At 68.8% G+C, this 57,671-nt stretch carries 50 protein-coding genes and 2 tRNA genes (1 of these 52 running past the window's edge); 15 read left to right on the top strand and 37 right to left on the bottom strand.

Annotation, left to right across the window (positions count from 1 at the left end; all coding sequences use genetic code 11):
* Positions 1-194 precede the first annotated feature (194 nt).
* The 23 genes from murA to argS all read right to left on the bottom strand — a co-directional run bounded on the left by murA (position 195) and on the right by argS (position 24,985).
* Positions 195-1,475: a UDP-N-acetylglucosamine 1-carboxyvinyltransferase gene (murA, locus tag AC3EO7_RS34705; RefSeq protein ID WP_141807119.1), complete on the bottom strand. Its 1,281-nt coding sequence runs from the start codon at positions 1,473-1,475 to the stop codon at positions 195-197.
* A gap of 90 nt (positions 1,476-1,565) precedes the next feature.
* Positions 1,566-2,141, bottom strand: coding sequence for a cob(I)yrinic acid a,c-diamide adenosyltransferase (locus AC3EO7_RS34710; protein ID WP_431972296.1), 576 nt, complete (start codon positions 2,139-2,141; stop codon positions 1,566-1,568).
* Positions 2,142-2,236: 95 nt separating this feature from the next.
* A complete protein-coding gene (locus AC3EO7_RS34715) occupies positions 2,237-2,659 on the bottom strand; it encodes a DUF2550 domain-containing protein (RefSeq protein WP_431972295.1) in 423 nt (140 codons plus the stop codon).
* Positions 2,660-2,845: 186 nt separating this feature from the next.
* Positions 2,846-3,223: a F0F1 ATP synthase subunit epsilon gene (locus AC3EO7_RS34720; protein ID WP_431972294.1), complete on the bottom strand. Its 378-nt coding sequence runs from the start codon at positions 3,221-3,223 to the stop codon at positions 2,846-2,848.
* 6 nt (positions 3,224-3,229) lie between these two features.
* Positions 3,230-4,678, bottom strand: a complete 1,449-nt coding sequence (gene atpD / locus AC3EO7_RS34725; protein ID WP_357407918.1) for a F0F1 ATP synthase subunit beta — start codon at positions 4,676-4,678, stop codon at positions 3,230-3,232.
* A gap of 25 nt (positions 4,679-4,703) precedes the next feature.
* Complete coding sequence (locus AC3EO7_RS34730) at positions 4,704-5,675, bottom strand: F0F1 ATP synthase subunit gamma (RefSeq protein WP_431972293.1); 972 nt, start codon at positions 5,673-5,675, stop codon at positions 4,704-4,706.
* Positions 5,676-5,726: 51 nt separating this feature from the next.
* On the bottom strand, positions 5,727-7,364 hold the full coding sequence (gene atpA / locus AC3EO7_RS34735) for a F0F1 ATP synthase subunit alpha (protein WP_431972292.1): 1,638 nt from the start codon (positions 7,362-7,364) through the stop codon (positions 5,727-5,729).
* A 67-nt stretch (positions 7,365-7,431) separates the two neighbouring features.
* A complete protein-coding gene (locus tag AC3EO7_RS34740; protein WP_431972291.1) occupies positions 7,432-8,241 on the bottom strand; it encodes a F0F1 ATP synthase subunit delta in 810 nt (269 codons plus the stop codon).
* Between the two features lie 97 nt (positions 8,242-8,338).
* On the bottom strand, positions 8,339-8,899 hold the full coding sequence (locus tag AC3EO7_RS34745; protein ID WP_431972290.1) for a F0F1 ATP synthase subunit B: 561 nt from the start codon (positions 8,897-8,899) through the stop codon (positions 8,339-8,341).
* 5 nt (positions 8,900-8,904) lie between these two features.
* On the bottom strand, positions 8,905-9,150 hold the full coding sequence (locus AC3EO7_RS34750; RefSeq protein ID WP_067844703.1) for an ATP synthase F0 subunit C: 246 nt from the start codon (positions 9,148-9,150) through the stop codon (positions 8,905-8,907).
* A 75-nt stretch (positions 9,151-9,225) separates the two neighbouring features.
* Positions 9,226-10,056 (bottom strand): F0F1 ATP synthase subunit A, encoded by an 831-nt coding sequence (gene atpB, locus AC3EO7_RS34755; protein WP_488186315.1) that lies wholly within the window; start codon positions 10,054-10,056, stop codon positions 9,226-9,228.
* Positions 10,057-10,321: 265 nt separating this feature from the next.
* Positions 10,322-10,780 (bottom strand): Cg1360 family ATP-synthase-associated protein, encoded by a 459-nt coding sequence (locus AC3EO7_RS34760; RefSeq protein WP_431972288.1) that lies wholly within the window; start codon positions 10,778-10,780, stop codon positions 10,322-10,324.
* A gap of 10 nt (positions 10,781-10,790) precedes the next feature.
* Positions 10,791-11,948 (bottom strand): glycosyltransferase family 4 protein, encoded by a 1,158-nt coding sequence (locus AC3EO7_RS34765; RefSeq protein WP_431972287.1) that lies wholly within the window; start codon positions 11,946-11,948, stop codon positions 10,791-10,793.
* Between the two features lie 16 nt (positions 11,949-11,964).
* Positions 11,965-12,630 carry an L-threonylcarbamoyladenylate synthase gene (locus AC3EO7_RS34770; RefSeq protein ID WP_431972286.1) on the bottom strand — a complete coding sequence of 222 codons (666 nt, stop codon included), beginning with the start codon at positions 12,628-12,630 and terminating at the stop codon, positions 11,965-11,967.
* 34 nt (positions 12,631-12,664) lie between these two features.
* Positions 12,665-13,537: a peptide chain release factor N(5)-glutamine methyltransferase gene (gene prmC / locus AC3EO7_RS34775; protein WP_435593499.1), complete on the bottom strand. Its 873-nt coding sequence runs from the start codon at positions 13,535-13,537 to the stop codon at positions 12,665-12,667.
* A 96-nt stretch (positions 13,538-13,633) separates the two neighbouring features.
* The gene (prfA, locus tag AC3EO7_RS34780) at positions 13,634-14,704 is read right to left on the bottom strand and encodes a peptide chain release factor 1 (protein ID WP_431972284.1); all 1,071 of its coding nucleotides are present in this window, start codon (positions 14,702-14,704) and stop codon (positions 13,634-13,636) included.
* A 130-nt stretch (positions 14,705-14,834) separates the two neighbouring features.
* Complete coding sequence (gene rpmE, locus AC3EO7_RS34785) at positions 14,835-15,065, bottom strand: 50S ribosomal protein L31 (RefSeq protein ID WP_431972283.1); 231 nt, start codon at positions 15,063-15,065, stop codon at positions 14,835-14,837.
* 981 nt (positions 15,066-16,046) lie between these two features.
* On the bottom strand, positions 16,047-18,098 hold the full coding sequence (rho, locus tag AC3EO7_RS34790) for a transcription termination factor Rho (protein ID WP_435593500.1): 2,052 nt from the start codon (positions 18,096-18,098) through the stop codon (positions 16,047-16,049).
* A 308-nt stretch (positions 18,099-18,406) separates the two neighbouring features.
* A complete protein-coding gene (thrB, locus tag AC3EO7_RS34795) occupies positions 18,407-19,363 on the bottom strand; it encodes a homoserine kinase (RefSeq protein ID WP_431972281.1) in 957 nt (318 codons plus the stop codon).
* A gap of 25 nt (positions 19,364-19,388) precedes the next feature.
* Positions 19,389-20,483 carry a threonine synthase gene (gene thrC, locus AC3EO7_RS34800; RefSeq protein WP_431972280.1) on the bottom strand — a complete coding sequence of 365 codons (1,095 nt, stop codon included), beginning with the start codon at positions 20,481-20,483 and terminating at the stop codon, positions 19,389-19,391.
* Entirely contained in the window at positions 20,480-21,835 is a 1,356-nt protein-coding gene (locus tag AC3EO7_RS34805) for a homoserine dehydrogenase (protein WP_431972279.1), read from the bottom strand. Before AC3EO7_RS34805 ends, thrC begins: the two co-directional genes overlap by 4 nt.
* Positions 21,832-23,253 (bottom strand): diaminopimelate decarboxylase, encoded by a 1,422-nt coding sequence (lysA, locus tag AC3EO7_RS34810; RefSeq protein WP_431972278.1) that lies wholly within the window; start codon positions 23,251-23,253, stop codon positions 21,832-21,834. The genes AC3EO7_RS34805 and lysA overlap by 4 nt, the downstream gene beginning before the upstream one ends.
* 73 nt (positions 23,254-23,326) lie before the next feature.
* Positions 23,327-24,985, bottom strand: a complete 1,659-nt coding sequence (gene argS / locus AC3EO7_RS34815) for an arginine--tRNA ligase (protein ID WP_431972277.1) — start codon at positions 24,983-24,985, stop codon at positions 23,327-23,329.
* Positions 24,986-25,095: 110 nt separating this feature from the next.
* Here argS and AC3EO7_RS34820 point away from each other — a divergent pair, with 110 nt between their 5' ends.
* The 5 genes from AC3EO7_RS34820 (at position 25,096) to AC3EO7_RS34840 (ending at position 30,332) form a co-directional block, all read left to right on the top strand.
* Complete coding sequence (locus tag AC3EO7_RS34820; protein WP_431972276.1) at positions 25,096-26,019, top strand: thioredoxin-like domain-containing protein; 924 nt, start codon at positions 25,096-25,098, stop codon at positions 26,017-26,019.
* Complete coding sequence (locus AC3EO7_RS34825) at positions 26,020-26,739, top strand: DUF305 domain-containing protein (protein WP_435593501.1); 720 nt, start codon at positions 26,020-26,022, stop codon at positions 26,737-26,739. It abuts the gene before it with no gap.
* 121 nt (positions 26,740-26,860) lie between these two features.
* A tRNA-Arg gene (locus tag AC3EO7_RS34830) sits at positions 26,861-26,933 on the top strand.
* 876 nt (positions 26,934-27,809) lie between these two features.
* Positions 27,810-28,901 (top strand): DUF7373 family lipoprotein, encoded by a 1,092-nt coding sequence (locus AC3EO7_RS34835; protein WP_435593518.1) that lies wholly within the window; start codon positions 27,810-27,812, stop codon positions 28,899-28,901.
* A gap of 39 nt (positions 28,902-28,940) precedes the next feature.
* Positions 28,941-30,332 (top strand): metallophosphoesterase family protein, encoded by a 1,392-nt coding sequence (locus AC3EO7_RS34840; protein ID WP_435593502.1) that lies wholly within the window; start codon positions 28,941-28,943, stop codon positions 30,330-30,332.
* A 100-nt stretch (positions 30,333-30,432) separates the two neighbouring features.
* Here AC3EO7_RS34840 and AC3EO7_RS34845 read toward each other — a convergent pair.
* A tRNA-Cys gene (locus AC3EO7_RS34845) sits at positions 30,433-30,507 on the bottom strand.
* Positions 30,508-30,704: 197 nt separating this feature from the next.
* Here AC3EO7_RS34845 and AC3EO7_RS34850 point away from each other — a divergent pair.
* The 3 genes from AC3EO7_RS34850 to AC3EO7_RS34860 all read left to right on the top strand — a co-directional run bounded on the left by AC3EO7_RS34850 (position 30,705) and on the right by AC3EO7_RS34860 (position 33,335).
* The gene (locus AC3EO7_RS34850) at positions 30,705-31,253 is read left to right on the top strand and encodes a MarR family winged helix-turn-helix transcriptional regulator (RefSeq protein ID WP_435593503.1); all 549 of its coding nucleotides are present in this window, start codon (positions 30,705-30,707) and stop codon (positions 31,251-31,253) included.
* Between the two features lie 128 nt (positions 31,254-31,381).
* Positions 31,382-32,440 carry an Hsp70 family protein gene (locus AC3EO7_RS34855; protein ID WP_431972271.1) on the top strand — a complete coding sequence of 353 codons (1,059 nt, stop codon included), beginning with the start codon at positions 31,382-31,384 and terminating at the stop codon, positions 32,438-32,440.
* A 73-nt stretch (positions 32,441-32,513) separates the two neighbouring features.
* On the top strand, positions 32,514-33,335 hold the full coding sequence (locus AC3EO7_RS34860; protein ID WP_431972270.1) for a DUF6159 family protein: 822 nt from the start codon (positions 32,514-32,516) through the stop codon (positions 33,333-33,335).
* 58 nt (positions 33,336-33,393) lie between these two features.
* Here the strand turns inward: AC3EO7_RS34860 and AC3EO7_RS34865 are convergent, their stop codons facing one another.
* The 6 genes from AC3EO7_RS34865 to AC3EO7_RS34890 form a co-directional block, all read right to left on the bottom strand.
* Positions 33,394-34,179 (bottom strand): enoyl-CoA hydratase, encoded by a 786-nt coding sequence (locus AC3EO7_RS34865; protein ID WP_431972269.1) that lies wholly within the window; start codon positions 34,177-34,179, stop codon positions 33,394-33,396.
* A gap of 44 nt (positions 34,180-34,223) precedes the next feature.
* Complete coding sequence (gene mmsB, locus AC3EO7_RS34870; protein ID WP_431972268.1) at positions 34,224-35,120, bottom strand: 3-hydroxyisobutyrate dehydrogenase; 897 nt, start codon at positions 35,118-35,120, stop codon at positions 34,224-34,226.
* A complete protein-coding gene (locus AC3EO7_RS34875) occupies positions 35,117-36,208 on the bottom strand; it encodes an enoyl-CoA hydratase/isomerase family protein (protein ID WP_431972267.1) in 1,092 nt (363 codons plus the stop codon). The genes mmsB and AC3EO7_RS34875 overlap by 4 nt, the downstream gene beginning before the upstream one ends.
* A gap of 144 nt (positions 36,209-36,352) precedes the next feature.
* Positions 36,353-37,492: an acyl-CoA dehydrogenase family protein gene (locus AC3EO7_RS34880; RefSeq protein ID WP_431972266.1), complete on the bottom strand. Its 1,140-nt coding sequence runs from the start codon at positions 37,490-37,492 to the stop codon at positions 36,353-36,355.
* A gap of 5 nt (positions 37,493-37,497) precedes the next feature.
* On the bottom strand, positions 37,498-38,997 hold the full coding sequence (locus AC3EO7_RS34885; RefSeq protein WP_431972265.1) for a CoA-acylating methylmalonate-semialdehyde dehydrogenase: 1,500 nt from the start codon (positions 38,995-38,997) through the stop codon (positions 37,498-37,500).
* 187 nt (positions 38,998-39,184) lie between these two features.
* Positions 39,185-40,072, bottom strand: a complete 888-nt coding sequence (locus AC3EO7_RS34890) for a DUF2157 domain-containing protein (RefSeq protein ID WP_435593504.1) — start codon at positions 40,070-40,072, stop codon at positions 39,185-39,187.
* Between the two features lie 138 nt (positions 40,073-40,210).
* Here AC3EO7_RS34890 and icmF point away from each other — a divergent pair, with 138 nt between their 5' ends.
* From icmF to AC3EO7_RS34905, 3 genes are all read left to right on the top strand, one after another.
* Positions 40,211-43,429 (top strand): fused isobutyryl-CoA mutase/GTPase IcmF, encoded by a 3,219-nt coding sequence (icmF, locus tag AC3EO7_RS34895; protein WP_435593505.1) that lies wholly within the window; start codon positions 40,211-40,213, stop codon positions 43,427-43,429.
* A 91-nt stretch (positions 43,430-43,520) separates the two neighbouring features.
* Positions 43,521-44,600, top strand: coding sequence for an amidohydrolase family protein (locus AC3EO7_RS34900; protein ID WP_435593506.1), 1,080 nt, complete (start codon positions 43,521-43,523; stop codon positions 44,598-44,600).
* A 127-nt stretch (positions 44,601-44,727) separates the two neighbouring features.
* Positions 44,728-46,218: a flavin-containing monooxygenase gene (locus AC3EO7_RS34905; RefSeq protein ID WP_435593507.1), complete on the top strand. Its 1,491-nt coding sequence runs from the start codon at positions 44,728-44,730 to the stop codon at positions 46,216-46,218.
* A gap of 16 nt (positions 46,219-46,234) precedes the next feature.
* On the opposite strand, the gene AC3EO7_RS34910 is transcribed toward AC3EO7_RS34905, so the two are convergent.
* Both AC3EO7_RS34910 and AC3EO7_RS34915 read right to left on the bottom strand, forming a co-directional pair.
* On the bottom strand, positions 46,235-47,026 hold the full coding sequence (locus AC3EO7_RS34910; protein WP_435593508.1) for a helical backbone metal receptor: 792 nt from the start codon (positions 47,024-47,026) through the stop codon (positions 46,235-46,237).
* Entirely contained in the window at positions 47,023-47,550 is a 528-nt protein-coding gene (locus AC3EO7_RS34915; RefSeq protein ID WP_431972259.1) for a TetR/AcrR family transcriptional regulator, read from the bottom strand. The genes AC3EO7_RS34910 and AC3EO7_RS34915 overlap by 4 nt, the downstream gene beginning before the upstream one ends.
* Positions 47,551-47,612: 62 nt before the next feature.
* On the opposite strand from AC3EO7_RS34915, the gene AC3EO7_RS34920 reads away from it, so the two are divergent.
* Positions 47,613-48,095 (top strand): LIC_13387 family protein, encoded by a 483-nt coding sequence (locus tag AC3EO7_RS34920; protein ID WP_435593509.1) that lies wholly within the window; start codon positions 47,613-47,615, stop codon positions 48,093-48,095.
* Positions 48,096-48,603: 508 nt separating this feature from the next.
* Here AC3EO7_RS34920 and AC3EO7_RS34925 read toward each other — a convergent pair.
* Both AC3EO7_RS34925 and AC3EO7_RS34930 read right to left on the bottom strand, forming a co-directional pair.
* Positions 48,604-49,371: an SWIM zinc finger family protein gene (locus tag AC3EO7_RS34925; RefSeq protein ID WP_431972257.1), complete on the bottom strand. Its 768-nt coding sequence runs from the start codon at positions 49,369-49,371 to the stop codon at positions 48,604-48,606.
* The gene (locus tag AC3EO7_RS34930) at positions 49,368-52,166 is read right to left on the bottom strand and encodes a DEAD/DEAH box helicase (RefSeq protein ID WP_435593510.1); all 2,799 of its coding nucleotides are present in this window, start codon (positions 52,164-52,166) and stop codon (positions 49,368-49,370) included. Before AC3EO7_RS34930 ends, AC3EO7_RS34925 begins: the two co-directional genes overlap by 4 nt.
* 139 nt (positions 52,167-52,305) lie before the next feature.
* Here AC3EO7_RS34930 and AC3EO7_RS34935 point away from each other — a divergent pair, with 139 nt between their 5' ends.
* A complete protein-coding gene (locus AC3EO7_RS34935; RefSeq protein WP_431972255.1) occupies positions 52,306-52,668 on the top strand; it encodes a hypothetical protein in 363 nt (120 codons plus the stop codon).
* Positions 52,669-52,718: 50 nt separating this feature from the next.
* The gene (locus AC3EO7_RS34940; protein WP_431972254.1) at positions 52,719-53,456 is read left to right on the top strand and encodes an HNH endonuclease family protein; all 738 of its coding nucleotides are present in this window, start codon (positions 52,719-52,721) and stop codon (positions 53,454-53,456) included.
* A 41-nt stretch (positions 53,457-53,497) separates the two neighbouring features.
* Here AC3EO7_RS34940 and AC3EO7_RS34945 read toward each other — a convergent pair whose 3' ends face one another.
* A complete protein-coding gene (locus tag AC3EO7_RS34945) occupies positions 53,498-54,307 on the bottom strand; it encodes a sulfurtransferase (protein ID WP_435593519.1) in 810 nt (269 codons plus the stop codon).
* 255 nt (positions 54,308-54,562) lie between these two features.
* On the opposite strand from AC3EO7_RS34945, the gene AC3EO7_RS34950 reads away from it, so the two are divergent.
* Entirely contained in the window at positions 54,563-55,789 is a 1,227-nt protein-coding gene (locus AC3EO7_RS34950) for a benzoate/H(+) symporter BenE family transporter (protein WP_435593511.1), read from the top strand.
* Here the strand turns inward: AC3EO7_RS34950 and AC3EO7_RS34955 are convergent.
* Together AC3EO7_RS34955 and AC3EO7_RS34960 are read right to left on the bottom strand one after the other, a co-directional pair.
* Positions 55,779-57,119, bottom strand: coding sequence for a dihydrolipoamide acetyltransferase family protein (locus tag AC3EO7_RS34955; RefSeq protein ID WP_431972252.1), 1,341 nt, complete (start codon positions 57,117-57,119; stop codon positions 55,779-55,781). The two genes, AC3EO7_RS34950 and AC3EO7_RS34955, sit on opposite strands and share 11 nt — an antisense overlap.
* Before the next feature lie 27 nt (positions 57,120-57,146).
* Positions 57,147-57,671: the 3' portion of an alpha-ketoacid dehydrogenase subunit beta gene (locus tag AC3EO7_RS34960; RefSeq protein ID WP_431972251.1), read on the bottom strand. It continues 450 nt past the right edge of the window; 525 of the gene's 975 nt are visible here — the last part of the coding sequence; its start codon lies off the right edge, out of view; the stop codon is at positions 57,147-57,149.

Below are 57,671 nucleotides of genomic sequence, written 5' to 3' on the forward strand. Positions count from 1 at the left end.
ACTACCTCGTTTCCCGGTCCGCGCCCAGCCTCTCGGCTTGGCGTCTCGGCTCCGGGTCGGTGTCCGTGTCGCTCTGACTTGAATAAAGTTACGTGTCTGCGTTCACGATGTCAAATCGCCTGGTCAATACGGGTTTTCGACGACCGGAGATCAACACCGCCTGCGGACAAGATCGTTCTGGACCGCGGACAAGATCAATCCGGCGCCCCGACCCGCTCCACCAAACCGCCCAATGCCTGCAGCTGCTCTACGAAATTGGGGTAACCGCGGTCGATATGGAAGACGTCGTGCACCTCGGTGGTGCCGTCGGCGACCAGACCCGCGAGCACCAGACCCGCGCCGGCCCGAATATCCGACGACCACACCGGCGCGCTGGAAAGCCGCGGAATACCGCGCACCACCGCGTGGTGACCGTCGGTGCGGGCGTCGGCGCCCAGCCGGATCATCTCCTCCACGAAACGGAACCGCGCCTCGAAGATGTTCTCGGTGATCATCGACGTGCCGTCCGCGATGGCGGCAAGGCCGATGGCCATCGGCTGCAAATCGGTCGGGAAACCGGGGAACGGCAGGGTCGAGAAGTTCACCGCGCGCGGACGCTCCGGCTGTACGACACGGAAGCCGTCCAGGTCGAAGGAGATTCGCGCGCCGGCCGAACGCAGCTTGTCCAGCACCAGTGAAAGGTGCTTCGGGTTCACGCCGGTGACGCGCACGTCGCCCATCGTCATGGACGCGGCGATCCCCCACGTCGCGGCGACGATGCGGTCGCCGATCACCCGGTGATCGGTCGGGCGCAGCCGCTTCACGCCTTGGATGGTGAGCACCGAGGTACCCGCGCCGCTGATCCGGGCGCCCATCTGCACCAGCATGTTGCACAGGTCGACGATGTCGGGCTCGCGCGCCGCGTTGTCGATGACCGTCTCGCCCTCGGCCAGCACCGCGGCCATGAGGATGTTCTCGGTGGCGCCGACCGAGGGGAAGTCCAGCCGGATCCGCGCGCCCTGCAGTTCGTCGGCGCGCGCGACGACGCAGCCGTGCTCGATCTCGCTCGTCGCGCCGAGCAGGCGCAGGCCTGCCTGGTGCATGTCGAGCGGACGGGAACCGATCGCGTCGCCGCCGGGCAGCGCGACCACCGCGCGCTTGCATCTGGCCATCAGCGGACCGAGCACGCACACCGAGGCGCGGAACTGCGTCACGGCGGGGAAGTCCGCGTGGTACTTCGGTTCCGCGGGCGTGGTGATGGTGACCACCGAACGGTCACCAGGTGCGTCGTCCGAGATGACGACCTCGCACCCCAGCCCGCGCAGCACCTCGGCCATCAGCGGCACATCGAGAATGTCGGGGCAGTTCGTGATCGTCGACGTGCCCTCGGCAAGCAGGGCTGCGGCCATCAGCTTGAGGACGCTGTTCTTAGCGCCTCCTACCGCGACCTCGCCGACGAGCCGATTGCCCCCGGTGACCAGAAACCGTTCGCTCACACTGGGTAGCTTATCCACCGTCGGCGATGCGCACGCGCGTGTACGCGATCCCGGTGTGCTCCGACACGATCCGAAGGGGCGATATCCCGGCTATTTCTTGCCGCCACCGGGCTGCCACAGAATGTCGCCCTCGGGATTGGTGTACCGGCTCAGGATGAAGAGCAGGTCCGAGAGCCGATTGAGGTACTTCGCCGGGAGAACGCTGGTGTCCTCGGGATGCGCCGCGACGGCCGCCCACGCGGAGCGTTCGGCGCGCCGGGCCACGGTGCGGGCGGTGTGCAGCAGCGCGGCGAGCGGAGTGCCGCCCGGCAGAATGAACGAATTCAGCGGCGCCAGTTCGGCATTGAACTCGTCACACCAGCCTTCCAGCCGGTCGATGTAGTCCTGGGTGATGCGCAGCGGCGGATACTTGGGTTCGGCCACCACGGGGGTGGAGAGGTCGGCGCCCGCGTCGAACAGATCGTTCTGGAGCTGGCGCAGCACCGTCAGAAGGTGCTCGTCCGGCGCGCCGAGGGCGATCGCGACCCCGATGGCCGCATTGGCTTCGTCGCAGTCCGCGTAGGCGACCAGGCGGGAATCGGTCTTCGACACACGCGAGAAATCGCTGAGCCCGGTGGTTCCGTCGTCACCGGTCCTGGTGTAGATCCGCGTCAGATGAACACTCACGACGCGTCCTCGCTGACGCTCGGCCACGTCGCGCGCGTTGGCACGCTGTGTCGATGAATCACTCGCTGACGCTCGCTCATGCGATTCTCCGCTCGCTATAGACCAGGCATACGGCGGGTGCGGTCCGACGGGCGGGATTCCACCCAGGACAGGAAGGCCGCGCGGGCGCCGCGGTCGAGCGCGAGTTCGTAGTTGCCCTCGGCGTCGGCCACCTCGGTGACGATGATTTCGTCGGTCATGATGTCGTATTCGTCGCCGCGGGGTCCGCGACGGTCACCGACCTCGATACCACGGCGCCGAATGGTGGCGTCCGGGCCCAGCTTGAGACTGGTGAGTTTGAAAAAGACGAGACGGTCCTCGTCGTAGCGAATGAGACCGTGCCGCCAGCCCTGGCCGCCGTTCGCGGGCAGCACACGCAGGATCGCGGCGGTCCCGCCGCGGCGCAGCATGATCAGTCGGTAGACGGAGATCAACGCCAATGCGACCAGCAGCAGCACCAGAATGATCAAGACAACCATCCCGGTTTGCAATGCTGTCCGTCCTTTCGCTCGGCATCCGCGTCACGAACCGCGGCGGATACCCATCCGTTGCGACATTCAAACACGAGTCTACAAACGGGTGAGCACCTGGGGCTGAATACCATTGTCGGCGGCGAAGATACCTTCGCCGCCGACAATGGGGATGTACACGACCCGTCAGGGTCTTCAGGCGTTCGCGACCTGCTCCACCGCGCGCACACGGGCCTGCGCCGCGCGCTGCTGTTCCTCGGTGGCGGACGTGTCGGCCAGCACCTTGCGTGCCTCCTCGACGTCCACCTCACCGGCGAACTCGGCGGACTCGGCCAGGACCCGCACCGTGGTGGCGGTGACCGAGAAGAAACCGCCGTGCACGGCGGCAACGATCCGCTCGCCATCGGTGGACACGATGTTCACGGTGCCGCCCTCGACCAGCTGGCCGAGGAGCGGCTCGTGGCCCGGCATGATGCCGATCTGGCCCTCGGTGGTCTGCGCGCTGACGAACGACGCCTGTCCGGACCAGAGCAGTCGCTCTACGGCGACGAGATCGACTGACATTTCTGCCATCGGTGACTACTTTCCGGCGATCTTCTTCGCGGCCGCCTCGACGTCGTCGAGACCACCGCAGGAGTTGAACGCCTGCTCCGGGTAGTGGTCGAACTCGCCCTTGCAGACCCGGTCGAAGTCGTCGATGGTCTGCTCCAGCGGCACGACCGAACCCACCTGACCGGTGAACTTCTCGGCCACGATGAAGTTCTGGCCGAGGAACTTCTCCAGACGACGGGCGCGGCCGACGAGGACCTTGTCCTCTTCGGAGAGCTCGTCCATACCGAGGATGGCGATGATGTCCTGCAGTTCCTTGTACTTCTGCAGGATCCGCTTCACCTCGTTGGCCACGGCGAAGTGCCGGTCGCCGACGATCGAGGCCTCCAGGATGCGGGAGGTCGAGGTCAGCGGGTCGACGGCCGGGTAGATGCCCTTCTGCGAGATCGGGCGGGAGAGCTCGGTCGTCGCGTCGAGGTGGGCGAAGGTGGTCGCCGGGGCCGGGTCGGTGTAGTCGTCGGCGGGCACGTAGATGGCCTGCAGCGAGGTGATCGACCGACCACGGGTCGAGGTGATGCGCTCCTGCAGCTCACCCATCTCGTCGGCCAGCGTGGGCTGGTAGCCGACGGCGGAGGGCATACGGCCGAGCAGGGTCGACACCTCGGAACCGGCCTGGGTGAACCGGAAGATGTTGTCGATGAAGAGCAGCACGTCCTGGTGCTGCACGTCGCGGAAGTACTCGGCCATGGTGAGGGCCGAGAGGGCGACGCGCATACGGGTGCCCGGCGGCTCGTCCATCTGACCGAAGACGAGGGCGGTGTCCTGGAGGACGCCCATCTCCTCCATCTCCAGGCGGAGGTCGGTGCCCTCACGGGTGCGCTCACCGACGCCCGCGAACACGGAGGTGCCGGAGAACTCACGCGCGATACGGGTGATCATCTCCTGGATCAGAACGGTCTTGCCGACACCGGCACCACCGAACAGACCGATCTTGCCGCCCTTCACGTACGGGGTCAGCAGGTCGATGACCTTGATGCCGGTCTCGAGGATCTCGGTCTTGCCCTCGAGCTGGTCGAAGCTCGGCGGCTTGCGGTGGATGCCCCACTGCTCGCCGTCGCGGCCGGTGCCCGGCGCGTCGAGGCAGTCGCCGAGGGCGTTGAAGACGTGGCCCTTGACGACGTCACCGACGGGCACCGAGATCGGCTTGCCGGTGTCGGTGACGGTCGCGCCGCGGACCAGGCCGTCGGTCGGCTGCATCGAGATGGTGCGCACGATGTTGTCGCCGAGGTGCTGGGCGACCTCGAGGGTCAGGGTCTTGGCCACCGACGCGAGCTTGATGTCGGCGTTCAGAGCGTTGAAAAGCTCGGGGATCGCGCCACGCGGGAACTCGACGTCCACGACGGGGCCGATGACCCGGACGACGCGGCCTGCGGCGGCGCCGGTCCGGCTCGTGTTGTCTTGAGTGACAGCTGCGGTCATTTGGATTGGTTCTCTTCCTGCGCTTCTAGTCGCGGTCCGAGCTCGACGCCAGCGCGTTCACGCCGCCGACGATTTCGCTGATTTCCTGCGTGATCTGGGCCTGCCGCACCGAGTTCGCCTCGCGCTGAAGCACGCTGGCGAGTTCGTTGGCGTTGTCGGTGGCCGCCTTCATTGCGGTGCGCCGAGCCGCGGACTCGGATGCCGCTGCCTCGAGCAACGACGCGTAGATACGCGTGTTCACGTACTTCGGCAGCAGCGCCGCCAGTAGTACATCAGCGTCGGGCTCGAATTCGTACTGCGCCTGCGGTTCGGCGGTGGGCGAATCGGAGAACGAGTCCGCGCCCATGTCGAAGTTCTCGTCGACGAAGCTCACCTGGATAGGCGCCAGCCGGCGCACCTCCGGGGTCTGCGTCAACATCGACACGAACCGCGTGTACACGATGTGCAGCTCGTCGACGCCCTCGATGTCGCCGGTCCCGTGGGGATGCGGCACCTGGCCTTCCGAGCCCGCCATGAACGCGTCGACCAGGTGGTGGCAGGCCGCCGAGGCGTCGGTGTACTTCGGCTGCTGCGAGAAACCGGTCCACGACGAGACCAGCGGGCGGTTACGGAAGGTGTAGTACGTCAGGCCCTTGTTGCCCATCACGTACAGCACCGGCTCCTTGCCCTCGCCGCGCAGGGTGGTCATCAGCTCTTCGGCGCGCTTGAGCACGTTGGAGTTGTAGCCACCGCACATGCCGCTGTCACTGGTGATCACCAGCACGGCGGCGCGACGCGGGTTGGGGCGCTCGGTCAGCAGCGGGTGGGAGAGGTTCTTCGACGCGCTCGCGAGCTCGGCGAGAACCTTGGTGATCTCCTCCGCGTACGGCTTGGCGGCCGCGACCCTGGCCTGGGCCTTGGAGATTCGCGAGGTCGCGATCAGCTCTTGGGCCTTGGTGATCTTCTTGATCGAATTCACACCACGAATGCGGGAGCGCAATTCACGCAAGCTTGCCACGGTTCACACTCCCTTCATTCGCCAGATTCCAATAGCGCATTGCTCGCCCGATTACTTCTCGACGTGCTTGCGGGTGACGGACAGCGACTCGACCTCTTCGTGGTCCAGCTCGCCCGCCTCCGCCTCGTTCACCACACGGCTGCCGTCGGAGGCGAGGAAGCCCTGCTTGAACTTGTCGGTGGCCGCCTTGATGGCGTCGCCGTTCTCGGCGTCGAGGACCTTGCCGCCCTCGATCGACTTGAACGCGTCGGCCGCGCTGCGGTGCAGGTCCTCGATCAGCTCCACGTTGAAGCGGCGGATGTCGGCGACCGGAACCGAGTCGTAGTAACCGGCGTCGACCAGGAAGATCGACACGATCTGGTCTTCGACCGCGACCGGGGAGTACTGGTCCTGCTTGAGCAGCTCCACCCAGCGGGCGCCGCGCTCGAGCTGCGCCAGCGAGGCGGCGTCGAGGTCGGAGGCGAAGGCGGAGAACGCCTCCAGCTCGCGGTACTGCGCCATTTCCAGACGCAGCGAACCGGCGACCTTCTTCATGCCCTTGGTCTGGGCGGCGCCACCGACACGGGAGACCGAGGTACCGACGTTGATCGCCGGGCGGACACCCTTGTTGAACAGGTCGGACTCGAGGAAGACCTGGCCGTCGGTGATGGAGATGACGTTGGTCGGGATGAACGCCGAGACGTCGTTGGCCTTGGTCTCGATGATCGGCAGACCGGTCATCGAGCCGGCGCCCATCTCGTCGGAGAGCTTGGCGCAACGCTCGAGCAGACGGGAGTGCAGGTAGAAGACGTCACCCGGGTACGCCTCGCGGCCCGGCGGGCGACGCAGCAGCAGCGAGATGGCGCGGTAGGCCTCGGCCTGCTTGGTCAGGTCGTCGAACACGATCAGGACGTGCTTGCCCTGGTACATCCAGTGCTGGCCGATGGCCGAGCCGGTGTAGGGGGCCAGCCACTTGAAGCCGGCGGAGTCGGAGGCCGGGGCCGCGACGATGGTGGTGTACTCCATCGCGCCGTGCTGCTCCAGCGCGGCCTTCACGCCCGCGATGGTGGAACCCTTCTGGCCGATGGCGACGTAGATGCAGCGCATCTGCTTGGTGGGGTCGCCGGACTCCCAGTTGGCCTTCTGGTTCAGGATCGCGTCGATGCAGACGGCGGTCTTGCCGGTCTTGCGGTCGCCGATGATCAGCTGACGCTGGCCGCGGCCGATCGCGGTCAGGGCGTCGATGGCGGTGATGCCGGTGGCCATCGGCTCCTCGACCGGCTGGCGCTCCAGCACGGACGCGGCCTGCAGCTCCAGCACACGACGCTCGTCGGCCTCGATCTCGCCGAGGCCGTCGATCGGCTGACCGAGCGGGTTCACCACGCGGCCGAGGAACTTGTCGCCGACGGGAACCGAGAGCACGTCACCGGTGCGGCGGACCTGCTGGCCCTCTTCGATCTCGGCGAACTCGCCGAGGATGACCGCACCGATCTCGCGGTCCTCGAGGTTCAGCGCCACGCCGAGCACGCCGCCCGGGAACTCGAGCAGCTCGTTGGCCATAGCCGAGGGCAGGCCGCTGACGTGCGCGATGCCGTCGCTGGTGTCGGTGACGACACCGACTTCTTCGATGGACGTCTGGGGGGTGTAGCTCTGGGTGTAGCTCTCGATCGCGCTACGGATCTCGTCGGAGGAGATCGTCAGCTCCGCCATGTTCTTCCTGCTCTCGCTGTAAGGGTCTCGAATGTCGGTGGTTGGCGCCGGGGCCGGCTGAGCCGGGCTACGCCAGTTCGCGGCGCAGCCGCTCCAGTCGGCCGGTGGCGCTGCCGTCGATCACGTCGTCACCGACGCGCACGACCAGCCCGCTCAGCAGGCTCTGGTCGACCTGCACGTGCACCGTGATCGGCTTGCCGTAGATGCGCTGCAGAGAGGCGGCCAGCCGCTCCCGCTGCTGCGGCGTCAGGGCGATCGCGGCACTCACGTGCGCGACGATCTGGTCACGCCGGGCGGCGGCCAGGTCGGACAACTCGTCGAAGGCCACGCCGATGCCGTTGCGCTGCCGGGCCACCGCCTGCTCCGCGAGGGTCACGGTGATGGACTCGGCCTTGCCGGACAGCAGGCCGGCGACCAGCTCGCGCTTGGCCGACGCCGGCTTGCCGCGGTCCGAAAGAGCCTGGTCCAGCTCGGGGTTGTCGGCCACGATGCGGCCGAGCCGGAACAGCTCGTCCTCGACCGCGTCGAGCCTGCCGCTGTCGGCGGCCGACTCCAGCAGAGCCTCCTGCCCGAGCAGCACCAGAGTGTCGACCAGGTCGGAGGTCCGCGACCAGTCCTGGGCCACCGCGGTGGTCAGCACCGCCAGGGTGGCAGGGCTGACCTTGCCGCCGAAGACCCGCTCGCTCAGCTCGGCGCGCACCGAACCGGGCACCGACACGTCCGCGAGCGCAACACGCAGCGAACGCTGGTCGTCCAGAACGGCGACAGCGGCGAACAGTTCCGAGCCCGTCGTGGCGGCAACACTGTCGCTTCCGGTCAGAGCGGCCCGAAGCGCCTCCCGGGACCGGGAGCTGGCCTCGCGGCTCGCTGCGTACATGCTTCTCACTTTCGCTGTATCCAATCTCGTCTGGACGGGACGGCCTGCGTGGTTACGCTCCGCTTCCGCCTCCGGCCGTTGACCCGCTCAGACATGGTTACCTTCCGACCCCGATACCGGCGTCGGTCTCGTCGAGTTCGCTCAGGAACTTCTCGATCGAGGCCGCCTGCTTGGCTTCGTCCGAAACCGACTGACCGATGATCTTCTCGGCCAGGTCGACGGCCGTGCGGCCGACTTCGGAGCGCAGTTCGGTGAGGATCTGCTGGCGCTGGGCTTCCAGCTGGGCGTGGCCCGAGGCCACGATGCGGTCGCTTTCGGCCTGGGCCTCCGAGCGCATCTGCGCAAGGATCTGCTGGCCCTGGGTGCGCGCGTCCTCACGGATGCGCGCGGCCTCGAGGCGGGCGTCGGCCAGCTGCTGCTGATACTGCTGCAGCGTGAGCTGTGCCTCTTCCTGCGCGGCCTCGGCCTTGGCGATACCGCCTTCGATCTTGTCGGCACGCTCGTCGAGCACCTTGGTCAGGCGCGGGATGACGTACTTGTAGAACAGCACCGCGATGATCGCGACGCAGACCACCGACCAGACGATGTCGTACGTTTCGGGGACGAGAGGATTCACATCCTCTCCGCCCTCTGCTGCGAGTACTGCGAACTCGTACATCGGAATCAGAAGATGAAGCCGGCGACGAGGCCGATCAGGGCCAGCGCCTCGGTGAACGCGATACCGAGGAACATGTTGGTACGGATCGTGCCCTGCAGCTCGGGCTGACGGGCGATACCCTCGATCGCCTTACCGACGACGATGCCGACGCCGATGCCCGGGCCGATGGCGGCCAGGCCGTAGCCGACGGCGCCGAGGCCCTTCAGAGTCGACTCGGTGGCAGCTTCCTGGGCCAGGTACGAGAGGCTCATGAGTCTTCTTTCCCTTTCTGTTGCTCACCCGCCGGTTGGCGCGGTGTAGCAGGTCTTCAGTGATTGGTAATGCGGTCAGTGAGAATCTGCGTGCTCGGCGAGGCCGATGTACACGGCGGTCAGCAGCGCGAACACGTAGGCCTGCAGGAAGATGACCAGCATCTCGAACAGCGTGAACCCGAGTCCCGCCAGCAGCGAGAACGGCGAGAACACCTTCATCCACGCGGCGGCGTCGAACAGGAAGAACCAGGTCGCGCTGAAGAACAGCACCAGCATGATGTGGCCGGCCAGCATGTTCGCCATGAGTCGGACGGTCAGCGTGAACGGACGCAGGATGAAGGTCGAGACGAACTCGATCGGAATCAGCAGGACGTGCAGGGCTGGCGGCACGTTCGGCACCACGATGCTGCTGCGCAGGTAGGTGAAGAACCCGTACTTCTTGATGCCCACGTAGTTGAACGCGATGTAGGCGATCGCGGCCAGCACCAGCGGCATGCCGATTCGCGCGTTCGAGGAGATGTTCAATCCCGGAATGATGCCGGAGAAGTTCAGAAAGAGGACCGTGAAGAAGATCGTCGCGATGAGCGGGAAGAACTTGCGTCCGGTTTCCTTGCCGAGGACCTCTTCGGAGATCTGCTCCTTGACGAAGACCAACCCGATTTCGGCGACATTCTGTAGGCCGCGCGGAATGATTCGGGGACTCCGGAATGCCAGCAGCATGACAGCGACCAGCACTGCGGTCATCAGCAGCCGGACCAGCATCAAACGATCGAGTTCGAACGGCGTTCCCTCGAACAGCACAGCTGGAGGGAAGAAGTCGGTTAGCGACGGCGCGTGGAACTCACCCGACGCCAAAGTGGTGACGCTCAGCGTTCTCTCCCGTGTTCGGGCCGCGGGTACGGTCATTCCCGCGGTTCGATCGGACATTGACGATCAATTTGGGTCGACTCAGGTCGGCTCGAAGTTCGTCAGCAGCTGCGCGGCAATACCGCTCGGGCGGCGTCTGTACGTGTGTCGGCGACATCGTCGACATGCAGAACCGGAACCCTCGGAGCCCGGCACGGCAGTAAGCATAGCGGTACTCGGAGGGATCGTGGGGATCCCCCCTCGCTTGGTCGCTTGCTTACCAACACTTTACCAAGTTATCTACGACGCTGTGTAGGGGGGTGAGTCAATCCTGTTCGGGAGCCGGATCCGGGTCGCCCGCGGTGGTCGAGACATACGGAACCTTCTGTCGCAGAACGCCGTACGTCTCCGCGCCGAGCACGATGAGCAGGGAACCGATGACGGTCAGGAACAGCGCCATCCGGTTGTAGAAATCGAACTGGTTCAGCACCGCGACGGCGATGAGCACCAGCAGCACCTTGCCTGCCCAGCTGGCCAGCATGACCAGGCCCGCCGTGCTCGGCGGCAGCTTCGCGCCGAACAGCACCACAGCCGCGGTGGTGAGGATGAACACGCCGCCGATGGCCGCGCCGAGCAGCGCACCCCACAACCCGGGCAGCCCGGCGACAGCGGTCGCGATCGAGGCGCTCAGTACCACCAGTACCGCCAGCCCGATCAGGCCGTAGCGCAGCGCCGACTTCAGCGGCGCGTCGGGACCGGGGACCGGGTTCGGAGTAAAGCTCACGGGTGCGACTTTACTCAGCAGCCTGATGATCGGCCGCAGACTCCCCGCGCCGCAGCCCCGGAATGGCGGTCACCACGAGCGCGAAGACGAGGCCCGCCGCCATCAGCAGAACCACGATTCTGCGGTCCATCAAGGAGGTGCCGACGGCGCCGAATGCAAGCACACCGACCCACAAATAGATCAACAGCACCACGCGCCGGTGGGAATGGCCGATCTGCAGCAAACGGTGATGCAAGTGCATTTTGTCCGGGGTGGAAAAACTCACTCCGGCGCGCACTCTGCGCACGATCGCCAGCAGCAGATCCAGCACCGGAATGAACATCACGGCGCCCACCAACAGCAGCGGCGAAAGCAGACCCACGATGTCGCGCGGACCATAGCCTTGCAGCGGAATTCGGCCCGACGCGCCGGTGGAAACCGAGGCCAGCATCAGGCCGATCAGCATCGATCCGGAGTCGCCCATGAATATCTGCGCCGGCTGGAAATTGTGCGGCAGAAATCCCGCGCACGCACCCGCGAGCGCCGCCGCGAGGAGGGCGGGCGGATAGGTGTTCACGTCGCCGCCCTGCTCGTAGAGCAACCCCACGGAGAACACGAAAACCGCCGCCGCGCAGATGAAGCCGAGCCCCGCCGCGAGGCCATCCAGGCCGTCGACGAAGTTCATGGCGTTGATCAGCGTCACAGCCACCGCCACGGTCACCAGACCGCCCTGCAAGGCGTCCAGCACCACCGTGGAATTGTTGAACGGGTTGTAGATGACGTACCAGCTCAGGCCCATCACGGCCATGACGCCTGCCGCCGTCACCTGTCCCGCGAATTTGGTGAGCGCGTCGAGTCCCCAGCGGTCGTCGACGATGCCGACGATCACGATGATGGTGGCCGCCACCAGCACCGCGGGAATGTCGATCGCGTAGTCGAAGCCGCGGCGCAGCGCGGGCAACTGGTGCGCGAAGAGCACCGCCGCCACCACGCCGATGTACATGCCGACACCGCCCATCCGCGGGATCGGCTTGACGTGCACGTCCCGCTCGCGCGGCACCGCGACCGCGCCGAACGAGATCGCGAGCAGCCGGATGCCGCCGGTGGCGAGGAAGGTCACCGTGGCCGAGATCAACAGGACGAGCAAGAGCTCGCGCAGCGGAACGACCGAGCCGGAGCCGGAAATCATGCGACCTTTCTCCCGCTCACCGCGCGGGGGTGTTGGTCAGCTCGTCCGGCGACATGCCGAGCACCTCGGCGATCTCGGCCACCGGGACCGCGCCCTCGCGCAGCACGCGCGGCTGGTCCGCGGTGAGATCCACGATGGTGGAGGCGACCGCGTGCGCGGCGGGGCCGCCGTCGAGGTACACGCCGACCAGGCTGCCGAGCTGCTCACGCGCTTCGGCGGCGGTCTTCGCCGGCGGCTGACCGGAGACGTTGGCGCTGGACACGGCCAGCGGGCCCACCTCGCGCAGCAGATCGAGCGCGACGGGGTGCAGCGGCATCCGCAGCATCACCGTGCCGCGCGTGTCACCGAGATCCCACGCCAGCGAAGGCGCTTGCTGCACAACGAGACTCAGACCACCCGGCCAGAACGCACGGATCAGCTCGCGCGCCTGCGGGCGCACCGAGAAGACCAGTCCGTCGATGGTGTGCCACGACCCGACCAGCACCGGCACCGGCATGTCCCTGCCGCGGCGCTTGGCCGCCAGCAGCTCGCTCACCGCGGTGGCATCGAAAGCATCGGCCGCCAAGCCGTACAACGTGTCGGTGGGCATCACCACCAGCCGCCCGGATTTCAAGGCGCTGGTCGCGGCGGACAGTCCGGCGGCGCGCGAGTCGGGATCCGCGCAGTCGTAGACGGTACTCACGGCCCCCATCCTGGCACATGGGGCAGGTGGGGCATCAGGTGCGGGTGGCGACGACGAAGCGGGGTTTGCCTGCAAGGTCGGGGTGTTCGACGACGTCGGCGAAATCGCCGGTGTCCGCGAGGAGCGTGGCGAGGGCGGAGCCGTTGGTGTCGTCGTGCTCGATGGCGGTCGCGCCGCTCGGACGCAGCAGGCGAGTGATGTTGGGCACCATCCGCCGGACGACGTCCAACCCGTCGGGACCACCGAACAGCGCCAGGTGCGGGTCGTGGTCGGCGACCTCGGGGTCGAGCACCGCGCCTTCGGGGATGTAGGGCGGGTTGGACAGCAGCAGGTCGACGCGGCCGTTCAGCTCGGTGAGCAGGTCCGGATCGGTGACATCGTCGGCGTAGAGGGTGATCGGGGTGTCGCCGTCGGCGATCCGGTCGTCGGCATTGCGGCGAGCCCATTGCAGGGCCGCGGGATCGATCTCGATCGCGTGCACCTGTGCGTCGGGCCGCGCGTGCGCCACCGCCAGCGCGAGCGCTCCCGAACCCGCGCAGAAATCGATGACGATCGGCTGATGATCGTGCGGCAGCGCTTCCAAATACGCCAGCGCCCAAGCGAAGAGCAACTCGGTCTCCGGCCGCGGCACGAAGACGCCAGGGCCGACCGCGAGATCGATCTCCCCCATCGGCGCGACGCCAGTCAGATGCTGCAACGGAATGCGCTGGGCGCGCCGGTCGACCAGCGCGCGATAGTCCGCGACGAGCACCGGATCCACCAGCGGCACCAAGGCCAAACGAGTCCGCTCGACCCCGAGCAGATGCGCGGCGAGCTGCTCGGCATCCGCCCGCGGACTCGGCACACCCGCGGCCTGCAATTGTTCGACGGCTTCATTGATCACTGAACGCAGAGACACGCGACCCACCACCCCACTCTCGCCGATTTCGGATGCGCCCATTGTTCACTTCCCGGAATCGGTACTTCGGACGCCACACAGAGCCGGTACGGAACTGTGTGCGGCTTATTCGGCCGCCATGCGGGCCTCGCGGTCGGCCTTGCCGAGTGCGTCGAGGAGGGCGTCGAGGTCGCCGTCGAGGACCGCGTCGAGGTTGTGGGATTTGAAGCCGATGCGGTGATCGGTGATCCGGTTCTCCGGGAAGTTGTAGGTGCGGATGCGTTCGGAACGGTCCACGGTGCGGATCTGGCTGGCGCGACCGGCCGCGGCCTCCTGGTCGGCCTGCTCCTCGGCGAGCGCCTGGAGGCGCGCCGCGAGCACCTGCATGGCGCGGGCCTTGTTCTGCAGCTGGGAGCGTTCGTTCTGGCAGGTCACGACGATGCCGGAGGGCAGGTGCGTGATGCGAACGGCCGAGTCGGTGGTGTTCACGCCCTGGCCACCCTTGCCGGACGAGCGATAGACGTCGACGCGCAGATCGGACTCGTCGATCTGCACCTCCTCGACCTCGTCGGGCTCCGGGTAGATGAGCACGCCCGCGGCCGAGGTGTGAATGCGTCCCTGCGATTCGGTCACCGGTACGCGCTGCACCCGGTGCACGCCGCCCTCGAACTTGAACCGGGACCACACGCCGTCGCGCACCGCGTCGCGGCTCTTGATGGACAGCGTGGCGTCCTTGTATCCGCCGAGGTCGGAGACGGTGGCGCCGAGCACCTCGACCTTCCAGCCGTGCCGCTCGGCGTAACGGATGTACATGCGGGCCAGGTCCGCGGCGAACAGCGCGGACTCCTCGCCGCCCTCGCCGGACTTCACCTCGAGCACGACGTCGTCGCCGTCGTGCGGGTCGCGCGGGGCGAGCAGGTCGGCCAGCGCCTGTTCGAGTTCTTCCACCTCGCGCCGCAGATCGGGGATCTCGGCGGCGAAGGCTGGGTCGTCATCGGCCAGTTCCTGCGCGGCGGCCAGATCGTCCTGCGCGGTCTTCAGCTTGTTGTAGGTGCCCATGATCGGGGCCAGTTCGGCGAATCGCTTGCCCACGCGGCGCGCGGCGCCCGGATCGTTGTGCAGCGCCGGATCGGCCAGCTGCGTTTCCAGTCCCGCGTGCTCGGCCAGAATGTCGTCGATCGCGGACGGCTGCGTCATGATGCTTCCTTCTCTCGGTTCCCGGGCGGCGCCGGGTCGGCATTTCTCGTCATCCGGCGCTCGACGCACCGGGGCCAACAAATGCGCCGACGCCCGGCCTGCAGTGCAGAACCGGGCGTCGGCGAGGAAGCTAGTTGGCGTCGGCCTTCTTGCCCGCACGCTTGCCGTAGCGCGCCTCGAAGCGAGCCACGCGACCACCGGTGTCCAGGATCTTCTGCTTGCCGGTGTAGAAGGGGTGGCACTGCGAGCAGACCTCGACGGTGATGTGTCCCGACTCCTTGGTGCTGCGGGTCTGGAACGTGTTGCCGCAACCACAGACCACCGTGGTGTCGACATACGTCGGGTGGATTCCTGCCTTCATGGATGGTGTCCTCTCGATAGTGGTCGCCGGGTCGCCACGGGGACGTGAACCGGAACCGCTGGTTCCAAACTCTGCTTCGCAGAGGTCGGCGGGATTGCCTGCAGGACGCAGACGCACAGCGGTCCAGTATGCCAGAACCGCTACTACGCACCCAAAACACATCAGGCAACCATTTTGTTCCCTGTTTCGTGTATCTAAGACAACCCGTTGAAATATTGACTGAACGCCCTGCGCTCACGACCACGAGCCCAGCGCCACGCGCTCAACAAACCCAGCGCCACGCGCTCAACGAACCCAGCGCAACGCGCTCACGACGACGCGGAACGCATCGCACTCACGGCCACCAGCCGGACGCGCCGCGCGCAACACACGAGCGGAAAACGCACACGAACCACGAGCCGATCGCATGTGCACAACAGCAGCAATACCCAACCCGCCCACCCGCGTACTCACCCCGAGGGCGAGGCCGACGAGCCCGTTCACGGCCCGTCCATGGGGCCGCGCAGCCGCGCGCACCGGCGCGTCGACGACACGGCACCCAGAAAGTCTGGGCACGCGGACTCTCCGCCCTTACGAAACTCTCAAGTCGAGTAGTCGGCTACTCGGGAAGGCGAACAGCACTGTTCATAGAGTTCGTAGGTATCGAGTTCCTGCTGCACACCGGCGTGCCGAGACAGAAAGGAGAACGCTATGAACAGCCGAGTCGCGCTCGCGGTCTTCGTTCTGTTGATTCTCACTGTCGCGGTGGGCTGGTTTGCGACGCCCGAGCCCACGCAGACCGCGGTCTACGCACCCGCCGATACGGTCGCCTACTACGAGCGATCCCCCGGGTCGGCAGGCGCTTCGGGTCCTGCGACGGCGCTGTTCCTCGCCTGCATGATCGTCGGCGCGGCCGCCATCGGCCTGATCTTCTTCCGTCCGTACGCGCCGAAGGGGCTCCGCGAAAGCGAAGCCCCTTCGGAGGCACGACGACTCGTACCGCTACTCGTCCAGCGCGCCCGGCGCGGTCTTGCTGACCTGCATCAGGAACTCGAGGTTGTTCTTGGACTTCCTCAGTCGGTCGATCAGCAGATCGATCGCCTGGTGCGAGTCCAAGCCCGAAAGCACGCGGCGCAACTTGTGCAGCACCGCCGCCTCGTCTGGGCTCAGCAGTAGCTCGTCCTTGCGGGTACCTGACGGGTTGACGTCCACCGCGGGGAACACGCGCCGTTCCGCGATCTTGCGGTCCAGCTTGAGCTCCGCGTTACCGGTGCCCTTGAACTCCTCGAAGATCACCGTGTCACCGGTCGAACCGGTCTCCACCATGGCGGTGGCGATGATCGTCAGCGAGCCGCCGTTCTCGATGTTGCGCGCCGCGCCGAGGAACCGCTTGGGCGGGTACAGCGCGGTCGAGTCGACACCACCGGAGAGGATGCGGCCCGAAGCGGGCGACGAGTTGTTGTACGCGCGGCCCAGTCGGGTGATCGAGTCCAGCAGCACCACAACGTCTTTGCCCGCCTCGACCAGCCGCTTCGCCCGCTCGATGGCCAGCTCGGCGACCGAGGTGTGATCGCTCGGCGGACGGTCGAAGGTCGAGGCGATGACCTCGCCCTTCACCGAACGCTGCATGTCGGTGACCTCTTCGGGACGCTCGTCGACCAGCACCACCATCAGGTAAACCTCGGGGTTGTTGGTCGCGATCGCGTTCGCGATGTCCTGCATGATCGTGGTCTTACCGGCCTTCGGCGGGGACACGATCAGCGCGCGCTGGCCCTTGCCGATCGGCATGATCAGATCGATCACGCGGGTCGTCAGCTTGTTCTGCTGAGTCTCCAGCCGCAGCCGCTGGTTCGGGTACAGCGGGGTCAGCTTGCTGAACTCGGGCCGCCTCTTGGCCACCTCGACGTCGCCGCCGTTGACGGTGTCCAGCCGCACCAGCGGGTCGAACTTCTGCCGCTGGTTGGCCTGCTCGCCGTCGCGCGGGGCCCGCACGGCGCCGGTGATCGCGTCGCCGCGCCGCAGGCCGTTCTTGCGGACCAGGTTCATCGAGACGTAGACGTCGTTCGGTCCGGCCAGGTAGCCCGAGGTGCGGACGAACGCGTAGTTGTCCAGCACGTCCAGGATGCCCGCGACCGGCTGTAGGACGTCGTCCTCGCGGATCTCGAGCTCGCGGGTCTCCCCGGCGCCGCCCTCGCGATCGCGCCCGCGGCGACGCTCGCGGAACCGGCGACCCCGGCGACCGCGGCCGCCTTCCTCGTCGTCGCCACCGCGACCGCCTTCACCACGGCCACCGTCACCACGGCCGCCTTCGCCACGGCCACCTTCGCCACGGCCACCGTCACCACGGCCGCCTGCGCCCTGACCGCGCTGCTCGCCGTTCTGGCTGCGGTCGCCCTGGCCACGCTCGCCCTGACCGCGGTCGCGGCGACGTTCGCCCTGTTCGGCGTCCGTCTTCTGCTCGTCACCACGCGCCTCGGCGGTCTCACCGCCGGAACGCGCCTGGTCACGGCCGCGACGCTGCCGGCCACGCCCGCGCTGGCCACCGTCGCGGCCGGACTCTTCGCTGGTCTCGGCGGGGGCGGCGGCTTCGGTCGGCGCGGACTCGGCCTTCTCGGACTTCGACGGAGCGGAATCGGCGGGAGCCTCGGGCGCGGGCGCGGCGGCCTTCTCGGCGGGCGCGGCTTCCTTCGCCTTGCTCTCCTTGGCGGTCTCCTTGGCCGGAGCCTTCTCCTTGGCCGGCGCGGGCGTCACGTCGAGGGCCGCCTGCTCGGCCTTCCCGGCGCGCGCGGGCTTCTCCGACTTGGCGGGTTTACCGGCCTGGTTCTCCTTGATGGCGGCGATCAAATCACCCTTGCGCATTCCGGAGGTGCCTCGGATACCGAGTTCTCCCGCCAGCGCGCGCAACTGCGGCAACAACATTCCAGTCAGCCCCGATCGTGCGACGTCGGTTTGTTCGCTCATCTTCGAAATCTGTCCGGATTCACTTTCGCGGGCCCCCGAGGAACTTGGGTTGGATTCCACCCCGGGTGTCGCGAGCAGGTCCGTATCTGTCACGGAAATCCTTTCCTTCCCTCGACCGCCGTGTGCTGTTTCGAGGGTTCGTCCCGCAGTCCGGGCACTCTGCCGGACTCGGTATTGCCGTATCGCCTGCCCCGCCGGACCGGAGGCTTCGCCACCGGGTGTGAAAGGTGGGAGAGATCATTCCAGTTGCGCAGCTACGCAGTACCCCCATGGCCTGGAGGCTCGAGCCTGGAGCCTGCTGGAGCGATTGCCCTGATGAAGCACCGGCGTCTGATGCGCACGATGTACGGACTTGCCCAGGATAGCTGGCAACTGTGAACCTCGGCAAGACAGACGCGCCGTCAGTCGACCTGGACGCCCTCGGCGAGTCCTGGCTCGACCACACGGAGGCCGTCGGCAGCCGCGAGTTCGCGGAGTTCTGCTGGAAATTCGCTGGTACCGAGGGCCAACACGGTCGGTCCCGCACCCGAGACGGTCGCCGGGATGCCCGCCGCGCGCAGCCGCTCGATCCACTGGGTGGTGAGCGGTAGCGCGGGGGCACGCTGGCCCTGATGCAGCCGGTCGGCCGTAGCAGGCATGAGGAGGTCGGGACGCTGGGTCAGCGCCACCACGGCCAGCGCGGCCCTGCTGACGTTGAAGGCGGCGTCGCCGTGCGGCACCGTCTCCGGCAGCAGCCCACGGGTGTGCGCGGTGGACGAGCGCACCTCGGGAATCAGCACCACCGGGCGCAGCGACGGGTGCGGGTCGAGCCGGACGGCGCGGTACACCCGGCCGTGCTCGGGGATCGCCGCGGCCGCTTCGGTCGTGTCGGCGGTGGTCTCGGTCCAGGACACCACGATCCCGCCGAGCACACTGGCCGCCGCGTTGTCGGGGTGACCTTCGAATTCCGAGGCCAGCTGCACCAATCGCTCGGCGTCGACGGCCAGTTCGGGGTCCAGCTTCGCGGCCAGCGCGCAGCCGGCGGCGAGACCGCCGACCACCGCGGAGGCCGAGGAGCCGAGACCTCGCGAATGCGGAATCACGTTGCGGCACACCACATCGAGGCCGTCGGCCCACACGCCCGCCGCCTCCAGGCCGCGCTCGATCGCGCGCACCACGAGATGCGAAGGGCCCCACGGCACGTCGTCGGCGCCCTCACCCTCGACCCGGATGGTCAGCCCGGAATCGGTGGTGCGCACCTCGATCTCGTCGTAGATGCCCAAAGCCATACCGAGCGAGTCGAATCCGGGACCGAGGTTGGCGCTCGACGCGGGCACCCGCGCCGTGACGGCGAGTCCGGCGGGCAGTGTCCGCGACATCAACTGGCTTTCGCGCGAACTCAACTCAGGCCAGCTCGAGTCGGGCGGCGACCGCGACCGGGTCGACCGCGATCGGCTGCACCTGCGGCATGCCGAGCAGCGCGGTGTCGGGGTCTTTCAAGCCGTTGCCTGTGACGGTGCAGACCACCGTCAGGCCCGCGTCCAGCCAGCCTTCCTTGCGCGCCGCGAGCACGCCGGCGACGCTGGCCGCCGACGCGGGCTCCACGAAGACGCCCTCCTTCGCGGCGACCAAGCGGTACGCCTCGAGGATCTCCTCGTCGGTGGCCGCGCGGAACGCGCCACCGGACTGCTCCTTGGCCTCCACCGCGCCGTTCCACGAGGCGGGTGCGCCGATGCGGATGGCGGTGGCGATGGTCTCCGGATCCTTCACCGGAGCGCCGTTGACCAGCGGGGCCGCGCCTGCCGCCTGCACGCCGAGCATGCGCGGCAGTCCGTTGGTGATGCCGTCGGCGTAGTACTCGCGGTAGCCGCGCCAGTACGCGGTGATGTTGCCCGCGTTGCCCACCGGCAGCGCGTGCACGTCGGGCGCCTTGCCGAGCACGTCGCAGATCTCGAAAGACGCGGTCTTCTGGCCCTCGATGCGGGCCGGGTTCACCGAGTTCACCAGGCCGACGGCCGGGAAGTCCGCGGTGACCTTGCGCGCCAGCTCGAGACAGTCGTCGAAGTTGCCCTCGACCTGGATGATCTGCGCGCCGAGCATGACGGCCTGGGCCAGCTTGCCCATCGCGATCTTGCCCTGCGGGATCAGCACCGCGCAGCTCATGCCCGCCCGGGTGGCGTACGCCGCGGCCGATGCCGAGGTGTTGCCGGTGGACGCGCAGAGCACCGCCTTCTGGCCGCGGTACTTGGCGTCGGTCATGGCCATGGTCATGCCACGGTCCTTGAACGAGCCGGTCGGATTGGCGCCCTCGACCTTGAGGTACACCTCGCAGCCGGTCAGCTCGGACAGATACGGCGCGGGCACCAGGGGGGTGCCGCCCTCGAACAGCGTGACCGGCTCCCAGTCGGCCGCACCCGCGAGCCGATCACGGTAGGCCGCGATCAGACCCGGCCAGCGGGAGTGCACTCCTGCCTGCGGGGCGACGCCAATGGTACTCATTCCTCGGTGCCTTCCAATCTCAAAACGCTGGTCACTGATGTGACGGATGCCATCTCCGCGAGGGCGGCGACGGTGTCCGCGAGCGCCGACTCCACGGCGTGGTGGGTCACCACGACCAGGCGAGCGCCCTCGCCGTGCCCTTCCTGACGGACGGTCGAGATGCTCACCCCATGCTTGGCGAATTCGCCCGCCACCTTGGCCAGGACGCCGGGGACGTCTTCGACCTGCAGGTTCACGTGGTATCGGGTGGGCGTATCGCCGATCGGCGCGATCGGTAGCTCAGCATAAACCGATTCGCCCGGCGCGCGGCCACCGAAGAACTTGTTCCGTGCGGCCATCACCACGTCGCCCAGCACCGCGGAGGCGGTCGGGGCGCCGCCCGCGCCCTGGCCGTAGAACATCAGCCTGCCCGCGTTCTCGGCCTCGACGACCACGGCGTTGAAAGCGCCGCTGACCGCGGCCAGCGGGTGCCTGCGCGGGATCAGCGCCGGGTAGACCCGCACCGAGACGCGCTCCTTGCCGCCCTCGGCGGGGCTCGGCTCGCCCGGGCCCGCGTCGACGCGCTCGCAGATTGCCAGCAGCTTGACCGTGCAGTTCAGCGCGGACGCGGTCTCCAGGTCCTCCGCGGTGATCTTCGAGATGCCCTCGCGGTACACGTCGGCCGCGGTCACGCGGGTGTGGAACGCGAGAGAGGCGAGGATCGCCGCCTTGGCCGCGGCGTCGTAGCCCTCCACGTCGGCGGTCGGATCGGCTTCCGCGTAGCCGAGGCGGGTGGCCTCGGCGAGGGTCGCGGAGTAGTCGGCGCCGGTCTCGTCCATGGCCGAGAGGATGAAGTTCGTGGTGCCGTTGACGATGCCGACCACGCGGTTCACCCGGTCGCCGGACAGCGACTGGATCAGCGGACGGACCACCGGGATGGCGCCCGCGACGGCGGCCTCGAAGTACAGGTCGGCGCGGTTGCGTTCGGCGGCGGCGGCGAGTTCGCCGGTGTAGTCGGCCAGCAGCGCCTTGTTCGCGGTCACCACGGATTTGCCCGCGTTCAGCGCGGCCAGGATGAGGCGGCGCGCGGGATCGATGCCGCCGATGACCTCGACGACCAGATCGACATCGGGCCGGGCGACCAACGCGTCGGCGTCGGTGGTCAGCAGTTCGGCGGGCAGGCCGCGATCCTTGTCCAGGCTGCGCACCGCGACGCCGCGAAGCACGACCGGCGCGCCGACCCGCGAGTGCAGGTCGTCGGCGTGATCCCGCAGAATCCGCACGACCTCGGTGCCGACATTGCCCATGCCGAGGACCGCGACGCCGATCGGGCGATCGGTCCCCCAGATGCTGTTCTTGGCTACTTCGGTCATGCCTCAACCTCCAGACTCAGCAGATCCGCCACCGTTTCCCGGCGCAGCACCAGTCGCGGCTGACCGTCGCGGACGGCGACGACCGCCGGACGGGTCAACTGGTTGTATCGACTGGACATCGAATAGCAATACGCGCCGGTCGCGGCCACCGCCACCAGGTCGCCAGGACCGACGTCGGCGGGCATCCAGGTGTCGCGAATGACGATGTCCCCGCTCTCGCAGTGCTTCCCGACGACGCGCGCGACCACCGGCTGCGCGTCCGAGGAGCGCGAGACCAGGCGGCAGTCGTAGTCGGCCTGGTAGAGCGCGGGACGGATGTTGTCGCTCATGCCGCCGTCGACGCTCACGTAGCGGCGGCGCAGGCCGGCGTCCAGCGAGACGTCCTTGGTGGTGCCGACCTCGTACAGGGTGACGGTGCCCGGTCCGGCGATGGCGCGGCCCGGCTCGACGGCGATGATCGGCTCGGGCAGACCCGCGCGGGCCGCCTCTTCGGCGACCAGGCGGCGCAGGTTCGCCGCGAACGCGCCGAGCGGCGGCGGGTCGTCGTTGGGCAGGTACGAAATACCCAGTCCGCCACCGAGATCCAGCGTCGAGATCTGCGCGGTGCGTTCCACGCCGAACTTGTCGATGGCCTCGCGCAGCAGGCCGAGCATCCGGCGCGCGGCGATCTCGAACCCGTCGATCTCGAAGATCTGCGAGCCGATATGCGAGTGCAGGCCGACCAGCCGGAGGTTGTCGGCCTCGAAGACGCGCGCCAGCGCCTCCATGGCGTCGCCGCCCGCGATCGAGAAGCCGAACTTCTGATCCTCGTGCGCGGTCGAAATGTATTCGTGCGTATGGGCTTCCACGCCGACGGTGACGCGGACCAGCACGTCCTGCACCACACCGGCGCGCCCGGCGACCGCTTCGAGGCGGTCGATCTCGATCAGCGAGTCGACCACCACGTGGCCGACGCCGGCCTGCACCGCGGCTTCCAACTCGGTGACGGATTTGTTGTTGCCGTGCAACGCGATTCGCTCGGCGGGGAAACCCGCGTGCAGCGCGATGGCGAGCTCGCCACCGGAGCACACGTCCAGCGAGAGCCCCTCGTCACGGATCCAGCGCGCGATCTCGCCGCAGAGGAATGCCTTGGACGCGTAGTGCACCCGCGCGTTGGGACCGAAGGCCTGCACCATGTCGCGGCAGCGGGAGCGGAAATCGTCCTCGTCCACCACGAACAGCGGGGTGCCGAACTGCGCGGCCAGGTCGTGCACCGGCACGCCCGCCAAATGCACCACGCCGTCGGCGTCGCGGGAGGCGTTGCGCGGCCACACGTTCGCGGGCAGGTCGATCATCTGCTTCGGGTCGCCGGGGCGCTCCGGCAGGTTGGGGGCGTGCGGAATCTCGGCGTGGCGTGGACCGGCGGGGTGCGCGCTCATAGTTGTTCCTTCCTTGCCGCACGCGCCGAGCACGTGGACGAATACGACCTCTTCGACTCGACTTGCTCGCGCACTACATACGCTCCGGTGCGCTGACACCGAGCAGGCCGAGGCCGTTGGCCAGCACCTGGCGGGTGGCCTTCACCAGTTCGAGCCGGGCGGACTTGAGCGGCGTGACCGGCTCGTCGCCCTTCGGCAGCACCCGCATGTCGTCGTCGGACTGGAACGGGTGGTAGGCACCGGCCAGTTCCTCCAGGTAGCGCACGACGCGGTGCGGCTCCCGCACCTCGGCGGCCGTCGCGACGACTCGCGGGTACTCGCCGAGGGTGCGGATCAGCTCGCCCTCGCGGTCGGAGGTCATCAGACCGAAATCCGGTGCCACCGAAGCGAAGTCGAACGCGGCCGAGTTGTCGATGATACGGCTGGAGCGGGCGTGCGCGTATTGCACGTAGTAGATCGGGTTCTCGTTGTTCTGCTTGGTCCACAGGTCCAGATCGATGTCGATGCTGGAGTTCACCGAGGACCGCACCAGCGAGTAGCGCGCCGCGTCGACACCGATCGCCTCGACCAGGTCGTCGAGCGTCACCACGGTGCCCGCCCGCTTGCTCATGCGCACGGCCGCACCGTCTTTCACCAGATTCACCATCTGGCCGATCAGCACCTCGACGGTGTTCGGATCGTCGCCGAACGCCGCGGCGGCGGCCTTCAAACGGCCGATGTAGCCGTGATGGTCGGCGCCGAGCATGTAGATGCACAGATCGAAGCCGCGGCCGCGCTTGTCGTGGAAGTAGGCGATGTCACCGGCGATGTAGGCGGACTTGCCGTCGCTCTTGATGACCACGCGGTCCTTGTCGTCGCCGTACTCGGAGCTGGCGATCCACCATGCCCCGTCCTTCTCGTACAGCTTGCCGGCGGACTTGAGCTCCTCGACCGCCTTGTCGACCGCGCCCGAGGCGAACAGCGAGCTCTCGTTGAAGTAGACGTCGAAGTCGGTGCCGAACTCGTGCAGCGTCTCCTTGATGTGCGCGAACATCAGCTCGACACCCTCGCGGCGGAACAGCTCGTGCCGCTCGCCCTCGGGCAGCTCGGCCGCGCCCGGATTGTCGGCGACGACCCGCGCGGCGATCTCGCCGATGTAGGCGCCCGCGTACCCGTCCTCCGGGGTCGGCGCGCCGGTGGCGGCGGCGACCAGCGAGTTGGCGAACCGGTCGATCTGCGCGCCGTGGTCGTTGAAGTAGTACTCACGGGTGACGTCGGCGCCCTGCGCGGCGAGGATGCGGCCGAGCGCGTCGCCGACCGAGGCCCAGCGGGTGCCGCCGAGGTGAATCGGTCCGGTCGGGTTCGCCGAGACGAACTCCAGGTTGACCCGGGTGCCCGCGAGCGCGTCGGCGGTGCCGAAGGACGCGCCCGCCGCGAGCACCTTCTGCACGATCGCGCCCTGCGCGGCGGCGGCGAGCCGGATGTTCAGGAAGCCGGGACCGGCGACCTCCGCTGAAGACACACCCTCGGCGGCGCTCAGCGCGTCGGCCAGCCAGGTGGCCAGCTCGCGGGGATTCGTTCCGGCCTTCTTGGCCACCTGCATGGCCACGTTCGTGGCATAGTCACCGTGTTCCGGATTGCGAGGACGCTCCACATTGACCTCGTCGGGCAGGACCGCAGGGTCCAGTCCACGTTCGACAAGCACCTTCGCCGCGGTGGAGCGAAGGAGATCTGCAAGGTCAGCTGGAGTCACGAGTCTCTATCCTATGGTCTGGGCAGGTGTACGCCGTCGGGCGGGCACCGCCCCGGATCTGTCCGTAACGAACAGCACAGCGGTTCATCACATCGAGAGAGCAACGAGCAATGCCGAGTAGCAACAGCGCCTCGAAGTCGGCCAAGGCCGTCCGAGCCGCGGGGAAGGTGTCGCCTTCCCGCAAGGGCGGCGGCGGCAAGGGCCAGCTTCCGAAGAAACGCCAGATCCCGTGGTTGGCCGTCGGCGCGGCCGCAGTAATCATCGCATTGATCGGTGCCCTCGCCTACAGCCTGGTCCCCAAATACCGCGAACAGGCCGAGCTGGACAAGTACACGCCCAGCGCGCAGAAGAAGGATCCCTCGGATCAGATCGCCGGCGTGGTGAAGAAGGACTACGCGCAGGGCGCGGGCAAGCACGTCGACCCGACGCAGCGGGTGGCCTACGACCAGAAGCCGCCCTTCGGCGGACCGCACGATCAGGCGTGGGCCGACTGCACCGGCGTCGTCTACGCCAAGCCGATCCGCACCGAGAATGCGGTGCACTCGCTCGAGCACGGCGCCGTGTGGATCGCCTACAACCCCGACAAGGTGGATTCCGCGGGCATCGACACGCTGAAGAAGAAGGTCGAAGGCAAGCAGTACACGCTGATGTCGCCCTACCCGGGACTGGACAGCGCGATCTCGCTGCAATCCTGGGGCCATCAGCTGAAGCTGGACAGCCCTGAGGACAAGCGGATCAACCAGTTCCTCACCGCGCTGCGGCAGAACCAGTACACCTACCCCGAGGTCGGCGCGGCCTGCTCCAACCCGTACTTCGACAGGGAGAACCCGGAGCCGTTCGACCCCGCGCCGCCCGGGCCGGACGCGGTGCCGATGGACGGTACCGGCATCCCGACCGATCAGGCCGAGCTCGGCGGCGGACTGCCTCCCGGGATCCCGGGTCTGCCCGGTATCCCCGGTGTTCCCGGTCTGCCCGGCGCCCCCGGCATGCCTGGCTTGCCCGGTGCGCCGGCCGAGCCGACGGCGGCACCCTAGATGCAGGCCGAAGCCGATATCGAGACCGAATCCGGCACGGAGAACGGCTTCACGGCGCAAGTGCGCAGGCAAGGAGTCGCGCTGCTGATCCTCGGCGCGCTCGGCGCCATCCTGCTCGGATTCGCCATCGGGACGCTGGTCCGCCTTCCCCTGGACGGCGGCTCCGGCGAACCCGACCCCACCGCGGTCGACGTCGGCTTCGCCCAGGACATGTCCGCGCACCACGCGCAGGCCGTCGAGATGGCGGGCATCGCCCTGCTGCGCTCCACCGACAACGATGTGCGCAGGCTGGCCTACGACATCATGACCACCCAGCAGAACCAGGTCGGCCGGATGCAGGGCTGGCTGCAACTGTGGAACAAGCCCGCGCAGGGCACCGACGGTTTCATGGGGTGGATGAGCGAGCAAGGCTCCGAACACGGACACGGCGGCGGGCACCAGACGTCCGGGTCGATGGCGAGCATGCCCGGCATGGCCACCCAAGAGGAGCTCGCGGCGCTGCGCCAGGCCCCCGCAGCGGAGGCCGACACCATCTTCCTGCGCCTCATGCTGCGCCACCACCAGGGCGGCATGCCGATGATGGAGTACGCGGCGAAGCACGCCGCGACCACGGCCGTCCGCACCCTCGCCGCCAGCATGGCCGAAACGCAGCAGGCCGAATCCCGCCTGCTCACCACCATGCTCACCGCCCGCGGCGGCGCCCCGCTCCCCCTCAACTGACCCGGCGTCGGGCCGGCCCGGACGAAAGCCCCCGGCCCGACGCCCTTTTTGGCGTCCAGCGCACGATGCGATACGCTTGCCCCGCCCGATCGGACCAACCGGCCCGACCGAGATCTATCCCGCCCTCGTAGCTCAGGGGATAGAGCGTCTGCCTCCGGAGCAGAAGGCCGCAGGTTCGAATCCTGCCGAGGGCACTCCACTCGCAGCAGGCCCATGCCCACAAAAGGCGTGGGCCTTGCTCGTTTCGTAGTGTTTTGTGGGGGTGCAACCCCCACGCCCCGCCCGGCGGGCTTCGCCCCCGGACCCCCTTGTCGCGGGCTGGTTTTGTGGGGATGTTCCGAATCGCATCAGATCTTGTGGGGGTGCGACCCCCACACGCCGCCCGGAGGGCTTCGCCCCCGGACCCCCTCGTCGCGGGCTGGTTTTGTGGGGATGTTCCGAATCGCAACAGATCTTGTGGGGGTGCGACCCCCACACGCCGCCCGGCGAGCTTCGCCCCCGGGACCCCATGGGGCGGGCTGGGTTTTGTGGGGATGTTCCGAATCGCAGCAAGTCTTGTGGGGGTGCGACCCCACACGCCGGCTGGCCTGCTACACGGAAACTCTCTACTCGTGTAGGTCTCCGTGCAGTCTTGATACCATGCAGTCATCACGCGAGTGATGTCGAGAGGTGGAGACCGCCCCGCAAAGACGGCCTCCACCGGGTGGGTTAGCTAGCCCGCACTCGGCGGACCAAGGCGAGCGCCCCGGCGGTCACGGCAGCAATGATCAAGCAGATGCCGTAATCGACCGGGGCCTCTTGCTTCCTCCGGCGATGTTTCGCCATCCCCACCACCTCCTCTCTGGGCGGGTGTCTGGACCATGTCCACCGCCCCTCGACAGGAGGTGGCAGAACCTTACTCCAACGCTCTGACCAGACCCTTTGCGTCACAGCGGGTTACACGCAGAGGTAACCGGCGCAGATAATCGTGCCGTCGTCGGCTCGGTGAACGGCTGATGGGCATCGCGCTCGATCTTTGGCAAGATGGCCCGGTGCGTTCTGTATTGCGGGTGGGGGCCCTTGTGGCTGCGATGATCGCCCTGAGTTCTTGTTATCCCGATGATGTTCCGACTTCGGTATCGACGACGACTTCGGCGGCGCCGACCAGTGTCCTTACGCCGGATCAGCTGCGTCACCAAGGCGCTCTGGCGGAGGGGACGCGGATGGCCGATGTGCTTGCGCTGCCGACGGATATCGATCCGGATGTCACTGTGTACGGGCGGGCTGGGGTGCTGACTTCGGCGATGCTGCTGGTGATGGCGGGGCACAACGATGCGATCAAGGCGGCGGCCGATGACAACGGGCTGTTGACCGGGTTCATCACGCATCGCACCAACGGGGATCGGGAGCGGCGAAAGGACTTGACGCACGGCGTGATGCGTTTCCCAGATGCCGCCGCGGCGAGCAAGGCGGCCGAGGATCTCGCGGACGGCTCGGTGAACTATCGCGGTCTGCTGGAGTCGCAATCCCGCACGCCCGCACCGCTGCCCGGCGCGCCGGAGGCGCAATTCAGTCACAAGGAAGAACGGGGGCGCGTCGAGGGCATGGCCTTCACCGCTGTTCGAGAGTATGTGATCTACACGTCGGTGCGGACCGGAACCCGTGACGAGCTGGAGCGAATCATGCTGCGCGCACTGGAATTACAGCGTCCGCTGCTCGATGACTTCCGTCCGACACCGCCCGCCGACTATCCCGAGCTGCCGTACGACCCCGAGGGCGTCTTCGCCCTCACCGTCGGCGACGGCGACGCGCAGCAGGGCGCGTATCGCCTACGCGGCGCGCTGCTTTTCGCGCAAGACCAACCGCGGGCGGCGACCGTGTTCCGCGAGGTCGGGCTGAATGCCATGGCCAACAAGGGAACCACGGTCTATCGCACCGACGACGCCGCCGGAGCCCAGCGCCTGAGCGCGGCCCTCGGCGAGATGCAGCCCGCGTACCAGCCCGCGTCGGCGCCGACCGGTATCCCGTCCGCGTCTTGCCTTTCCAGGCCGGAAGGCGGCGCCAATTCGTGGTTCTGCCTGGTCACCGCGGGCCGGTTCGTCGGCGAGATCTGGGCGAAGACCCAGGACGACGCGCACCGGCTGGTCGAGCAGCAGCACCAGGCGCTGCGCAGCGCGAAGTAGGCCGGATCGCGGTAACAATTTTGCCGTAACCTCGCGATCATGAGCTGCTGCGGACCCTCGCGCCGGACTTTGCTCGGCGCGATCGCCTCCGCGGCACTGCTTTCCGCGCTGCCCGCGAGTCGCGCTCGGGCACAGCGCGTTTCACTGGTCGCGACGGATCTGGAAGTCGTCACCGTCACCGACCGCTCGGTGGTGCTCACCTGGACCACCGTCGCGCCCGACGGGTCGGGACGCCCGACCCCGGTCCCCTCCGACGCCGAAGTTCGGCTCGGCCCAGCCGATTCGCCGCGCGCGCCGGTCCCTGTCTTCGCCGCTCCCGATCGAACGCCGTTCCATTACGCCGAGATCGGCGGACTGGAGCCGGGCCGCCGCTACCGATTCGAGGCGTGGTCGCAGGGTGTACGGGCGACGCCCGCGCTCTCGCTCACCACGCTGTCGCCCGGGACACCGGAAACCACCGGCGAATTCACCACCTTGGTGCCGCCGCCCGGCCGCCTGTTGCGCACCATCGCGCTGGCCAACGACGTGCACTACGGCGAGACGGTGAGCGGCTTGGTGGTCGGCGCGTTTCCGCCTGGCTTCCGCCAGCCGGCGGGTCTGCCGCCCTATCCCGAGGTCATGCTTTCCGCACTGCTCGGCGACCTGCGGGCCAGGAGCGTGAATCATCTTGTCGTCGCGGGAGATCTGACGAGCGAGGCGACGCCGGAGGAGTCACACGCCGTCCGCGCCCGGCTCGACTCGTGGGGCGCGCTCGGCAGCGACTACCTGGTGTCGCGCGGTAATCACGATCGCCCGCACGTCGACTACCGGGGCTGCACGCACCTCGGCGAGCACCGCGACTGCTGGGGCGACAATTTCCTCGCCAGGCAGGAGTTGGTCGAGCACGAGGTCGGCGGCTTGCGGCTGCTCGGCGTGGACACCAGCGACCTCGACGGTGCGGGCGGCCGTATCGAACGACCCCAGTTCGCTCGCTTGGCCGAGGCGCTGCGCGCCGACCCGGACCGTCCGACCCTGGTCTTCGGCCACCACCCGGTGACCATCGAATCGGGGCTCACCAACACCGCGGGCCCGGCCTTCGTCCTCGATGGCACCGACAGCGCAGAACTCCAGCGCCTTTACGAGCGGGCGCCCGGAGTCTTCCTGCACCACAGCGGCCACACCCACCGCAATCGCCGTACCCGGCCGGACGCGAACATCGCGGTGGAATTCCTGGAGGTGGCCGCGGTGAAGGAGTATCCGGGCGGCTACAGCCTGCTCAGCGTGTACGAGGGCGGCTACATGGTGAACTTCTACAAGACACGCGCCGAGGACGCGCGGCGGTGGAGCAGCACCACCCGCGGCGAATACTTCGGCTTGCTGCCCGATTACACCCTCGGAACTTTCGCCGACCGTAACCACGTTGTCGCGCGGGATTTTTCCGACCTGTCCTGAACGGACAATAAGCCCAGGGCGCAAACATCGACGGAGCCCCGGTCCGGCGGTGGCGTAACACCGAACCGAGGCCCCGACGACCGGCGCACCCATTCTTGCCTGGAGCGAGCGGCGGGAATTGAACCCGCGTAAACGGCTTTGCAGACCGTTGCCTCAACCACTCAGCCACGCCCGCCTCGCATTCGAGAATGCCGGTCCGGGCCCCCCGCGACCAGGCTTGGGCTCGAGCTGATTCAAAACCTCGCGGCGGCTCGGACGATGGAGACGACTCGATCCGGCCACGACTCGGGCCCGGATGACTCACACGCCGACATCGTCGGAACGTCGAGCGCGCGACGGGGAAAGGGCCACCGGGCATGCAATGATCGGGGAATGTCTCGGCCACGCCCGCTCCCAGTCGACCCGATCGAGGAGGCCCACCGCCAGTGGGTCGGCCACGGCTGGGGCGATGTCGCCGACGGGATGGCGGCGGTGACCTCGCTGGTCCGCGCCCAGCAAATCGTGATGGCCCGGGTGGACGAAGCGCTGAAACCGACCGGCCTGACCTTCTCCCGGTACGAACTGCTCATGCTGCTGAGTTTCAGCAAGACCGGCGCGCTGCCGATGGCGAAGGCCAGCGCCCGGCTCCAGGTGCACCCGACCAGCGTCACCAACACCGTCGACCGACTGGAGGCGGCGCGCCTCGTCGAGCGGGTGCCGCATCCCAGCGACCGCCGCGCCACCCTCATCGAGATCACCGACGCCGGAAGGGAATTGGTCACCAAGGCCACGGAGGAGCTGAACGCGAAGGTGTTCGCCCATCCGGGTCTGCGGCCGGATCGGCTGCACCTGCTTTTGCAGTTGCTCGCGGAATTCCGGCACGCCGCGGGAGACTTCGACACCGGCGACGCGCCCGCCCGCTGGAACACCAGGGAACGCTGAACTCCACTCCGTACCTGGCGGTCTCATACACCACGGAATCGACCTCCGAGTAACAGTCCGGCATCCAAGTAGCGAATTCGCGGCGGCGTTGCCTTGGCAGCGGAGAAGAAAAGGTCCACCATGGATCCATGGTGCTGGTCTTGGGGGTATCGGCGGGCGCTGGTGGCGCGCGCGCGATGTTGACGCATTCCGATCAACCGCACCTTCCCCCGATCGATCGCTGCCATGTCCCGCGCCGCGCGGGCGCCGGTGTCGAGGAGGCGGTGTTCGAGGCGATCCGTGAGATGTGCCACTCGGCCCAGCAGCGCGACGAGCTGATCACCGGAACCGCGGTCACCTGTCGCTGCCCCTTGCACGCCGACGCCATCCGGTCCGCGGCGGGCCGCAGCAGGCTCACCATCGTCGACGAGCCGCTGGCCCAGCTGCGCTACCTGCGCTTCACCGGCAGCCTTCCGGACACCGGCACCGTGATCCTCTACGACCTCGGCAGCTCCGGGCTGACCGTCACGCACGCCGACTGCCGCACCGACGCCATCCTGTCCAGCAAACGCAGCACCGTACTCGGCGGCGACGGCTACGACGCGCTGCTGCGCTGGCAACTGGCCCGCGAAGGCGTGCTCACCGACCGGCTCACCAGCAGGCGGCACCGCGAGGCGCTCAGCAGCGCGCGGGTGGTCACCGCGACCGATCTCGGCTCCGGCGGGCGCGCCGTGGTGACCCGCAGCGATCTGGCCGAACTGTGCGCCGCGGGCATCCACCACTCCGCGTCGTTCGTCCGCCAGCTCATCGAGGAGACCGGGGTTCGGCCCGAGGCGCTCGTACTGCTCGGCGGCTGCACCCGAAGCCCGAGCGTGCGCGGCGAGTTGGCCGAACTGGTCGACCTGCCGCTGATCTACGACCCCGAGCCGGAATGCGTCTCGGCGCGCGGCGCGCTGCTGTTCGCCGCCGAACGCCCGTCCGGCGACGTGCGCATGGCGCGTCTGCGGACGGGCGCGGCCCTGCCGACGCTCGCCCCCGCGGGCGTCGGCCGCCGAAAGATCATCGCCGCCGTTGCGGTCACCGCGGCGCTCGGCGCGACCATCGCCGGTCTGCTCGCCGTGGAACGGAATTCGGCGGGGCCCCCGACCGGCGGGACCACGCCGACGCACATCGAACTGCGCACCACCCCGCAGCCGTCGGGCAACTGAGGCCGGAGCTCACCGCATCCCGTTGGCTAGCATGGCGCGAGAACCACAAGCGCACGACAACGGGGGTGTACACGTGGCATTCGCCGCCGCGAGAACCATGCTGACGACCGGATGGGGCGTGCTGACCGCGCACCGCGCGCTGGTCGCGTATCCGAGACGGTCGGCCGTCACCGGCGCGGTAGTGATGGGCGTCCCGTTCCTGTCCATCGGCGCCGACGTGATCGACGGGTCATCGGCCACGCCCTTGCTGCTGGTCGGCGCCTGCTATCTGCTGACGATGATCGTCACCACGTTCGGCAATGCCGCCCTCATCGCGCAGGCCGACATCGTGCTGCGCGGTGGATATCCGAGCGCGGGCAGGCGGGCGGCGCTCGCACGGTGGCCCGCGATTCTGATGTGGGCGCTCACGGCGGCGACGGTGCTGCCCGCGCTGCGGCTGGTCGAACACGACTTCCGCGACCTGCGGACGATGCGCGGCCGCCGTCCCGGCACCGCGTGGGCGGACGCGGCCGATCTGACGCTGCCGAAGATCGTGCTGGAGCACCGCAATCCGATTGCCGCACTGCGTGATTCACGGGCGGCGCTGGAACGCGGATGGGGATCCGACGTGGTGAGCAGCACGCGCCTCGGCATGCTGGGCTACACGCTGGTGCTGGTGGGCGGTTCGGTGTGCCCGCTGGTCGGCGCCGCGCTGGGCGCGCAGGCGCAGGCGCGGCTCGGCGTTCCGTACGGCACGGCGATCGGTCTGTGGCTCGGCCTGGCCGTCTTCATCGCCGCGCTGATCTTCGTCTCGGCCGCGACCGCCGTGTATCAGGCCGCGCTGTATCGCTACTCGGTCGACGGACGCACGCCGCCCGCGTTCGCCGCGGACCTCACGCGGTCGTTCCAGCCCTGAGCCGGCAACGGCTCGCGCGAACGCCCCGAAAGGCGCACGCGCGAGCCGTGTGCGGCACTCAGCGGTTGCCGAACTTCGCGGGCCGCTTCTCGACGAAGGCGGCCATGCCTTCCTTCTGATCCTCGATCGCGAACAGCGAGTGGAAGACGCGGCGCTCGAAGCGCAGCCCCTCGGCGAGGGTGGTCTCGAAGGAGCGGTTCACCGACTCCTTGGCGATCATGGCGACCGGCAGCGACATCGCGGCGATGGTCTCGGCCACCTCGAGCGCGGTGTCGAGCAGCTCGGCGGCGGGCACGATGCGCGAAACCAGTCCGGCGCGCTCGGCTTCCTCGACGTCCATGTTGCGGCCGGTCAGCACCAGGTCCATGGCCTTGGCCTTGCCGATCGCCCTGGTCAGGCGCTGCGAGCCGCCGATGCCGGGGATGACGCCCAGCTTGATCTCCGGCTGCCCGAACTTGGCCGTGTCGGCGGCGATCAGGATGTCGCAGATCATCGCCAGCTCACAGCCGCCGCCGAGCGCGTAGCCCGCGACCGCCGCGATGGTGGGCTTGCGGAAGTTAGCCAGCCGGTCCCAGCGCGCGAAGAAATCGTCCATGAACATGTCCATGTACGACTTGGGCTGCATCTCCTTGATGTCGGCGCCCGCCGCGAAGGCCCGATCCGAGCCGGTGATGACGACCGCGCCGATCGCGTCGTCGCGCTCGAGCTCGTCCAGCGCGGCGATCACGTCATCGAGGACCTGCGCGTTCAGCGCGTTGAGCGCCTTCGGACGGTTCAGTGTGATCCAGCCGACCCGGCCCTTGCGCTCCAGCAGAATCGTCTCGAAGTCTGGCCCTCCCGCCACCCGGCCGCCACCCCTCACTGAATCGCTTCGCGATGCATCCATCTTCAGGCACCCTCTTGATCGGAACGGTTACGGATATCGGTGACGATAGCCGAGAAGTCCTTGCCCGCCTCCGTCTGGTTGAACCGGGTGTAGATCTCCGCGGCGAGCGCGCCGAGTTGCCCGTCGATGCCGTTGGCGCGCAAGGCGTTCGCGGCGAGACCGAGGTCCTTGGTCATCAGCGCGGTGGCGAATCCCGGCTGGTAGTCGTTGTTCGCCGGGCTGGTCGGCACCGGGCCGGGAACCGGACAGTAGTTGGTCAGCGCCCAGCTCTGGCCCGACGCGGTGGAGACCACGTCGAAGAACGACTGATGGCTCAGGCCCAGCTTCTCGCCGAGCACCAGAGCCTCCGACAGACCGACCATCGAGATGCCGAGCAGCATGTTGTTGCAGATCTTGGCGGCCTGGCCGACGCCCGCGCCGCCGCAGTGCACGACCTTGCCGCCCATTACCTCGAGCACCGGAAGCGCGTCGGCGAAATCGGCCGCCACGCCGCCGACCATGAAGGTCAGGGTGCCCGCGGCCGCGCCCGCGACACCACCCGAGACCGGTGCGTCCAAGGCGCGGTGCCCGGCCGCGACGGTCCGCGCGGCCGCTTCCTTGGCGTCGGCGACGTCGATGGTGGAGCAGTCGATGAACAGGGTGCCCGGCTTCGCGGCGGGCAGCAGGTCGGCGTAGACGTCGAGCACCAGCTTGCCGTTGGGGAGCATGGTGATCACGACGTCACGCTCGGCGACCGCCGCGACGGCCGTGTCCACGACGGTCGCGCCGTCCTTGCGCGCCTGCTCCTGCGCCGCGGGCACCGGGTCGAAGGCGAGCACGTCGTAACCCGCCTCGACCAGGTTGGCCGCCATCGGCGCGCCCATGTGGCCGAGGCCGAGGAAACCGATCTTTTTCGTCACTGCCGCACCTCCGGTGTCGCCAAACCCAGTTCCTTGTCGCCCAATTCGGCGAAGTACGCCGCCACCTGCGCGTCGGTGACCTCGGCGAGGGTCGCCGGTCGCCACTGCGGGTTGCGGTCCTTGTCGATCACCTGCGCGCGGATGCCCTCGACCAGATCGTGCGAGACCAGCGAGGCGATGGAGACGCGATACTCCTCGTTCAGCACCGCCTCCAGGCTCGGCAGGTCGCGGGCCGCGCGCAGCGAACGCAGCGTGACCTTCAGCGCGACAGGCGATTTGGCGAGCAGATCGGAGGCCGCCTTGGTCGCCTCCGGCGCCTCTGCCGCCTGCAACCGCGCCACGATCTCCTCGACGGTGTCGGCGCCGTAGCAGGCGTCGATCCAGTCCCGCTGCGCGAGCAACTCGGATTCCGGTGCGTCCGTGGCGAACTTCGCGATCGCCACCTCCGCGGTCTCGGAACGCAGTGTCTCCAGCAGGGCCGGGATGTGCTCCGAGGGCACGTAGTAGTCGGCGAAACCTGCCGCGATGGCGTCGCCCGCGCTCATCCGCGCGGTGGTCAGCGCGACGTGCGTGCCGATCTCGCCGGGCGCGCGCGAGAGCAGGTAGGTGCCGCCGACATCGGGGATGAAGCCGATGCCGACCTCCGGCATGCCGACCTTGGACCGCTCGGTGACGATGCGGTGACTGCCGTGGCCGGAAAGGCCGACACCGCCGCCCATCACGATGCCGTCCATGATCACCACGTACGGTTTCGAGTAGCGGCCGATCAGCGCGTTGAGGATGTACTCGTCCCGCCAGAACACGCCGGTCGCCGAATCCGCGCTCGCGGTACCGGACGTCGCGGGGCGATCGTTCAGCACACGCGCGTCGGCGTGAATCGCGACGATGTCGCCGCCCGCGCAGAGGCCCCGCTCCCCCGCGCCGGTGACCACGACGGTGCGCACCTCGTCGTCGTCGGCCCAGGCGCGCAGTGCGTCGGTGATGGCCAGCGCCATGGGGTGATTCAGCGCGTTGATGGCCTTGGGCCGGTTCAGCGTGATCAGCCCGAGGCCGTCGCGCTTGTCGATCAGTACTTCAGATTCCGTCATGGTGCTCCTCAGTTGAACGGTGCGCCCTCCCCGGATGGGTAGGTTCACGTCGATCGGGCGAGCGCAGCGACCCCGATCGCGGACCAACGCCTGGCGCGGGCGACGAAAGCCGAGCGTCAGCGAGGTGTCGTCGCGCGCGCCCCGTCATGCTGCTCCTATGACCGAGCGGGCTACGACCACCCGCATGATCTCGTTGGTGCCCTCGAGGATCTGGTGGACGCGCAGATCCCGGACGATCTTCTCCAGGCCGTATTCGTGCAGATACCCGTAGCCGCCGTGCAGCTGGAGCGCCTTGTTGGCCACCCCGAAGCCGACGTCGGTCGCGAATCGCTTGGCCATGGCGCACAATTCGACCTTGTCGGGCGCGTCGGCGTCGAGCGCGGCGGCCGCACGCCACAGCAGCGTCCGCGCGGCCTCCAGTTCGGTGCGCATATCGGCGAGTTCGAATTGCAGCGCCTGGTTCTTCAGCAGCGGCTTGCCGAAAGCGTTGCGGTCGGCGAGGTACGGAACCGACTTGTCCAGCGCCGCCTGCGCGCCGCCCACCGAGCACGCGGCGATGTTCAGCCGCCCGCCGTTGAGGCCGTTCATGGCGATGCGGAACCCGTCGCCCTCCGCGCCGAGGCGGTTGGCGACCGGGACGCGGACGTCCTCCAGCACGACCTGCCTGGTCGGCTGCGCGTTCCAGCCCATCTTCCGCTCGTTCGGCCCTACCGAGAGGCCCGGAGTGTCGGCGGGCACGATCAGCGTCGAAATGCCGCGCGCCCCTTCGTCGCTCGTGCGCACCATCATGACGTACACGTCGTTGGCGCCCGCGCCGGAGATGAACTGTTTGGCGCCGTTGAGGATGTAGTCCTCGCCGTCGCGAACGGCCTTGGTGCTCAACGCCGCCGCGTCGGAGCCGACGGCGGGCTCGGTGAGCGCGTAGCTGCCGAGCAACTCCATCGAAGTCAGGCCGGGCAGCCAGCGGTTGCGCTGGTCGTCGTCGCCGTAGGCATCGATCATCCAGGCAGCCATGTTGTGGATGGAGATGTAGGCCGCCACCGCGGGACACCCGGTGGCCAGCTGCTCGAAGATGCGCACGGCATCGAGCCTGCGCAGCCCCGAGCCGCCCACGTCCTCGCGGACGTAGATGCCGCCGAGGCCGAGCGGGCCGGCCTTGCGCAGCACGTCCACCGGAAAGTGTTTCTGCTCATCCCATTCCAGCGCGTTGGGCGCGAGGAACTCGTCGGCGAACTGGCGCGCGGTCTCGCCGATCGCGCGCTCGTCCTCGTTCAGAATGAACATCCGGTTCAGTCCATCGTCGGGATGACGAACGCGTTGGACTCCTTCAGACCGGAAGGCCAGCGCTGGGTCACCGTCTTTGTCTTCGTGTAGAAGCGGATCGAATCCGGGCCGTGCTGGTTCAGATCGCCGAAGCCGGACCGCTTCCAGCCGCCGAAGGTGTAGTACGCGATCGGCACCGGGATCGGCACGTTGATGCCGACCATGCCGACCTCCACCCGGGACGCGAAATCGCGGGCGGTGTCGCCGTCGCGGGTGAAAATGGCCACGCCGTTACCGTATTCGTGCTCGTTGGCCAGGCGCAGACCCTCCTCGTAGTCCTTGGCGCGCACGACGCTGACCACCGGGCCGAAAATCTCCTCTTTGTAGATGCGCATGTCGGCGGTGACCTTGTCGAACAGCGTCGCGCCGACGAAGTAGCCGTCCTCGCTGCCTTCGACGGTCAGGCCGCGACCGTCCACGACCAGCTCGGCCCCCTCATCGATGCCGATCTGGACGTAGTTGTTCACCCGGTCCACGCCGTCCTTGCCGACCAGCGGGCCGAAATCGGCGCCAGGGTCGTCGGAGCGCCCGATGTTGAGCTTGTGCACCCGCTCGGTCAGCTTGGCCACCAGACGATCGGCAGTCTCCTCGCCGACCGGCACGGCCACCGAGATGGCCATGCAGCGCTCGCCCGCGGAACCGTAGCCCGCGCCGATCAGCTGGTCGGCGACATCGTCGAGATCGGCGTCCGGCATCACGATGGCGTGGTTCTTCGCGCCGCCGAAGCACTGGGCGCGCTTGCCGTTCGCGGTCGCCGTCTCGTAGATGTACTGGGCGATCGGGGTGGAGCCGACGAAGCCGACGGCCTTGATCCGGGGATCGTGCAGGATCGTGTCCACGGCCTCCTTGTCGCCGTTGACCACGTTGAACACGCCGGCGGGCAGTCCCGCCTCCAGGAACAGCTCGGCCAGCCGCAGCGGGACCGAGGGGTCGCGCTCGGACGGCTTGAGCACGAAGGCGTTACCGCAGGCCAGCGCGGGACCGGCCTTCCACAGCGGGATCATGGCCGGGAAGTTGAACGGGGTGATGCCCGCGACGACGCCGAGCGGCTGACGCATCGAGTAGACGTCGATGCCGGTGCCCGCGCTCTCGGTGTATTCGCCCTTGAGCAGGTGCGGGATGCCGGTGGCGAACTCGACGACCTCGAGCCCGCGCTGAATGTCGCCCTTGGCGTCGGCGATGGTCTTGCCGTGCTCGGCGGAGAGCAGCGCGGCCAGGCTGTCCATCTCGTCCTGCACCAGGGTCAGGAACTTCATCAGCACCCTGGCCCGCTTCTGCGGGTTGAACGCCGCCCACACCGGCTGGGCCGCCGCGGCGTTCGCGATGGCCGCCGCTACCTCGGACTTGCTCGCCAACGGCACGCGCGCCTGCACCTGGCCGATGTTCGGGTCGAAGACATCGCCGAAGTTGCCCGAGGCGCCTGCGACGTGTTGCCCGCCGATGAAGTGAGTGAGTTCGCGAACCATGCCAGTCCTTGTCTGTCGTCGTCGACGCGCGGTGGCGCGATCTGCGGTCATCCTATAGTTGGATGTCCAAGTATTTACATGACAGGACACGAATGTGATTCATCCCACCGGTTCGAGGGTCAATCGGACCCGCGCGGCGACCGCGCCATGACGATCGCACCCGTCGTCAGCAGCACGGCGCCCACGATCAGAACGAGACCGGCCGCGCCCAACCCCTCGGTCCACTCGGACACCGCCTCGGCGATGGCGATCGCGACCGCCCCGCGCCGCCGATCACCAGCACCGGCGAACGGTGCGTCGCGTACAACGCGAAGCAGGCGATCGCGACGAGCACGGTGAGCCCGGCCGACACGCCGCGCCCCTCGAAGTCGACCCACTGCGCGCCGAGCAGCGCGAGGGCGATCGCGATCGCGTATCCCGCCCAGAACTCGACGAACGCACCCGCGCGCGTCAGCCCGAACCAGACCATCCCGAGCGCGAAAAAGCCTAGGCCGACCCAGAGTTCGTCCAATTCCAACAGTGTGCCGAGCACGCCGCCGACGACGGGCACCGCGAAACCCGCGCACGCGAGCATGCCGACCACCGAGGGCAGCGCCACATAGCCGAGCACCGCCGCGACCAGACCCGCGCATACCGCGAGCACCCATGCCTCGTCGGATCCCGAATCGTCGATGCCCGCCCCGACCGCACCGGCGAGCGCGGCCGCCGCGAGCGCGAACAACACCGCGGCCAGGCGCGTCCGCGCGGTCGGCACCGGCGAACGGAACAGCGACGCGCGTCCGGCCAGCGCGATGCCGCCCAGCGCGAGCCCGATCGCGACGGCCGCCAGGATCGCCACCCGGCTCGCCTGCGCGAGATCGCCCCACGACGCCTCGAGGAACAGCACCAGCCCGCCGAGCAGCAGTCCCGCACCGGCGTACGCCGCGACCTCGGCGACCAGCTTGCCCGGCGACGGCCGCGCCGCGGCCTCCTCGGCGGCCACCTCGGCCGCCACCGCATCCCGTTGCGCCTCGGTCAGCACACCCTCGTCGACCAGCCGGCGCAGTGCCGTCCCCACCCGATGCCCATGAGCCATCGGTCCAGTATCACCGCGACATCCGGCGGAGGCCACGGCGTGGCGGCTCGCGATTATCTGGCGATGTGATCGCTGTCACCGTAGAATTACTTTGACGTCCTAGTATCGGGCGCCATAAGGACTCGCCGGAGGACTCCCGTGGCCGACAGCAGCGCGCTCCACACTCCCGCCCATCCCGTCCGTTTCGTGACGTCGGCGGCCCTGTTCGACGGGCACGACGCCGCGATCAACATCATGCGCCGGATCTTGCAGTCCCAGGGCGCGGAGGTGATCCACCTCGGGCACAACCGCGCCGTGCACGAGGTGGTCGCGGCCGCGATCGAGGAGGACGTGCACGGCGTCGCGGTCAGCTCGTACCAGGGCGGCCACATCGAATACTTCGAATACCTCGCGGCCGCGCTGAAAGAGGCGGGAGCGGGCCACATCCGGATCTTCGGCGGTGGCGGCGGGGTGATCGTGGCCGAGGAGATCGAGCGACTGGCAGACGTCGGCGTGCGGATCTTCTCCCCCGAGGACGGCCAGCGGCTCGGATTGCCCGGCATGATCAACGAATTGGTGCGCGCCTGCGATGACGACCTCGCCGAGGAGTTCCCCGCGACCGAGGCCGTGCTCGCGGGCGAACGGCCCGCGCTGGCCCGCGCCATCACCTGCCTGCAACAGGACACCCTGCCCGCCGCCGACCGCGAGGCGCTGCTCGCCGCGGCGAACGCGCGCGCCGTGCCGGTGCTGGGCATCACCGGCACCGGAGGCTCCGGAAAGTCCTCGCTGACAGACGAATTGGTGCGACGACTGCGCTCCGATCAACAAGACAAGCTCCGCGTCGCGATCCTCGCGGTCGACCCGACCCGCCGCCGCGGCGGCGGCGCGCTGCTCGGCGACCGGATCAGAATGAACGCGCTCGACGGCGCGCACGTGTTCTTCCGTTCGCTGGCCACCCGGGGCAATCACGAACTGCCGCGCAACATCGACACCATCATCGCGGCGTGCAAGGCCGCCGGGTACGACCTGGTCGTCCTGGAGACGCCGGGTATCGGCCAGGGCGACACCGCCATCGTCGACCACGTCGACGTGTCGATGTACGTCATGACGCCGGAGTTCGGCGCGGCCTCCCAACTCGAGAAGATCGACATGCTCGACTACGCGGATATGGTGGCCGTCAACAAGTTCGAGCGCCGCGGCGCCGCCGACGCGGTGCGCGACGTGTCGCGTCAGCTGCTGCGCAACCGCGAGGCCTTCGGCGCCCGCCCGGAGGACATGCCCGTCTTCGGCACCAGCGCGGCGACTTTCAACGACGACGGCGTGACCGCGCTCTACCAGCACCTGACCGGCCTGCTCGGCGAGCACGGCTTGCGGCTGGAGCCCGGGACGCTGCCGCGGGTCGACACCAAGGTCTCCACTCGTTTCGCACAGATCATCCCACCCGCCCGGGTGCGCTACCTGGCCGAGATCGCCGAAGCGGTGCGCGGCTACCACGCCGAGACCGCCCGGCAGGTCGCCGCGGCGCAGCGCGTCCAGCGGTGCGAGCAGGTGCTCGCCGAGCTGCCCGAGGACGCGGCGGTCGCCGAGCTGCTGACCGCCGCACGCACCGAACTCACCGGCGACAATGCCGCGCTGCTGGCCGAATGGCCCTCGATCGCGGAGAGTTACCGCGGCGACGAACAGGTGGTGCGGGTGCGCGACCGCGAGATACACACGCCGCTGCGCCGGGAGTCGTTGTCGGGCAGCAGCATCGCGCGCGTCGCGCTCCCCCGCTACACCGATCACGGTGAGCTGCTGCGCTTTCTGCGCGCGGAGAACCTGCCGGGCCGCTTTCCGTTCACGGCGGGGGTGTTCCCGTTCAAGCGGGACAACGAGGATCCCGCGCGGATGTTCGCGGGCGAGGGCGATCCGTTCCGCACCAACCGGCGCTTCAAGGTGCTCTCCGCGCACGCCGACGCGACGAGGCTGTCGACCGCCTTCGATTCGGTGACGCTCTACGGGCGCGATCCCGACGAACGGCCGGACATCTACGGCAAGGTCGGCACCTCGGGCGTCTCGATCGCCTCGCTCGACGACATGAAGGCGCTCTACGACGGTTTCGACCTGACCGCGCCGACCACGTCGGTCTCCATGACGATCAACGGCCCAGCCCCGACCATCCTGGCCTACTTCCTCAACGCCGCCATCGACCAAGCGATGCACCGCTTCTCGGCCGCCGAGGGACGCGAACCGTCCGAGCACGAGGCCGCCGACATCCGGGCGAGGACGCTGGCCACCGTGCGCGGAACCGTGCAGGCCGACATCCTCAAGGAGGACCAAGGCCAGAACACCTGCATCTTCTCCACCGAGTTCAGCCTGCGCATGATGGCCGACATCCAGGAATGGTTCGTGCGCAACAAGGTTCGCAACTTCTACTCGGTGTCGATCTCGGGGTATCACATCGCCGAGGCGGGCGCGAACCCGATCAGCCAGCTCGCCTTCACCCTCGCCAACGGATTCACCTACGTGGAGGCCTATCTGGCGCGCGGCATGGACATCGACGACTTCGCACCCAATCTGTCGTTCTTCTTCTCCAATGGCATGGACCCGGAGTACTCGGTGATCGGCCGGGTCGCGCGGCGCATCTGGGCGATCGCCCTGCGCGACCGGTACGGCGCCAACGAACGCTCGCAGAAGCTGAAGTACCACATCCAGACCTCGGGCCGTTCGCTGCACGCCCAGGAGATGAACTTCAACGACATCCGCACCACGCTGCAAGCGCTGATCGCCGTCTACGACAACTGCAACAGCCTGCACACCAACGCCTACGACGAGGCGGTGACCACGCCGACGGAAGAATCGGTGCGCCGCGCGCTGGCCATCCAGCTGATCATCAACCGCGAGTGGGGCATGGCGATGAACGAGAACCCCCTCCAGGGCAGCTTCCTCGTCGACGAACTCACCGATCTGGTCGAGGAGGCGGTGCTCGTCGAGTTCGAGCGGATCAGCGAACGCGGCGGCGTGCTCGGCGCCATGGAAACCGGCTACCAGCGCGGCAAGATCCAGGACGAATCCATGCTCTACGAGCGGCGCAAGCACGACGGCTCGCTGCCGATCGTCGGGGTCAACACATTCCGCAATCCGAACGCCGAGCAACACCGGGTGCTCGAGCTGGCACGCGCCACCGAGGCGGAGAAGAAGTCCCAGCTCGACCGCGTGCGCGAGTTCCAGCAACGCCATCGCGACGCGGCGCACGCGGTGCTGGCCCGGCTGGACGCGGTGGCACGCACCGACGAGAACATCTTCGCGGTGCTGATGGACGCCGCGCGGGTCTGCACGCTGGAGCAGATCACCGACGCCTTCTTCACGGTCGGCGGACAGTACCGGCGCAACGTGTGAGGCTCGGGGCCGGCGAAGCTCGTCGTTGGCCCGCGCACGGCCACCGCCGTGTGACAATCGCCGGGTAATCCGCCACGACAGGAGGGACACGATGGACCTCGCGGGCCTACACGTGATCGACGCGCACATCCACCAGTGGGATCCGCTGACCACGCCGCGCGATTTCAGCAACCTCGCCCGGCTGTTCAAATACCTGCCGGTGCCGATCGATCTCGCCACCCGGCTCGCCCCGCGCCGCGACCGTGAATTCGTCGGCGACCCAACGGCATACGTGCATCCCTATCTGCCCGCGGACTACCGGTCCGACGCGACGGGCGTCCCTGTCGAGTCGATCGTGCACATCGAGGTCGAGTGGACCGGGTCCGGCCCGACCGCCAAGGCCGACGAGACCCGCTGGGTTGCCAGCCTGCCGTTCGGCGTCGACACACCGCGGCTCGGCGCCGTCATCGGCTCGGCCGATCCGGCCGCCGACGGCTTCGCGGCCCTGCTCGACGCGCACCGGACGGCGTCGCCGCTGTTCCGCGGCATCCGCACGATGGTCGCGCACCACCCCGACACCGGCATCAGGTCCTTCGCGGGCAGCGCGGGCGCGCTCACCGGGAGCCGTTTCCTGGACGGGTTCGCCGAACTCGCCGAGCGCGGGCTCTCCTTCGAGGCCTGGGTGTACTCGCACCAACTGCCGGAGGTGACCGCGCTGGCCGAGCGCTATCCCGAGGTCACCATCGTGCTGAACCACCTCGCCACGCCCGCGGGTCTGTACGGCAAGGTCGGCAAGTACACCGGCGCGAATCCGGGCGAGCGCAGGAAACTGTTCCTGAGCTGGCGCGACGACCTGAGCGCGCTGGGCGCCCTGCCCAATGTGGTCGCCAAGGTCAGCGGACTGATGATGCCCATACTCGGGCATCCGGTGCCCGCGCGCGGGAGTTCGACGCCGGTGCCCGAGCTGGTGGAGCGGATCGGTCCGCTGGTCACGCACGCGATGGACGTCTTCGGGCCCGAGCGGCTGCTGTGGGGGTCGAACTTCCCGGTGGACAAACCGATCACGAGCATCGCCGACAGCGCGCAGGTGGTCGCCGACGCCGTGACCGCCCACGGTGGCGGACCCGTCGATCTGGCCCAGATCTTCCGCGGCACCGCCGAGCGGGTCTACCGCGTCGAGGCGCCGGAGTAGCTCCGCCGAGTCGCGGCCCGTTGACAAAGGCGCGGGGCGCGCGCCTAATGAGGTGGCAGGTGCGGACAGTGATGTCGCCCGACATCACATGCGTCCGCGCAGCCGGACTCATGGAGCGAGCGGTGCGATGAACGAGACGACCATCGACCACGAAGTGATCATCGTCGGGGCCGGGTTCTCCGGCATCGGCGCGGCGATCAAGCTGCGCGCGGCCGGTTTCGAGGACTTCCTCATCGTCGACGACGCGGACGGCGCGGGCGGCACCTGGCACTGGAACACCTATCCCGGTGTGGCCGTGGATATTCCGTCGTTCAGTTATCAGTTCTCCTTCGATCAGCGGGCGGACTGGTCGCGGGTCTACGCACCCGGCCACGAACTCAAGGCCTACGCCGAATCGTGCGTGGACAAGTACGGACTGCGCCCACGCATCCGTTTTCGCACCACGATCACCGACGCGGAATTCGACGAACAGCGCCACCTGTGGCGGCTGCGCACCGACTCCGGCGACGAGTTGCGCGCCCGCTTCGTGATCAGCGCGACCGGCGTGCTGACCCGGCCGAAACTGCCGGACATCCCCGGCGTCGGCGATTTCGGCGGCGCGACCATGCACACCTCGCGCTGGGATCACCGGGAAAGCCTGCGCGCCAAGCGAGTCGCGATCATCGGAACCGGCGCCTCCGCGGTGCAGGTGATCCCGGAGATCGCCCCCGAGGTAGCCCATCTCGTCGTCTTCCAGCGCACCCCGATCTGGTGCCTGCCGCGGCCCGATCTCCCGCTGCCCGCCCCGGTGCGCCTGGCCCTGCGGCTGCCCGGCGGGCGATCACTGACCAGATTGATCAGCCAGGCCTACGTGGAGCTGACCTTCCCCATCGCGGCCCACTACTACCGGTCGCTGCCGACCGCCGCGGTGGGCGAGCGCGCCGGGCTCGCCCACCTGCGCCGCCAGGTGCACGACCCGGTGATACGCGAAAAGCTCACGCCCCGTTACGCGCTGGGCTGCAAGCGCCCCAGTTTCTCCAACGATTATCTGACCGCCTTCAATCGCGACAACGTGGTGCTGGAGACCGACCCGATTCGCGAGATCACCGCCACCGGCGTGCGGACCGACGCCACGGAGCACACCGCGGACGTGCTGATCCTGGCTACCGGCTTCAAGGTGATGGAATCGGGCAACATGCCGACCTACGATCTGCGCGGCGTCGGCGGCCGGGATCTCGAGAAGTGGTGGGACGAGCACCGATTGCAGGCCTACGAGGGCGTCAGCGTGCCCGGCTTCCCGAACTTCTTCTCGGTGATCGGCCCGTACGGCTACAACGGCTCGTCGTATTTCGCGCTGATCGAGAACCAGGTCCGCCACATCCTGCGCTGCCTGCGGCACGCCCGCGCGACCGATTCGACCCTGGTCGAGGTCACCGAGGAAGCCAACGATCGCTACTTCCGGGAGATGCTGGCCCGGCGGGGCGGCCAGGTGTTCTGGCAGGAATCCTGCGCCGTGTCCAACAGCTACTACTTCGACAAGCACGGCGATGTGCCGCTGCGGCCTTCCACCACCGTGGAGGCAACGTGGCGCAGCGGTCATTTCGATCTGGCCGACTACCGGTTCGCCGCGGCGTCCTGAGCGCGGCGGGCGCTCCTCAGCGGGTGGTCGCGGCGGCGATCTGCCGGGTCAGGGTCTCGCGGGCGGTGACGAGGGAAGGGCCGTACCAGGTGAGGCTGCGGCCCTCCACCAGCGCGCAGGGAATGCCCGGAAATGCCTCAGGCCCATCGGTTTCGGTGAAGACGTACGGCTCGTCGGGCAGAATCGCCAGCTCGACGCCGCGGGTCAGTTCGGCCTCGTCCACGCGGGGGTAGCGCTCCGGGCGGTCCGCGTGCACGAGGCGCAGCCCGAGCCTGCGCGCGAGGTCGCCGGTGAAGGTATCGCGGCCGACTACCATCCACGGCTTGCGCCAGATCGGGATGACCGTCGCCCGCTCGGGCTCCGGAGGCGCTGCGGCCCAAACGTTTTCGGCGGCATGCAACCAGGGCGGCGCGGGTACGCCGATGGCCTCGACGAACAGCCTGGCGAGCGAGGGGAACGCGGCGTCCAGCGTCTCGATTCTGGTGACCCACACCGGGATACCCGCCGCGCGCAGGCGTTCCACGTCCGCGCGGCGGTTCTCCTCACGATTGCACAGCACCAGATCGGGAGCCAGTTCGACGATCCGGCGCAGGTTCGGGTTCTTGGTGCCGCGCACCCGTTCGACGGACAGGTCGGCCGGGTGGGTGCACCACTGCGTCGCCGCGACGAGCAAATCGGGACAGGTGGCCGCGACCGATTCGGTGAGCGAAGGCACCAGCGACACCACGCGCCGCACCGGGCGGACGATCGACACCTCGGCGCCCAGGTCGTCGCGCAGCGAGATATGCCGGGGCGGAACGACGTTCACGACAGAATCCGGTCACACAGGACGCGCAGCCGCTCGGGCGGCACCTCGGGCAGCGTGTTGCCCGCGCCGAGTACCAGCAGGTAGAGAATCTGCGCCGTCTGCTCGGCAGCGGGCTCCGGATAGCCGATCTCGTCGAGCAGTTGGCGCAGGAACGCCAGCCGGGCGGCATCGACGCGCTGCTTGGCCGCGGCGGCGACCGGGTCGTCCAGCGCCCACGCCCGGACCGCCACTTCCAGGCGGGCCGGTTCCCCATCGGCGAGAACCAGGTCGATCAGCAGGTCGAGCCTGCCGCGCGGGTCCAGGCGCTCGGCCGCCTGCACTTCGCGGATGTAGCGCAGCGTCTGCACCTCCTCGAAGTGCGCGAGCAGCGCCTTCTTGTAGCCCGGCATGCCCGAGAAGTGGTGGTAGAAGGACCCGGTGCTCAGCCCGGTCGACGCGACCAGTTTGTCGATGGTCAGCGCCGTCGGCCCCGCCGTGCCGAGAATCGACAGCCCGGATGCCAGCCATGAGGTCTTGCCCGCCACGAAGACCACCCTATAACATAATTTTTGTTCTGTTCCTGGGATGCTCACCTCCGGAGGTCGCGATGACCGCTATGACAGCCACCGCCCAGCCCCGCAGCTCCACCGCCCGATGGCCGATCCGCGTCCACTACGCGGGCGCCGTGTTCCTCGGCCTGATCGGCTTCGGCCACGAGCTCGCCCTGCACATCTTCAACGGGGCCGATGTCGCCGGTGAGGAAGTGATCAACGAGCTGTCCAGGAACACCACGACGGCGTTGTTCGAGGGCGGCAGGGAAGTGACGGTGTTCGGGCTCAACACCGGTTACAGCGTGGGCATGGGGCTGTTCGGCTTTCTCTTTCCGCTGCTCGCGGTGGTGGCCGTCCGGGCGGCGCCGGGGCTGATCGCGCGCTGGTCGCTGTTCAACTGGATCTGCGTGGCGGCGGGGGGCGGCACGTTCTGGATCTCCTGCCTGTACTTCCCCGAACTCGTCGTCGCGTTCGGCGGGCTCTCGACACTCTGCTACGCGGCCGTGCTGGTGGCCGGGCCGCGCCCATCGACGGAATAGACGAAAAGCGCAGGTCAGCGACCCTTCACGGGACGGACCGTCGGCGGAACGGCAGGGCAGCGCAGGTTCGGCACAAGGGCAGTGAACGGACAGCAATCGGGCGTTACCTCGCCAACTCCGACGGAGCAGACTGGGAAGTGGCACCCGGCGCCGAGACACACCGGCCCCAGCGCACCGGACGGGATCCGCCCGACGAAGTCCGGAGACGCGGGCCCAGCCTCGATGCCGGGTGCTGGCTTTCGTCGGCACGAATATGCCGCGGCGGGCTCGGCCCCGCGGCCAGGCCCTGTGTCGAAGTCCGGCCGGATGCCTCCGTGGCTCGGATCGTCACCTGGCAAGGCGGAGGAGGAGCCGATATCGGGGTTGTATCGGCGACGACAACGCGGCCAGGCGGCGATCCGATCCGCGGAGGTGCCGGATGGGACTTCGACGCAGGGCCTGTTCGACACAGGGCTTAGGTGTGACACAGTGCCTAGGTGTGGCACAGTGCCTAGGTGTGACACAGGGCCTAGGTGTCTCGTAGCGAGGTATACAGCGCGGCGAGCTCCCGTATTCCGGTCGCCGCGCTCGCCTCGTCCTCGGTGCTCATGCGAAGCGCCTTGCGTAGCAGCACGGGATCGAGATCGTCCATCGCGGAACGGAATTCGACCTTCGGGAGGCCCGGAAGGGGCGTCTCGTCGCCGTACGGATCGTCGCTCTGGACTGGTCGCGGGTCTCGTTCGATACCGCGGATCAAGGTGTCCAGGTCCAACCCGCGCAGCGTGAGAATCTCGCGGGGCCGCTCGTCGAGTCGCTCGGCGAGCAGGTAGCAGACCGCCGCGACGTGTTTGCACGGCCAGCCCGGGTCCGGACAGGTGCAGTCGAAGTCCAGCTCGGCCGCCGTACTGGGCAACAGCAGCGAGCCGAGCCCGGTGGGCAGCGCGCCCGAGGCGATCTCGGCCAGCATGCCCGGCGAGCTGCGGATCGTCTCGATCAGCAGGTCCAGTTCCTCCTCGCGCACCGCGCGCACGCGGAACGCCGAGGTGAACGGGCGCGGCTGGCTGCCCTGCACCTCCGCGACCACCGCACCCGGCTCGATCCGATAACTCACCACCTGCCCGGACCGCGCATAGCTGCGCCCGCGGGCCAACCGGCCCGGCTCGGCCATCGCCTCGACCGCGTCGATCAGCGCCCTGCCCCACCAGGTGCGCCCGAATCCGCCGCGGCGGCTGCGCGCCGCGACGCCGCCCTCGACCGGCAGTCGCTTGCCGTACTTGCTGTAGTCCTCGAACGTCATTCACCCACCGCCTCGGCGCCGAGGGCGAACAGGTCGCGCAGTTCGTCGGTGCTCAGCTCGGTGATCCAGTTCTCCCCCGCCCCGACGGCCAGGTCCGCGAGCCTGCGCTTGCCGTTGATCATCTCGTCGATCCGCTCCTCGATCGTGTCGACGCAGACGAGCTTGCGCACCTGCACCGCGCGCTGCTGCCCGATTCGGAACGCGCGGTCGGTCGCCTGGTTCTCCACCGCCGGATTCCACCAACGGTCCAGGTGCACCACGTGATTGGCGGCCGTCAGGTTCAGTCCGGTACCACCGGCCTTGAGCGACAACAACATCAACGGCGGCCCGTCCTCGGACTGGAATCCGGTGACCATGGCGTCGCGACGGCGCTTGGGCACGCCGCCGTGCAGGAACGGGATCGGGGCGCCGAAGCGCTCGGCGAGGAACGGCGCGATCAGCTCGCCGAACTCGCGGAACTGGGTGAACAGCAACGCCTTCTCGCTGTCGGCGAGCACTGCGTCCACCACGTCCTCGACCAAGGCCAGCTTGCCGGATCGGTGCTTGCCGCGGGTCAGGACGCCGGAGCCGTCGCCGAGGAAGTGCGCGGGGTGGTTGCACACCTGTTTGAGGCGGGTCAGCGCGCCGAGCACGGCGCCCTTGCGCGCCATGCCTTTCGCGTTCCTGATCTTCTCCATCATGTCGTCGACCACCGCCTGGTACAGCGCGGCCTGCTCGACGGTCAGGTTGGCGCGCACCGTCATCTCCAGCTTTTCCGGCAGGTCGCTGATGACGGAGGGATCGGTCTTCACCCGGCGCAGCACGAACGGATGGGTGACGAACCGCAGCCGCGAGATCGCGTTCTGATCACCCTCCCGTTCGATCGGCACCGCGAACCGCGCGCGGAAGGTCTGTGGGCTGCCCAGCAGTTTCGGCATCGCGAAATCGAGGATCGAGCGCAGCTCCTCCAACCGGTTCTCGACGGGAGTTCCGGTGAGCGCCAAGCGGTGTCGCGCCCGCAGCGCGCGGGCGGCGCGGGCCTGTCGCGTCCCCGCGTTCTTGATGTGCTGGGCCTCGTCGAGCACGACGCGTTCCCAGTCCTGCTTGCTCAACGCTTCGATGTCCCTGGCGAGCAGCGAATAGGTGGTGAGCACCAGGTCGGCCTCGGCCACCGCCGCATTCAGTTCCGCGCCGCCGCGCCGACCCGCGCCGTGGTGCACCAGCACCCGCAGGTCCGGCGCGAACCGCTCGGCCTCGCGCTGCCAGTTGCCGACCACCGACATCGGGCACACCAGCAGCGTCGGGCCGGGATCCGCGGACTGTTCCCGCTCGTGCACGAGCAGTGCCAGCACCTGCACCGTCTTGCCGAGGCCCATGTCGTCGGCGAGGATGGCGCCGCAACCCATTCGGCTCATGGTGACCAGCCAGGACAGGCCGCGCAGCTGATAGGGGCGCAGCTGCGCCTTCAGGCCGCTCGGGGCGGGGACCGGCTCCGCGTCGTGCCCGCGATCGAGCAGTTCGGCCGCCCATCCGGTGGCGGTGACCTCGGTGATCGGCACCTGCTCGACCCGGCTGCTCGCCAGTTCGCCGATCATGTCGGCGAAGGTGATCGGCGAATCATCGCTGTGCGCGGCGACATAGCGGGCCGCGGCGGCGAGCGCCTTGTGATCGGCCTGCACCCATTCGCCACGCAACTGCACGAGATCGGATTTGGCGCGAATGAGACGCGCCATCTCGGCCTCGGTCAACACGGTGTCGCCGAGCGCCAATTCCCAACGGTAACGGACCAATCCGCGCATGCCGACGGTGCTCTCCGCCGCGGGAACCGCGCTCTCCACCCGCAGCCGCATGGACGGGGCGGAGATGCTCCACGCGCGCGGCAGCAGCAACCGGATGCCCGCCGCCTGCAACGCGTGCGCGCCGTGCGCGACGAGATCGGCCACCACCTCGGTCGGCAAGAGCAGATCCATGGTGCGCGGATCGGTCGGCAGGTCGCGCAGCCTGGGATAGGCGCGCTGCGCCTCCCCCAGCTTGTCGATGACGGTGCGGACCAGGCTCGGGTCACCGTGCAGCGGGATCGGCGCGGGCGCCTCACCCTCGGTGCGCAGGCAGACCTCCAGGCGCCACAGCGCCACCGAGTCGTCGGCGAAGCCGAGCTCGCCGTCCGGCTCCAGCAGGCGCAGTACCAATTCCGGCTCGTCCACGGTCAGTCCTGCGCGCCAGCGTTCCAGCACCTCGGCCAGCTGATGGCTGCCGCTGTCGAGGGGGCTGTCGCCGACCAGCGCGGCCAGCAGCGGATGCGACAGCGGCGGCGCGTCCATCGACCGCCTGGCGATCGGGTCGGTCAGCTCGCCGACGAGATCCTCCAGCACGGCGGCGGGCCGCCCGGCCACGTGCAGGGCGGCCGGAGCGGCCACCGCGAGCTCGGCCAGCCAGGCACGCTGACGTGCGCCGCCCACCAACCGCCACCGCACCCACCATTGGCCGTCGTCCCTGCGCAATTCGGGCACGATCCGCCCGGCCCGCACCCACCGCTCGACACCGTGCGCGACGTGGGCGAGAAAGCGCAGATCACCGGATACGGCCGAGGCGGGCAACGGCTGGCGCAGCGCCGCGGCGGCGGCCTCCGGCGCGAGCGCGTGCGCGGGCACCGTGACCCGCTCGGACGCGCCGGACCCGGGCGCGAGAACCTCGGCCCGGTGCCGGAACCGCGACGCGCGAAGGACGCCGCCCAGCGGGTCGGGCAGTGCGTCCGGCACCCCGTCGTCGGTCCACAGCAGCAGACCGGCCCCTGGCGACCACAGTCCGTGCAGCATCCGCCCATCCAATCAGGCGGGTCCGACATCTCGCCGCCGCGCCGTCCTGGATTTCTGGCGCTGAGCGGAACATACTGGGATATCCGCTGGTCACGACTGAGAATCACAGCTGAGTGTCAAGGAAGCGGAGGGCAGCAGCATGACAATTCTGCTCCAGGTAACCGAGCAGAGCTTCTCGCCTACAACGCCGTGGGAGCGGCGCAAGTTCACCTTCGTCAACGCCGCAAAGATCGTCGGGATGCGTCTCGACGGTGTGGGCGGCGTGTGGATCGACCTGTCACGCCCAGGGGAATCACAGCACCTGGCCCAGGTCCCGGACCCGCACGTGGCGATCACCTTCCTGCTCACCACCTTCGCCAAGATCGCCGAGTGCGAGGAACGCGGCGGCTCCTGGCTGATCGGGCACGACGGGATGCACACCGAGTCCATCGCGGCCACCAGATTCCCGCCGCGAGCGACCGAGGTCGCCGGCGACGACCTGCTGGCGCGCGCCTGGTTGTGAGGCCGCGCACGCTCCACAACTGATCAGCTCGCTTGTCGCAAGACCCACGAATGTCGGTGCACACGAGTACAAGTGGCATCGTGCGTACTCACGTCCAGGGTCGGTTGCTCGCGCCGCTCGTCGCGGCGCTGCTGCTCGCGGGCTGTGGAGGGTGGTCCGCGGGCCAGGTCGCCCCGGCACCGGGCAGCCCGAGCAGGGCTCAGCTCGAACAGTTGCTCGCCGAGGTCAGGGTGATCGCCGAGCGCACGCGACCCGGCGGCTACGAGCGCGGCTGCGGCAACGGACAGGGCTGTGTCTTCGGCCCGTCCTGGACCGACGACTACGAGGGCCCCGGCGGGCACGACGGCTGCGACACCCGCAACAACGTGCTCGCCGCCCAGCTCACCGACGTGCGCTTCCGGGAGGGCACGCGCGACTGCGTCGTCGTGTCGGGCACCCTCGACGACCCGTACACCGGCGATCGACGCGCCTTCCGCAAGGCCGACGCGGGCGACGCGCAGATCGATCACGTCTATCCGCTGGCCGCCGCCTGGGACATGGGCGCGTCCACCTGGCCGCCGCAGCGCCGCGTGCTGTTCGCCAACGACGTCGAGACCAACCTCCTGGCCACCTCGGCGCGCGTCAACCAGGCCAAGGGCGACGGTACGCCCTCGGAGTGGTTGCCGCCTTCGCGCGCCGACCACTGCTTCTACGCGGGCCGCTACCTCACCGTCGCGGTGCGCTACGACCTACCTGTCACCGAGGCGGACAACGCGACGTTGCACGACATCGCCCGCACTTGCCCGTGACGGCGCGCCCGTCCTCCGGCGGCGACTCGTGCGCCGAGTACTTACTGCGCGCCCGTCGCGACCGGGCGTTTGGGATCGTTGGACCACTGCGACCAGGACCCGGGATACAGCGCGGCCTCGACGCCCGCGACGGCGAGCGCGGCGACCTGGTGGGCGGCGGTGACGCCGGAGCCGCAGTAGACCGCGACCGGGCCGGAGCCGAATCCGGCGAAACGCTCGCGCAATTCGGCCGCGGCGCGGAAATGCCCGTCCGCGTCGAGGTTCTCGGCGGTCGGCGCGCTCACCGCGCCGGGGATGTGTCCGGCCTTCGGATCGACCGGCTCGACCTCGCCGCGATACCGCTCGCCCGCGCGGGCGTCGAGCAGCACACCCTTCCACTTGGCGACGGCGTCGGCGTCTACCACCGGCAGCTTGCCCGGTCGCAGCTCGACGTCGCCGAGTTCCGGATCGGGTTCGGCGCCGGAGACCAGTTCACCGCCCGCACTGGTCCAGGCGGGCAGGCCGCCGTCGAGGATGCGGACATCGGCGAGACCAGCCCAGCGCAGCAGCCACCACGCCCGCGCGGCAGCCATGCCGCCGGTCGCGTCGTAGACGACCACCGGGTCGCCGGTGCGGATGCCCCAGCTGCGCGCGCACTTCTCCAGCTGCGCGATATCGGGCAGCGGATGCCGTCCACGCGCGGGCGAGGGCGGTGCGGCCAGTTCGGTCTCCAGATCGACGAAGACCGCACCGGGAATGTGCCCGTCGAGGTAGTGCTGCGGCCCATCCGGATCGCCCAGCGCCCACCGCACGTCGAGTAGGCGAAACCGCCTGTCCGCCAGTGCTTCCCGAAGTTCCCCCGCAGAGATCAGTACCGCGCTCAACCCAGCTCCTCGTCCAGTTTCCCTCGCGCGCCGACCCTCCCACCATAATGGACGCTGTCGGACGAGGTCCGTCGATTGCCCGCGCATGGCCGCAGCGAAGGCGGAGGTGCGCCTACGCATCGCGCGCCGCCGATGTGCGCACTCGCGCGACATGCCCGCCGGTAGGGACCGCGCGCGAAGTTCGGTCCAGTTTCCGGGCACTGGCCGGTGACACGCCGTGTGACCAGCGGCAGTATCCGGACAATGACCAAGGTTTCCGCGCCCACCGACCCCGATACCGAGCCGAGGGAAGCAATCACCGCCGGGCTCGCGCAGCCGCTTGGGGCGGGCGTGGTGACCGCCCTGGTCGGGTTCACCAGTTCGTTCGCGGTGGTGCTGAGCGGGTTGACGGCGGTGGGCGCCACCGCGGCTCAGGCCGCGTCCGGACTGCTCGCGGTGTGCGTCACCCAGGGCATCGGGATCATCCTGCTCAGCTACCGCTACCGGATGCCGATCACGCTGGCCTGGTCGACGCCCGGCGCCGCGCTGCTCGCGAGCACGGGCGCGATCGCGGGCGGCTGGCGGGCCGCGCTCGGCGCTTTCGCGCTGACCGGCGTGCTGATCCTGATCACCGGGCTCTGGCAGCGGCTCGGGAACCTGATCGCCGCGATTCCGGTCGAGATCGCGCAGGCCATGTTGGCGGGCGTGTTGTTGCCGCTGTGCCTCGCGCCGGTGCGGGCGGTGGCGACCAGTCCCGCGGTGGTGGTCCCGGTGATCGTGGTGTGGCTGGTTCTCCAGCGGTTCGCCAAGCGCTGGGCGGTGATCGCCGCGTTCGGCGTCGCCGCCGTCGGTGCGGGCGTGAGCATCGTGGCCGAGCATCGCGACCTCGACCTCGCCGCCATGGCGCCGACGGTGGAACTGGCCCTGCCGCAGTGGAATTGGCAGGCGATGATCGGCATCGCGATCCCGCTCTACATCGTCACCATGGCCTCGCAGAACATCCCGGGCACCGCGGTGATGCGGTCGTTCGGCTACCGGGTGCCGTGGCGGGCGGCCATGACCGTCACCGGTGTCGGCACCATCCTCGGCGCGCCCGCGGGCGGCCACGCGATCAACCTGGCCGCGATCAGCGCCGCCCTGTCCGCCGCGCCTGCCGCACACCCGGATCCGAAGCGCCGCTGGATCGCGGCCTGCACCGCGGGCGTCGCCTACGTGCTGCTCGCCCTCGGCTCCGCAGCCCTGGTCACCCTGGTGGCCGCCGCACCGGAGGGCACGCTGGAGACGGTGGCCGGGCTGGCGCTGCTCGCGACACTGGCCACGGCGCTGGCGGGCGCACTGCGCGCAGAAGAACACCGCGAGGCGGGCGTGATCACCTTTCTCGTCGCCGCGTCCGGCGTCGGATTCCTCGGCATCGGGGCCGCGTTCTGGGCCTTGATCGGGGGCCTGATCGTGCGCTGGGCACTGCGCACGCGCGCCACCGCTACCGGCTGAGCAGGGTGAGCGGGTCTTCCAGGAGACCTGCGGTGGTGGCGAGGAAGCGCGCGGCCAGTTCGCCGTCGATCATGCGGTGGTCGAAGCTGATGCCGAGCGTGGTCACCCAGCGGACGGCCAGCTCGTCGCGAAACACCCAGGGCCGACGCCGAATCGAGCCGAGGCACAGGATCGCGGCCTCACCGGGATTGACCAGCGGCACCCCGGCGTCGACGCCGAAGACACCGACGTTGGTGAGTGTGAAGGTGCCGCCGCGCAGGTCGGCCGGGGTCGCCGAGCCGGAGCGCGCGGTCTCGGCCAGCCAGCCGATCTCGCGGCACAGGTCGCGCAGGCCGAGCGATTGCGCCTCTTTGAGATTGGGCACCAGCAGGCCGCGGCCGGTGGCCACCGCGATGCCGAGATTCACGTAGTGCTTCGTGACGATCTGCTGATTCGCCTCGTCCCAGCAGGCATTCACGCCGGGGAACTCCGCGATCGCGGCGAGCGTCGCCTTGGCGACCAAGGCCAGCGGCGTGAGCGTCAGTCCGGCAAAGGATTTGGTGGTGCGCAGGTGGTCGAGCAGCTCCATCGACGCGGTGCAGTCGAGCGTGACGAAGACGCTGGCCTGCGGGATCGTCCGCGCGCTCGCCGACATGGCCGCCGCGGTGCGCTTGCGGATGCCGGTGATCGGTGCGCGTTCCTCGCGCACCGAGGGGCGAATCACGCCGGCGTCCTGGTCCGACGCCGGGGGCGCCGGGCTCGGCGCGGGCGCGAGGTCGGTGCGGTGCGTGGAGGGCCGCGGGGGCGAGACGGGCACCGCGCCGCGCACGTCTTCGACCGTGACCGCGCCGTTCGGACCGGAACCGGCGACGAACCACAGGTCGATGCCGAGTTCCTTGGCCAGTTTGCGAGCGGCGGGCGTCGCCGCGGCGCGCGCTTCCGGCGCGGGCCTGCGCCTGCGCGACTCGGCCTCGCCTTCGGGCCCGTAACCCACGAGCACCGATTTCCGGCCGTTGCCGTCCGCGGTGTCGGGTCCTGGCGACGGCTCACCGGCCGCCTCGGGCTCGATCTGGGCGGCGGCCACCGCCGTTGGCGGCGACGCGGTCCGCACCCGGATCAGCGGCGCGCCCACCTCGACCGTCTCCCCCGGCTCGGCGAGCAGCTCCTCGACCCGTCCCGCGAACGGCGAGGGAAGCGCGACCACGGCCTTGGCGGTCTCCACCTCCGCGATGGTCTGATTCAGCTCGACGTCGTCGCCGACGGCCACCGACCAGGACACCACCTCGGCCTCGGTGAGCCCCTCCCCGAGATCCGGGAGCCGGAATTCCAGAACGTGGCCGTCGTCTTCCACGGAGCGCCTCTCGGATCGGATCGATGGTCAGGCGGCGAGCGAACGATCGACCGCAGCGAGGATGCGATCGGCGTCGGGCAGGTGGTGCTTCTCGAGCTTAGCCGGGGGGTAAGGGATGTCGAACCCGCCGACCCGCAGCACCGGCGATTCCAGGTGATAGAAGCAGCGTTCGGTGATCCGCGCCGCGATCTCGGCGCCGAGCCCGCCGAAGACGGGCGCCTCGTGCACGACGACCAGCCTGCCGGTCTTGTCGACCGATTCCTCGACGGTGTCGAAATCGATCGGCGCGAGGCTGCGCAGGTCGATCACCTCGAGCGAATGTCCTTCCTCCGCAGCGATTTTCGCGGCGGTCAACGCCGTGGAAACGGTGCCGCCGTACGCGACGACGGTGGCGTCCGCACCGGTGACGCACACCCGGGCCCGATCCATCGGAAGCTCGGGCGGGGCGCCGAAATCGACGTCGGCCTTGTCCCAGTAGCGCCGCTTCGGCTCGAAGAAGACGACCGGGTCGTCCAGCGCGATCGCTTGGCGCAGAAGGTGGTACGCATCGGC

Source organism: Nocardia sp. bgisy118, from assembly GCF_057708605.1.

Coding starts and splice junctions, on each gene's coding strand:
- AC3EO7_RS34715 (WP_431972295.1), bottom strand. CDS start 2,659: ATGGTTGTCTTGATCATTCTGGTGCTGCTGCTGGTCGCATTGGCGTTG.
- AC3EO7_RS34720 (WP_431972294.1), bottom strand. CDS start 3,223: ATGGCAGAAATGTCAGTCGATCTCGTCGCCGTAGAGCGACTGCTCTGG.
- atpD (WP_357407918.1), bottom strand. CDS start 4,678: ATGACCGCAGCTGTCACTCAAGACAACACGAGCCGGACCGGCGCCGCC.
- atpA (WP_431972292.1), bottom strand. CDS start 7,364: ATGGCGGAGCTGACGATCTCCTCCGACGAGATCCGTAGCGCGATCGAG.
- AC3EO7_RS34740 (WP_431972291.1), bottom strand. CDS start 8,241: ATGTACGCAGCGAGCCGCGAGGCCAGCTCCCGGTCCCGGGAGGCGCTT.
- AC3EO7_RS34745 (WP_431972290.1), bottom strand. CDS start 8,899: ATGTACGAGTTCGCAGTACTCGCAGCAGAGGGCGGAGAGGATGTGAAT.
- AC3EO7_RS34750 (WP_067844703.1), bottom strand. CDS start 9,150: ATGAGCCTCTCGTACCTGGCCCAGGAAGCTGCCACCGAGTCGACTCTG.
- atpB (WP_488186315.1), bottom strand. CDS start 10,056: ATGACCGTACCCGCGGCCCGAACACGGGAGAGAACGCTGAGCGTCACC.
- AC3EO7_RS34765 (WP_431972287.1), bottom strand. CDS start 11,948: ATGATTTCCGGCTCCGGCTCGGTCGTTCCGCTGCGCGAGCTCTTGCTC.
- prfA (WP_431972284.1), bottom strand. CDS start 14,704: ATGACGCAGCCGTCCGCGATCGACGACATTCTGGCCGAGCACGCGGGA.
- rpmE (WP_431972283.1), bottom strand. CDS start 15,065: ATGAAGGCAGGAATCCACCCGACGTATGTCGACACCACGGTGGTCTGT.
- thrB (WP_431972281.1), bottom strand. CDS start 19,363: ATGTCGCGGACACTGCCCGCCGGACTCGCCGTCACGGCGCGGGTGCCC.
- thrC (WP_431972280.1), bottom strand. CDS start 20,483: ATGAGTACCATTGGCGTCGCCCCGCAGGCAGGAGTGCACTCCCGCTGG.
- AC3EO7_RS34805 (WP_431972279.1), bottom strand. CDS start 21,835: ATGACCGAAGTAGCCAAGAACAGCATCTGGGGGACCGATCGCCCGATC.
- lysA (WP_431972278.1), bottom strand. CDS start 23,253: ATGAGCGCGCACCCCGCCGGTCCACGCCACGCCGAGATTCCGCACGCC.
- AC3EO7_RS34820 (WP_431972276.1), top strand. CDS start 25,096: ATGCCGAGTAGCAACAGCGCCTCGAAGTCGGCCAAGGCCGTCCGAGCC.
- AC3EO7_RS34825 (WP_435593501.1), top strand. CDS start 26,020: ATGCAGGCCGAAGCCGATATCGAGACCGAATCCGGCACGGAGAACGGC.
- AC3EO7_RS34835 (WP_435593518.1), top strand. CDS start 27,810: ATGATCGCCCTGAGTTCTTGTTATCCCGATGATGTTCCGACTTCGGTA.
- AC3EO7_RS34840 (WP_435593502.1), top strand. CDS start 28,941: ATGAGCTGCTGCGGACCCTCGCGCCGGACTTTGCTCGGCGCGATCGCC.
- AC3EO7_RS34850 (WP_435593503.1), top strand. CDS start 30,705: ATGTCTCGGCCACGCCCGCTCCCAGTCGACCCGATCGAGGAGGCCCAC.
- AC3EO7_RS34855 (WP_431972271.1), top strand. CDS start 31,382: ATGGTGCTGGTCTTGGGGGTATCGGCGGGCGCTGGTGGCGCGCGCGCG.
- AC3EO7_RS34875 (WP_431972267.1), bottom strand. CDS start 36,208: ATGACGGAATCTGAAGTACTGATCGACAAGCGCGACGGCCTCGGGCTG.
- AC3EO7_RS34880 (WP_431972266.1), bottom strand. CDS start 37,492: ATGTTCATTCTGAACGAGGACGAGCGCGCGATCGGCGAGACCGCGCGC.
- AC3EO7_RS34885 (WP_431972265.1), bottom strand. CDS start 38,997: ATGGTTCGCGAACTCACTCACTTCATCGGCGGGCAACACGTCGCAGGC.
- AC3EO7_RS34890 (WP_435593504.1), bottom strand. CDS start 40,072: ATGGCTCATGGGCATCGGGTGGGGACGGCACTGCGCCGGCTGGTCGAC.
- AC3EO7_RS34900 (WP_435593506.1), top strand. CDS start 43,521: ATGGACCTCGCGGGCCTACACGTGATCGACGCGCACATCCACCAGTGG.
- AC3EO7_RS34905 (WP_435593507.1), top strand. CDS start 44,728: ATGAACGAGACGACCATCGACCACGAAGTGATCATCGTCGGGGCCGGG.
- AC3EO7_RS34920 (WP_435593509.1), top strand. CDS start 47,613: ATGACCGCTATGACAGCCACCGCCCAGCCCCGCAGCTCCACCGCCCGA.
- AC3EO7_RS34925 (WP_431972257.1), bottom strand. CDS start 49,371: ATGACGTTCGAGGACTACAGCAAGTACGGCAAGCGACTGCCGGTCGAG.
- AC3EO7_RS34930 (WP_435593510.1), bottom strand. CDS start 52,166: ATGCTGCACGGACTGTGGTCGCCAGGGGCCGGTCTGCTGCTGTGGACC.
- AC3EO7_RS34935 (WP_431972255.1), top strand. CDS start 52,306: ATGACAATTCTGCTCCAGGTAACCGAGCAGAGCTTCTCGCCTACAACG.
- AC3EO7_RS34940 (WP_431972254.1), top strand. CDS start 52,719: ATGTCGGTGCACACGAGTACAAGTGGCATCGTGCGTACTCACGTCCAG.
- AC3EO7_RS34950 (WP_435593511.1), top strand. CDS start 54,563: ATGACCAAGGTTTCCGCGCCCACCGACCCCGATACCGAGCCGAGGGAA.